We start from the raw sequence: 55,817 nt of genomic DNA, 5'->3' as shown, positions 1-55,817 counted from the left end.
ACGGCGGCGGGCCGTCATCAGTCCTCGTGGCCGGGTGGGACCCGGACAGCGGCAGAGGGGTACACCATGCGTCAGAAGGTGCTCGGACAGTTTCCCGCAGGCGGGCCGCGTGGCAGTTGGCCGGCGGAGGAGTTCGCGGCCGCGCGCCGCGGCGAGGGGATCGCGGTGGAAGTCGTGATGGACCTGGACCGCGACGCCTTCCTCGTCGTGGTCGCCCCGGCCTCGGCCGACCGCGCCCGCTGAGCTTCCGGCCGCCCCGACGCCGGCCGTGACGTGCCGGCCGGTTTCCGGGGCCGCCGATCGTCCCCGACCCGGTGAAACCCGGTTCCGCGGCGGGACCGTGACGAGTCGTCAGCGCACGGTGGCCGCTGCGGCCGCTCCCACGAGCCCCGCGTCATTGCCCATCACCGCGGCCGTCACCGTGAGGTCGCGTACGAAGGAGAGCGTCGCGTAGTCGGCCAAGGCCCGCCTCAGCGGGGCGAAGAGCACATCTCCGGCGCCGGCCACTCCCCCGCCGATCACCGCGATGTCGATCTCGACCAGGGTCGCCGTGGCGGCGATACCGGCAGCCAGCGCTTGGGCCGCACGGTCGAAGGACGCCTGCGCCACGGGGTCTCCCGCCCGCGCGGCGGCGGCCACGGCGCGTGCCGTGACGTCCCCGTCCGCTCCGGGCAGCCATCCGTTGTCCAGGGCCCTGCGTGCGATGTTGGGGCCGCTGGCGATCCGCTCGACGCAGCCGCGCGCGCCGCAGGGGCAGGCGTCGCCGTCCAGGTCCACGCTGATGTGGCCGATGTGGCCCGAGTTGCCGGTGGGCCCGGCGTGGAGCCTGCCGCCGAGGACGAGTCCGCCGCCGACACCGGTCGACACGACCATGCAGAGCGCGTTGTCGTGCCCGCGGGCGGCTCCCTGCCAGTGCTCGGCCGCCGTCATCGCCACGCCGTCGCCGACGAGGGTCACCGGAAGTCCGCCGATCGTCTCGCCGACCCGGGCGACCAACGGGAAGTCGCGCCAGCCGGGAACGTTGACCGGGCTGACGGTGCCCGCCGAGGCGTCCACCGGACCGGCGCTGCCGATGCCCAGGGCGCAAGCACGCTCCCACAGCGGGGAGGCCATCAGCTCGGACAGGACACCGTCCACCGCCCCCATCACCGACTCGCCGGACTCCTTGGCCGGCGTCGGCCGCTGCGCCCTGACGAGCAGCGTGCCGTCGTCGCCCACCAGCGCGCCGGCGATCTTGGTGCCGCCGATATCGAGGGCGGCGACGAGGTCGGTATGCATGGGCCTGGGCTCTCCGGATGAGTAGAAGGGCGGACCTGCTGGTTCCGTCCCTGCGGTCTGCTTAGTCTGTATTGCCATGACAACGTTGTCCAGGGCCTATGCTCGACGCCACAGCCCCGAAACCCCGCGGCGTTGACACCGGTGTCGACGCACCCTACGACAGGACAGCGCACTGTGGCCGAGACCGCCCGTCATTCCGAGCCCCGCTACGGCAACCGGCCCACCATGAAAGACGTGGCCGCGCGGGCCGGAGTAGGGCTCAAGACGGTCTCGCGGGTGGTGAACGGCGAGGCCGGGGTCACGCCCGACACCGAACGCCGGGTGCAGGAGGCGATCGACGCCCTCGGATTCCGCCGCAACGACAGCGCCCGCGTTCTGCGTAAGGGCCGTACGGCATCCATCGGTCTGGTCCTGGAGGATCTGGCGGACCCGTTCTACGGTCCGCTGAGCCGCGCCGTGGAAGAGGTCGCCCGCTCCCACGGGGCACTGCTCATCAACGGCTCCAGTGCCGAGGACCCGGTACGTGAGCAGGAGCTGGTGCTCGCGCTGTGCGCGCGCCGGGTGGACGGACTGATCGTGATCCCGGCGGGCGACGACCACCGTTACCTGGAGCCGGAGATCAGAGCCGGTGTGGCCACCGTCTTCGTGGACCGGCCTGCCGGGCTGGTGGACGCCGACACGATCCTCTCCGACAGCTTCGGCGGCGCCCGGCAGGGCGTGGCCCACCTGGTCGCCCACGGCCACCGCAGGATCGGCTTCATCGGGGACCAGCCGCGCATCCACACGGCGACGGAGCGACTGCGCGGCTACCACGCGGCGATGGCGGACGCGGGCATCACCGTCGACGACCGGTGGGTCTCGCTCGGGACCACCGCCCCGGAGCGGGTGCACGCCGCCGCGGAGGAGATGCTGTCGGGGCCCGAGCCGGTGACCGCGATCTTCGCGGGCAACAACCGTGTGACCGTGACGGCGGTGCGGGTGCTCGCCGACCGCGAACGGCCGGTCGCGCTGGTCGGGTTCGACGACATCGAGCTGGGCGACCTGCTCGGTATCACGGTGATCGCGCAGGACGCGGCGGCCGTGGGGCGCACCGCGGCCGAGCACCTCTTCCGCCGCCTGGAGGGCGCGGGCCACGCCACGGCGCGGGTGGAGCTGCCGACGACCCTGGTGGCCCGCGGCTCCGGCGAACTGCCCCCGGCCTGAACCGGGGCGGCGCACGGCGCCGGGGCGAGCGCGCCGGGCCGACGCGCGCCGTCCCCGCTCAGCCGGCCGCCGCTCCGTGGCCGGTTCGGGCGTACGCGTCCAGTTCGTGGCGAGCGAGGCCGGTCAGCCGGGTGACTTCGGCGACGTCCAGCGCCCCGCAGTCGATCCCGCGCAGCAGGTGGCCGCTGAGCGCCTTGGCGGTGGCGGGCTCGTCCATGACGTCCCCGGCGGACTTGGCGACGTACCCGGCGAGGCGGGCCGCCGCCTGGTCCAGGCCCTCCCGGTAGAAGGCGTACACGGCCGCGTAGCGGGTCGGCAGATGCCCCGGGTGCATGTCCCACCCCTGGTAGTAGGCGCGGGCCAGGGCGCGGCGGGTGAGGCCGTAGTGGAGGCGCCACGCCCGGTGGACCCGGTCGGCCGGGCCGACCGGCAGCACGTTGGTGGAGCCGTCCGAGACCCGTACGCCGGTGCCCGCGGCGGCGACCTGCATGACCGCCTTGGCGTGGTCCGCGGCGGGATGGTCGCTCGCCTGGTGGGCGGGGCTGACGCCCACGCTCGCGCTGTAGTCGAAGGTGCCGTAGTGCAGTCCGGTGGCCCGGCCCCGCGCGGCGTCGACCATCCGCGCGACGGCCGCCGTCCCGTCCGCCGCGAGGATCGACTGACTGGTCTCGATCTGGATCTCGAAGCGCAGCCGCCCCTCGTCCAGCCCGTGCGTCCGCTCGAACGCGTCGAGCAGCCGGACGAAGGCGGTGACCTGTTGCGGATAGGTGACTTTCGGCAGGGTGAGTACCAGCCCGTCGGGCAGCCCGCCGGAGCGTACGAGCCCGGTGAGGAACACGTCGGTGGTGCGGATGGACCGGGCGCGTACGGACGCCTCCATGCACTTCGTCCGGATGCCCGTGTACGGGGACGCGGAGCCCTGCGCGTACGCCCGCTGGACCAGCAGCGCCGCGCGGGCGGCGTCCTGGTCCTCCTCGGCGTCGGGGCGCCTGCCGTAGCCGTCCTCGAAGTCCACCCGCAGGTCCTCCACGGGCTCGCGCTCCAGTTTGGCGCGTACGCGGTCGTGGACGGGTACGGCGAGCTCCTCGGGCAGGCCGAGCACGGCGGCGAAGGACTCCGCGTCCGGGGCGTGTTCGTCGAGCGCGGCCAGGGCCCGGTCGCCCCAGGAGCGTACGGTCGTGGCGTCGAAGGCGTCGGCCGGTACGTACACCGTGTGCACGGGCTGGCGGGTGCCGGGGTCGCCCGGATAACGGCGTGCGAGTTCCGCGTCCACCGCGGCGAGGGACGCGCCGATCTCCTCGCCCACCGCGTCGTCGAGGCTCGTCACCGCTTCAACCCGTCGGCCCATGACCGCACCCCCACGCTCTCGACACTTCCGCTCACCGGAATCGATGATCCGCATGGCGAAGCTATAAGGCGGTCGCAGGTGCGTCAACGGTGAACGGCCGTGGGCCGGGTCCTCGCGGGGGCTGGGTAGCCGTCCGCGTGGTCCCGGCCCACGGCCGTCCGCCCGTCCGCGAACCCGTCGCGGGCGGAGGGGTGTTCAGCCCTTACGGGCGTTGATCTCCTCGGTGAGCTGGGGCACCACGTCGAAGAGGTCACCCACGACGCCGTAGTCCACGAGCTCGAAGATCGGGGCCTCGGCGTCCTTGTTCACCGCGACGATCGTCTTCGAGGTCTGCATACCGGCCCGGTGCTGGATCGCACCCGAGATACCCGAGGCGACGTACAGCTGCGGGGACACCGACTTGCCCGTCTGGCCGACCTGGTTGGTGTGCGGGTACCAGCCCGCGTCCACCGCCGCCCGCGACGCACCGACCGCCGCGCCCAGCGAGTCAGCGAGCGCCTCGATCACCGCGAAGTTCTCCGCACCGTTGACACCCCGCCCGCCCGACACCACGATCGCGGCCTCCGTCAGCTCCGGACGCCCCGTCGACGCACGCGGCGTCCGCGACAGCACCTTCGTCCCCGACGCACCCGCCGAGAACTCCACCGCCAGCTCCTCCACCACACCCGCGCCGGCGACCGGCTCCACCGGCGCCGAGTTCGGCTTCACCGTGATCACCGGCACACCACGCGAGACCCGCGACTTCACCGAGAACGACGCCGCGAACGCCGACTGCGTCGCCACCGGACCCGACTCACCCGCCTCCAGATCCACCGCGTCCGTGATGATCCCCGAACCGATCCGCACCGCCAGACGCGCCGCGACCTCCTTGCCCTCCGCCGACGACGGCACCAACACCGCCACCGGCGACACCGCAGCGACCGCCGCCTGCAACGCGTCGACCTTCGGCACCACCAGATACTCCGCGAACTCCGACGCCTGCGACGTCAGCACCCGCACCGCACCGTGCTCACCCAGCACACCCGCCGTGTCCGCCGCACCCGCACCCAACGCCACCGCCACCGGCTCACCCAGACGCCGCGCCAACGTCAGCAGCTCCAGCGTGGGCTTGCGCACCGCACCGTCCACGTGATCGACAAAAACCAGAACCTCAGCCATGGAACATCCACTTCCTGCGAAATCAGAAACGAGAAGAGAGAGGGAGACCGGCGACCGGACAACACCGCCCGAACGCCTTGAGCGCGGCAGAGTCAGATGAACTTCTGGCCCACGAGGAACTCGGCGAGCTTCTTCCCGCCCTCACCCTCGTCCTTCACGATCGTGCCCGCCGTACGCGCCGGACGCTCCACCACCGCGTCCACGACCGTCCACGCACCCGCCAGACCGACCTCGTCCGCCCCGATCCCCAGATCGTCCAGATCCAGGCCCTCGACCGGCTTCTTCTTCGCCGCCATGATCCCCTTGAACGACGGGTAACGCGCCTCGCCCGACTGGTCCGTCACCGACACCACCGCCGGCAACGACGCCTCCAGCTCCTCCGACGCCGTGTCACCGTCCCGACGCCCGGTCACCGTGCCACCCGACACCGAAACCTCCGACAGCAACGTCACCTGCGGCACACCCAGACGCTCCGCCAGCACCGCCGGCAGCACACCCATCGTCCCGTCCGTCGACGCCATCCCGCAGACCACCAGGTCGTAACCCGTCTTCTCGATCGCCTTCGCCAGCACCAACGACGTACCCATCACGTCACTGCCGTGCAGAGAATCGTCCTCGACGTGCACCGCCTTGTCCGCACCCATCGACAACGCCTTGCGCAACGCGTCCTTCGCGTCCTCCGGACCCACCGTCACCACGGTGACCTCCGCGTCGTCCGCCGCGTCCGCGATCTGCAACGCCTGCTCGACCGCGTACTCGTCCAGCTCCGACAACAGACCGTCCACATCCTCACGGTCCACCGTCAGATCATCGGCGAACCCCCGGTCACCGGTCGCGTCGGGCACGTACTTCACACAGACAACGATCCTCAAGCTCACGCCGGCTCTCCTACTGCATCGTGGATTCTGGGCTGCCTCGGTTGCTCGCAGCATAGGCGCCCCGGGAGGCGGTTTCCCGGTCAGGGCGACCGGCACACCGAGCGAAATATTACTCGCCAGTAGACCCCTCACCTGCCCAGTGAGCAAGCGCTTGGAACTGTGATGTGACCAACGCGACGGCCCGGAGAACGGGCCCCCGCGGACGAGGCCGCTCCCGATGCCGGATCAAAGGACACGGCATCGGGAGCGGCCCCTCGGCAGCTTCCTGGTCAGTCCCGCAGGGAGGTGAAGCGGCCCTCGTGGTAGACGAGCGGACGGCCGCCGCCCTCGGGGTCGCCGACCTCGACCTGTGCGATGACGATGCAGTGGTCGCCCGCGGGAACCCGGGCCACCACCCGGCAGACCAGCCAGGCCAGCACCCCGTCGAGCACCGGCACACCCTCGGGGCCGTGGCGCCAGTCGGTGCCCGGGCCGAAACGGTCGGCCCCGGAGCGGGCGAAGGTGGCGGCCAGTTCGGCCTGGTCCTCGGCGAGTATGTGCACGCCTATGTGCGCGGCCTCGGCGACCACCGGCCAGCTGGAGGACGAGGTGGCCACGCCGAAGGAGATCAGCGGAGGCTCGGCCGCGACGGAGTTGAGCGAGGTGGCGGTGAATCCGACGGGCTGCCCACCCGTCGCGGTGATCACCGCGACCCCCGCGGCGTGCTGCCGGAAGACCGAGCGGAGCAACTGGGGAGAGGCGGGAACGGCGGTGCGGAGCTCGGGCGAAGCCGTCATGGAATTGTCCTTCTGCGAGTCGGGCATACGGGTCCGTAGGTGCTCAGGCACCCGGACAGCGCGCGCTCGCGTTGCGTGCCAGGTCGACGTGGACCCGGCCGTAGAGAAGGATTTCCGGTGGCATAACGTCAGACTGACGATGCTCGCCCGTCACCGTCAAGTGCGTATCGCCATGTGGGAGAAGTGTCACGGCCCGTCATATCGCCCGGCCGAGGGCGGCCACGACGTCGACCGTGCGTGGCTGCCCCGTCGCACGGCGGACGACCGTGCCCCGGGCGTCGAGGACGAGGACGGTGGGGGTGGCGCGGATGTCGAGTGTGCGGACGAGAGCGAGACGGGCCTCGGCGTCGATCTCGACGTGGGCGACCCCCTCGACCATGCCCGCGACCTCGGCGAGCGTGCGGCGCGTGGCGCGGCAGGGCTGGCAGAACGCGGTGGAGAACTGCACCAGCGTCGCCCGTGTGCCGAGTTCCGCGCCGAGTTGGGAGGCGTCCAGCCTCTGCGCATCCGTCGTCCTGTCCACCGTCGTCCTTCCGTCGGAGTTCCCCGCAGGACGTCAGCACCGGGGGACGGCGGCGCATTCCCGGCAGGGGCACGTGATGAGAATCTCGCCGCCCGGGTCCATCGGGACTGGCCACCGCGTCGCACATGGGGCACCATCGCCACAATGCCGAAAACCTACGGCCGCGTAACTTCCGCCGGGAGAACCCTCCCCAGGCGCAGAAGAAGGAGTCTTCTCCAGATGGCAGAACTCGTCTATCGACCGGTCATCGGCGCCGCTCGCACCATGTTCAAGGCGCTCGACCTGAAGATCGACACTCAGGGTTCGGAGAACATCCCGAGAACCGGTGGCGCGGTGCTGGTCAGCAACCACATCAGTTATCTCGACTTCATCTTCTCCGGCCTCGCCGCCCTTCCGCAGAAGCGGCTCGTCCGGTTCATGGCCAAGGAGTCGGTGTTCCGGCACAAGGTCTCCGGCCCGCTGATGCGCGGGATGAAGCACATCCCCGTCGACCGGAAGCAGGGCGAGGACGCCTACGCGCACGCACTGGCCTCGTTGCGGTCCGGCGAGATCATCGGAGTGTTCCCCGAGGCGACCATCTCGTCGTCCTTCACGCTGAAGAGCTTCAAGTCGGGTGCCGCCCGACTGGCCCAGGAGGCGGGCGTACCGCTGATCCCGATGGCCCTGTGGGGCACCCAGCGGATCTGGACCAAGGGCCACCCGCGCAACTTCCGGCGGAACCACATCCCGGTGACCATAAGGGTCGGCGCTCCGGTCGAGGCCCCGGCGGACCAGTACGCGGGGGCCATCACCCGTCGGCTGCGCGAGGGGGTCCAGGAGCTCCTGGAGGCCGCGCAGCGCGCCTATCCGGTACGGCCGAAGGACGCGGGCGACACCTGGTGGGTGCCCGCGCACCTCGGCGGTACGGCTCCGACCGCGGCGGAGGTCCGCGAGCGCGGCTGATCCGCGGACAGGACCGGTCCGCCGGGCCGGCGCACGGACCGCGCCGGCCGAGGACGTGCACCGGTCAGAGCGCGCCGGGCAGCGTCTCCCCGAGGTGGTGGCGGTCGCGGGCCTGTCTCAGTACCGACAGCACCTCGGGGTGCGGGGCCGCGTACAGGACGGGGTAGTCCACTCCCCCGAGTGCGGGGTGCACCGGCCACGCCAGCCGCTCGTGGTCGAGGGAGAACCGCGCGTCGACACCGGGCCTGTTCCCGCGTGCGTCGACCCGGGCCCAGCGGTCCCGCCCCGGGAGTCGCAGGGCGACGAGCCCGTGCACCACGGGGACGTCTCCCTCCTCGTCCACGAGCCGCTGGTAGCAGAGCGCGGCGGGGATGCCCGCGACGCGCAGCAGGGCGGCCAGGGCGTGCGATTTGGCGTAGCAGATGCCGTTACGGGTCGCGAGGACGTCGGAGGCGCGCCAGGGCACCCGGAGGTCCCCCGAGTCCGCGGAGTGCGGGACGGTGTCGCGGACGAAGGTGAAAGCGGCCTCGGCGTACGTGTACGCGTCACTGGTGTCGGCGCCGAGGCGTCGCGCGGTCTCACGTACGTACGGATGCCGGTGGTCGATCGCCTCGTCCGACGCGAGATAGGCGTCGAGGTCCGGGCTCTCCTGGATCAGTTCCATACGCGCAGAGCATAGGAGTGCGGCCGACCGGAGACAAATACTTTTCCGGTCGACCGCATATCCATGCACGCGCTACGGCTGCGCCACGCCTTTCAGCCCTTCAGCTCCTCGGCGAGCGCCTCGACGAAGGCGTCCACGTCGCTCTCGCGCGTGTCGAAGGCGCACATCCAGCGGACGTCACCCGCGGCCTCGTCCCAGAAGTAGAAGCGGAAGCGCTTCTGGAGCCGCTCGGCGACGTCGTGCGGCAGCCGGGCGAAGACACCGTTGGACTGCACGGGGTAGAGGATCTCCACCCCGTCCAGGGCACGGACGCCTTCGGCGAGGCGCTGGGCCATCGCGTTGGCGTGCCGGGCGTTGCGCAGCCAGAGGTCACCCGCGAACAGGGCTTCCAGCTGCACGGAGACGAAGCGCATCTTGGAGGCCAGCTGCATCGACGTCTTGCGCAGGTGCTTCATCGCGCGGACCGCGTCGGGGTTGAGCACGACGACGGCCTCGCCGAAGACCGCGCCGTTCTTGGTGCCGCCGAGGGAGACCACGTCGACACACGCGTCGGTGGTGAACGCGCGCATCGGCAGGTCCAGGGAGGCCGCCGCGTTGGCGATCCTGGAGCCGTCGAGGTGGACCTTCATCCCGAGTCCGTGAGCGTGGTCGCAGATCTCGCGGATCTCCTGAGGGGTGTACAGCGTGCCCAGCTCGGTGCTCTGGGTGATCGAGACCACCTGAGGCATCGCGCGGTGCTCGTCGTCGAAGCCGTACGCCTGGCGGTCGATGAGCGCGGGCGTCAGCTTGCCGTCCGGGGACGGGACGGTGAGGAGCTTCAGTCCGCCGACGCGCTCCGGAGCACCCCCCTCGTCCATGTTGATGTGCGCGGACTCCGCGCAGATCACCGCGCCCCAGCGGTCCGCCAGGGCCTGGAGGGCCAGCACGTTGGCCCCGGTTCCGTTGAAGACCGGGTAGGCCTCGGCAGCCTCGCCGAAGTGGCCTCGTACGACGTCCTGGAGGTGGTCCGTGTACACGTCCCCGCCGTAGGCGACCTGGTGGCCGTCGTTGGCGAGGGCGAGGGCGGCCAGGATCTCCGGGTGGGTACCGGCGTAGTTGTCACTGGCGAAGCCGCGTATCTCCGGGTCGTGATGACGACGCGCGTCGGTCGTTACGGTTGCGGAGTCAGCCACAGGCGCTTTCCGTTCACATCGGGTGCGGGTCGGTCCCAGACGCCGGCGATGGCCTCGGCCAGTTCGCTCACGTCGGTGAATCCCGCGAATTTCGCAGTCGGGCGCTCGGCGCGCATCGCGTCGTGCACCAGTGCCTTCACGACCAGGATCGCAGCAGCCGTCCTGGGCCCTTCCTCGCCCCCCGCCTTGCGGAAGGCGTCGGCGAGGGCGAGCGTCCACGCCTCGGCAGCGGCCTTCGCCGCCGCGTACGCCGCGTTTCCCGCGGTGGGCCGGGTCGCACCCAAGGCGCTGATCAGGACGTAACGGCCCCGGTCGCTGCGCTCCAGGCCCGCTTGGAAGGCGAGCGAGGTGGACTGCACGGTGCGGATGAGCAGCTTCTCCAGCGCGTCCCAGTCGGAGAGATTGGTCTCGGCGAAGTTCGCGCTGCCACGCCAGCCGCCGACGAGGTGGACCAGGCCGTCGATCCGGCCGAACTCCGTCTCCGTCTTGTCGGCCCACTCGCGGGCGGCGGCCGGGTCCAGCAGGTCCACGGTCTCCCCGGTGACGCTGGCCCCGCCGTGCGCGTACCGCGCCGCGTCCACCGCTTCCGCCAGCCGTTCCGGGTGCGCGTCAGCCCCGACGACGGTCGCTCCGGCCTCGGCGAGGCGGAGCAGGGTGGCACGGCCCGCCGGACCGGCCGCACCGGCCACCGCGATCACCGCGCCTTCGAGTGGGCCGGTTTCGCTACGGACACCGTTCATGGCCACCGCCTCCTTGGGACCCTCGCTCACGCGGCCACCTGCTCGGCGCTCGCCGCGGTGATCCCCACCGTGGACGCGATCACGTGCTTCATTTTCTTGGAGAGCGCCTCATAGAACATGCTCAGGGGAAACTCGTCCGGAAGCACGTCGTCCACGAGTTTCCGCGGCGGTTGTGTCAGGTCCAGCGCGTCGGGGCCCTTGGCCCAGCGCGAGCCCGGGTGCGGGGAGAGGTACTCGGCGACCAGGTCGTACGCGGCGAACCAGTGGACCAGCTTGGGACGGTCGATGCCGTCGCGGTAGAGCTTCTCGATCTCGCCGCAGAGCTGGTTGGTGACCTGCGGGGCGCGGTCCCAGTCGATCTTCAGGGTGTTGTCGGTCCAGCGGACGACGTCGTGCTTGTGGAGGTAGGCGAAGAGCAGCTGGCCGCCGAGGCCGTCGTAGTTGCGCACCCGCTCACCGGTGACGGGGAAGCGGAACATGCGGTCGAAGAGGACGGCGTACTGGACGTCGCGACCTTGCGGGAAGCCGTCGGCCTCCAGCTTCACGGCCTCCTTGAAGGCGGTGAGGTCGCACCGCAGCTCCTCCAGTCCGTACATCCAGAACGGCTGGCGCTGCTTGATCATGAAGGGGTCGAACGGCAGGTCGCCGTGGCTGTGGGTGCGGTCGTGGACCATGTCCCAGAGCACGAATGCCTGCTCACAGCGCTGCTGGTCACCGACCATCTCCCGGATGTCCGCCGGCAGCTCCAGGCCGAGCAGGCCGACGGCGGCCTCGGTGACCCGGCGGAAGCGGGCGGCCTCGCGGTCACAGAAGATGCCGCCCCAGCTGAAACGCTCGGGGGCCTCGCGCACGGCGATGGTCTCCGGGAAGAGCACCGCGGAGTTCGTGTCGTACCCGGAGGTGAAGCCCTCGAAGGTGATGCCGCAGAACATCGGGTTGTCGTACCGGGTCGCCTCCAGCTCGGCGAGCCACTCGGGCCAGACCATGCGGAGCACCACCGCTTCGAGGTTGCGGTCGGGGTTGCCGTTCTGGGTGTACATGGCGAAGACGACGAGATGCTGGAGCCCGTCCGCCCGGTTCTTGGCCGGCTGGAAGGCGAGCAGGGAGTCCAGGAAGTCCGGTACCCCGAAACCGCCCTCGGCCCAGCGGCGCAGATCGCCGACGAGGGCACGGTGGTAGGCGGCGTCGTGCGGCAGCAGGGGGGAGAGCTCCTCGACCGCACCGATGATCCGGCCGAGAGCGGCATCCACGACGGCCGCGTCGGGGGCGCCCTCCGCCTCGAAGTCGATCGAGCCGTCCTTGGACTGCCAGGGCCTGATCTTCTCCACGGCGTTCCTGAGCACGGGCCACGCAGGGTGGTCGACCACCCGCCCGGCCGCGACCGCGCCGCCTCCGGGGACGTCGTGTACCAGAATTTCCGTCATAGCCGTTTCCTCCACAGAACCTCGCGTTCGGCGAGCGTATCCGGGCACGGTTCCCCAGGACAAGTAAGATCCAATAAATTATCCTGTCCGACTCCATGGTCACCGCGGAATTTCCTGCGACTTCTCAGAACCACGTTACTTCCGTCACTCGCGTCGTGCCGTCCCGACGGCTGGGTAGGTTCGCTCCGGCGGCCGGGGCGGTGCGAGGAACGCGACCGGGCCACGCGAGAAATCAGGAGAGTGCCTTGCCCTTCGTCACCATCGGTCATCGCGGGCTCATGGGCGTCGAGCCGGAGAACACGCTGCGGTCCTTCGTCCGGGCGCAGCGGGAGGGGATGGACGCCATCGAACTGGATCTGCACCTGAGCAAGGACGGCGCGCTCGTCGTGATGCACGACGCGGAAGTGGACCGTACGACCGACGGAACGGGCCGGATCGCGGACAAGACGCTGGCGGAACTGCGCGAGCTGGACGCCGGGCAGGGCGAGCGGGTACCCCTCTTCGAGGAGGTGCTCGACACGGTGGACTCGCCGGTCCAGGCGGAGATCAAGGACGCCGCGGCGGCCCGGGCGCTGGCCGAGGTGATCACCCGGCGGGGTCTGACGGGACGGGTGGAGGTGTCGTCCTTCCACGACGAGGCGGTCGCGGAGACCGGCCGGCTGCTGCCGGGCCTGCCGACCGTGCTGATCGCGAGCCGCTGGGGACCGGACGTGGTGGAGCGGGCCCGGGCGGCGGGCGCGGCCACGCTCGCGCTCAACATCCGGCGGCTGACGCTGGAGACCGTGGAGCAGGCACGCGAGGCCGGGCTGCGGGTCATCGCCTGGGTGGTGAACACTCCCGAACAGCTGGCGCTGGCAAGGGCGTTCGGGCTCGACGGGGCGACGACCGACCGTCCGGAGATCCGCCGGGCCTGAGCGTCGCGGAGCGGTGAACGGCCGGAGGCCCTGCCGTGTCCGGCAGGGCCTGCGGGGAAGCAAGGGGAGCGAGAAGGGCGGTAACTACCGCTCGTCTTTCCCGGACTCCTCGGTCCCGAACTCCTTGACCAGCAGTTCGAACTCCAGGTCGTCGCGGAGGGGAGTCCCGAAGCGTTCGTCGCCGTACGGGAAGGGGCTCATGCGGCCCGTACGGGCATACCCGCGGCGCTCGTAGAAGGCGATCAGCTCGGCGCGCAGGGAGATCACCGTCATCTGCATCCCGGTGACGCCCCACTCCTCGCGGGCCACCCGCTCCGCCTCGGCGATGACCGTCTTGCCGAGCCCGACGCCCTGCTGGCCCGGGCGGACCGAGAACATTCCGAAGTAGGCCGCGTCACCGCGGTGTTCGAGCTGGCAGCAGGCGACGATGGTGCCGTCGCGTTCGGCCACGAGCAGTCGCCCGCCGGGGGTGGCGATGATCTCGCGCACCTCCGCGTCGTCGGTCCGCCGCCCTTCGAGCATGTGCGCCTCGCTGGTCCAGCCGGTGCGGCTGGACTCACCCCGGTAGGCGGACTCGACCAGTTCGACGAGCGCCGGCACGTCGTCCTCGGCCGCGTCGCGGAAGGTGAGCCGGTGCGTGACGCGCGGCGGGGCGATCTCCATGGGACGGTCTCCGTTTCTCCGCCTGCGGCAGGTGCCTTCGGGCTCGCCCGCCGGGCGGTGCTCTGCTACGACGCCGGACCTCTGCTCCGGCGTCGCGCACGAGGGTAACCCGATCACCTGAGCCCACCACGAACACGGTCACTCCCCTTTATGCACCCGTGCGCCGCCGTGCGCCGGGTTGTCCCGGTGACACGCCGGGAATCGAGTACGGGACAACTTCGGCGGAGGGGAGGTGTGCCGTGCACGGACCGGCGCTGTCCGGCTGGCTGCTCATGGTGCTGTGCACGGCGACGGGCGCCTACTGCCTGCTGCAGGCGTGCGCCGGGACCGGGGAGGCGCGGCGAGTCGCTCACGCCGAGGCGCTCATGGGGTTCGGCATGGCCGCGATGGCCGTTCCGGCCGTCCTGTTCACGCCCCCCGGGTGGGCCTGGGCGGCGTACACGGTGCTCTTCGGCGGAGCCGCCCTGCGGTCCGTCTGGGCGGCGCGCAGGGGCGGCCACCATCTCCACCATCTGATCGGCTCGCTGGCCATGGTCTACATGGCCCTCGCCATGGCGCCCGGCGCCGGCGCCGAGGGCAGCCCGCACGCCGGGCACGGCACAGGCACTCCGGGGACGGGCTTGCCCCTGCTCACCGGGGCGCTCCTCCTCTACTACGCGCTCTACGTCCTGGGCGCCGCCGGACGCCTGATACCCGTCGCCGCAGGCGCAGGGGCAGGCCTGGTGGCCGGGGGCGGGCACACCCGGCCCGAACGGCCCGAACTGGCACTCGCCTGCCGGGTGACGATGGGCCTGGCCATGCTCGCGATGCTGGCGGGCCTCTGACGCCCGCGTGCCCGGCGGGTCTCTCCGGCGCCGCGCTCTCCGCGCACGCCGTGCGCTTCCATGCGTCCGCGCGCCGTGGCGTACGTCACTTGACGGCCGGAGCCATATCGGCGCGTTCCGCGCGCTCATAGGCTGGCCGCATGTTGGTCTCCCTCGCCCTGCTGATGCTCGGCGCACTGACCGCCGTGGTGGCTCCCCGCCTGATGGCGCGGGCCCATTGGCCGGAGCGCGAGCCCGTGGTGGCCCTGTGGGTCTGGCAGTGCGTGGTGGCGGGGGTGCTGGTCTCCTTCGCCCTGTCGATGACATTCAGCGCGGCGGCGGCCTGGCAGGCGGTCCGGGGCCATGTCTTCGCGCCGGCCCCGCACGCGGTGGTCGAGGCCTACGCCCTGGCCGGCTACGGCCCTTGGTCGGCGGTGGTGGCCGTGGTGCTGGCCTTCGGGGGCGTGTGGAGCGGGGCGATGCTGCTGCGCGAGGTAGGCCGTGCACGCAGGCGAAGGAGTCTGAGCCGGGCCGAACTGCTGGTACGTTCACCGCACTTGGACGGCGAGGAGCCCGGCGACTCGCGGCTGGTGATCCTGGAAGGACCCCGCCCCGACGCCTGGTGGCTGCCCGGCTCGACCCCACGCCTGGTCATCACCACCGCCGCGCTGGTCCGCCTGAAGGGCCGTCAGCTGGACGCGGTCCTCGCCCACGAACAGGGCCACGCCAGGGCCCGGCACGACTGGCTGCTGCACTGCTCGGCCGCCCTGGCCAACGGTTTCCCGCAGGTACCGGTCTTCGCCGCGTTCCGTGACGAGATGCACCGGCTGATCGAACTGGCCGCCGACGACGTGGCGTCACGGCGCTTCGGACGGCTGACGACCGCCCTCGCCCTGGTCGGACTGAACGAGGACCGGGGCGTCTTCGACCCGTGCCACGCCCAGGCCGGACAGGTGCCGCGCCGCGTGAACAGGCTGCTCGAACCGGTGGAACGGCTGACCGCCGGGCACCGGCTCCGGCTCACTGCCGCCGCTTCACTCGTCCCGCTCGTCCCGCTTCTGGTGGCGCTCGTGCCGGCGATCGGCACCCTTCGGCCGTAGGGGCGCGGGGGCACTGCCACCCCGACCCCGGCGTTCCGCACGGGGCGGCGTCCACCCGGAAGCGGGTGCCTTCGGCGAAAATCGCCGCATGTCCACTCCCGACCGCGTCCCCGTGCGGCCTTCCGGGTCTGCGACGGTCACGCGTGCGGTGGGGACCGGGGCGGTCTGCGGCGCGCTCGCCCTCGCTCTGCTGGTGATGGTGGCCACGGCCTGGGCGCCCCTGATGACCGTGGACCACGCCGTCGCCGAGGGGCTGCACCGCCGTGCCGTCACCCGGCCCGGAGAGGTCCGGGTCGCCCGGGTGCTGACGGACTGGGTGTGGGACCCCTGGACCGCGCGTGCCCTGATCACGGTCGCCGTCGTGGCCCTGTGGTGGCGCGGGGCCCGGCTGCTCGCCTGCTGGATCGCGGGGACCATGGTCTTCTCCACCCTCCTCCAGCAGGGGATCAAGGCGGCCGTGGGCCGGGAGCGCCCGCAGTGGCAGGACCCGGTGGATTCCGCGCAGTACGCCGCGTTCCCCTCGGGCCACGCGATGTCGGCGACGGTGGGGTGCGGCCTGCTGCTGTGGCTGCTGTGGCGGGCGGGACCGGCGGTCAGGGGCACAGCCGTGTCGGTGGCCTGCCTCTCGGTGGCGGGCGTCTCCTTCACCCGGGTCTACCTGGGTGTGCACTGGCTCTCGGACGTGGTGGCCGGGGTGCTGCTCGGGGTGGGCGTGGTGGCGCTCTCCATCGCTGGTCACACGGCGTTCCTCGCGCGGTCCGGCCGGGGCTGGAGCCGGACGGGGAATTTGTCGCACCGATCCTGACCACGGCAAGATCGCCACCATGACGATCAAGGGCGTTCTCTTCGACTTCTCCGGGACCCTTTTCCGCATCGAGTCGGTCGGTTCCTGGCTCCGCGCGGTATTCGACGAGCAGGGCACGGTGACCGACGAGGAGAGCTTCGACCGGTACGTACGCGAGCTGACGGACGCCGGAGCGCTGCCGGGCGGGCCGGCCCCGGCGCGCGTACCGGCCGCTCTGGCCGAGGTGTACGCGGCACGCGACGAGAGCGCGGAGCTGCACCGTGCCGCGTACACGGGGCTGGCGCGCGAGGTCCGACTGCCCGGCGAGGGAACGCACGACGCGCTCTACGCACGCCACATGTCTCCCGACGCCTGGCTCCCCTACCCGGACGCGGCCCAGGTGCTGGGCGGGCTGCGGGCCAACGGCACGGCGGTCGGGGTGGTCAGCAACATCGGCTGGGACCTGCGCCCCGTTTTCCGGGCCCACGGGCTGGACGAGTTCGTGGACGCGTACGTCCTCTCCTTCGAGCACGGTGTGCAGAAGCCGGACGCGCGGCTCTTCCGTACCGCATGCGAGCGGCTCTCCTTGCGTCCCGAGGACGTGGTGATGGTCGGTGACGACCGTCACGCGGACGGCGGCGCTGCCGCACTGGGGTGCGGGGTGCGCTTCGTGGACCACCTGCCGGTGACCGAGCGGCCGGACGGATTGCGGCGCCTGGGACTGGTGACGGACCCGGCCTGAAAAGGTTGCTCCGTACGAGGGACGGCAGGTGTGAGATGTCCCGCCCGCCAGGCGGCCCGACAGCCTGATTCGGCCCCGTAGCCTGGTGGGCATGTCCTGTCTTCCCACCTCGTCACGTTCCGTCCGTCCCGCAGCGGTGATCAACCAGGAGATCCGCGAGCTGCTGCAGCGCTCGGACGGCCTCGTGCTGTGCGCCGCGGACGAGGCGACGTACCAGCGGCTGCTGGTCGAATGGGCCGCCGCGACGGGGACGAGCACCCGGCGACCGGCGGCCTGAGCCTGGGGGCCCGGCGCGCGCCGGAGTCCGTGCGACCATTCCGGGATGAACGACCGCCCCGCTTTTCGCACCCTGCGCCTTCCCGGCGCCGAGGTTTCCCCCGCGCACGGCCTCACGGGCCTCCTCACCGCCTACCACCTGCGCACGGAGGAGGAGAAGGGCCTGGGCGTCGTGGGTACGGAGGACCTCCCCGAGCGGTATCTGTCCGAGATCCGCTCCCCGGGCACCGCGTTCGCCGGCGACCTCGTGCTGCTGGCCCTCCACGACGACACCGCCGCAGGGTGCGCGATCCTGACCGCCGCCGACGGCGATGGGCGCTCGGAGATCAAGCGGCTGTGGGTCGGCCCCGCCTTCCGCGGCGGCGGCGTGGCGTCCGGTCTGATCAGGGAGGCGCTCGCGGCGGCCGGGGAAACCGGCGTCCGTGCGGTGCGCCTCTCCGTCTGGAGCTGGCGGACCGGCGCGATCGCGCTGTACGTCCGTCACGGCTTCACCGCGGTCGAGTCCTGGGAGGACCGGCGGGAGCTCGTCTGCATGGAGCACCGCCCGGCCACCGGAAGGTGATCTGATTCCGGCGATCCCCTGCGCCGCCGGAATCAGCGGGCTCCAGCTTCTCCCCACATCCTGCGGCGGTCAACGGATTACTCGCCGACTGGAGTGACCGCTCGGCGCGCTGCGGTCCGCCGGGCCGGAGCCCGGCGGACCGCGTGGCGGACGCCGCCGTTCTTCCGCCGCGGGTCAGCGGTCGAAGTAGTCGGGCTGCGTCTGGACGTTCAGCTCGTCGAGCCGGACCCGCTTCGCCGGGTCGGTCCGCCGGTCGTGCAGGGCGAGGACGTCCAGGCCCTTGGCGATGTCGTTGGAGTAGATGTAACCGTTGTAGTAGTACGCCGACCAGGGTCCTGCCGTGGTGACGGCGTCGAGGCTGACGGGTCCGCGCTCGAAGTAGGCGATCTCCTCGGGCTTGCTGGAGTCGGTGAAGTCCCAGACGGAGATGCCGCCCTGGTACCACGCCTGGACCATCAGGTCCCGGCCCTTGACGGGGATGATCGAGCCGTTGTGGGCGACGCAGACCTCGACGTCGGCCTGGTAGCGGTCGATCTTGTAGTAGCTGCGGAAGACCAGCTTGCGGTGGTCGCCCCTGCCGACGATGTCGTAGATGCCGTCGGCGCCGCGGTTCGGTCCGATCTTCTCGTTGCAGGTGGCGGCGCCACCGCCGCCGAGCTCGTCCGTGAAGACGACCTTGTCGGCGTCCTGGTTGAAGGTGGCCGAGTGCCAGAACGCGAAGTTCACGTTGTCCTGCACCCGGTCGATGATCTTCGGATTGGCCGGGTCCTTGATGGAGAACAGCAGGCCGTCCCCCATGCAGGCGCCCGCCGCGAGGTCCTCGGAGGGCAGCACGGTGATGTCGTGGCAGCCGGTGGTCTTGGAGACACCGGGGTTGTCCGGGGCTCCCGGGTTGCCGCCGTCCGGGAAGAGCACCGGGAAGTTCACGATCCTGGCCTGCTCGGGCGCCTTGCGGGGCACCTTGATGACGGAGATCCCGTCGTGCGGCGGCTGGCAGTCCGGGAACGCCGCGTTGGGCGAGTACGAGGACACGTACACGTAGACGTCGTTGCGCTTCGGGACGATGGTGTGGGTGTGCGAACCGCAGGCGGTCTCGACGGAGGCGACGTACTCGGGGTGGCGCTTGTCGCTGATGTCGAAGACCTTGATGCCCTCCCAGGAGGACTTCTCGGTGGCGGGCTGGGTGGTGCTGGCACAGGAGTTGTCGCTGCGCGAGGAGTCGGTGGAGAGGAAGAGCAGGTTCCCCGAGACCGAGATGTCGTTCTGCGAACCGGGGCAGAGCACCTGGGCGACCGTCTTCGGCTTCTTCGGGTTGCCGATGTCGAAGATGCGGAAGCCGTCGTAGTTGCCGGCGAAGGCGTACTTCCCCTGGAAGGCCAGGTCCGTGTTGAGGCCCAGCAGTGCGTCCTTCGGCACGTTGGCGAGGTGCTCGATGTTGCCGCTGTGGACGATCTCGTCGACTCCGGGTATGCCGCCGTTCGCGAGGGCCGCCTCCGCCTCGGCGCGGGTGTCCGCCGACACGGCGGCAGTGGCGGCGGTCGTGTCGCCGGGGTCGGGTGACGCGACGGCGTTGGTGGCTGTCAGCAGCGTCGCGATGAGTCCGGCCGCGGCGGCTGCCGCGCCCAGTCGTCTCCGTCGCACGCGGGTGGTGTGCAACAAGGTCACTTCGTCCTCCCTTGATTCCGTTCGGGGTCGAACGGTTCTCGGTCGGTGGAAGTATGGCTTCTTCCATGTACACATCAACAGGCGGCAACAGAGACGTAATGAAAGTGTTTGATCAACATGGCGTGGAAGCATGCTAGTTGTTGGTCACCAACCCCCCACTTGGCAACCGGAGGCCGCCGTGCTGTTCGACCGACAGACGATCCGCCCGGGCGCGACAGCCCTGGCCGTGGCCGTCCTCACATCCGTGCTGGCCCTGTCCTCGTGCGACGGGGACGAGGACGAGTCGTCCCGGAAGAGCACCGGCCAGAGTGTCGTCGCCCCCGGGAAACCGGGCGAGGAGGCCAGAACCCTCACGGCGGAGGAGGCACGGAAGGAGACGGTCGCCGACACCCCGAACTCCGCCGACTACCAGTACGTGCAGCGCATGATCCACCACCACGAACAAGCCCTCGTCATGACGGAACTCGCCCAGCAGCATGCCGCTTCAGCCTCGGTCCAGCGGCTCGCGGAGCGCATTGCGGCGGGGCAGAGGCCGGAGATCGAGGCCATGCGAGGTTGGCTGAAAGACAACGACGGCGAACAGCGCGCGGCACACGATCACGCCGCGATGCCCGGCATGGCGACCGAGGCACAACTGGCGCGCCTGAAGGCGGCGCGGGGCAGAGCGTTCGACCAGCTCTTCCTCCGCCTGATGATCACCCACCACCAGGGGGCCATCACCATGGCCACGGAGGCGCTCACCGACGGCAACAACGTCCGGGTGGAGGAGATGGCCACCGATGTCGCCGCGCAGCAGGCCGCCGAGGTCGACCGGATGCGGGCGCTGCAGACCTGACCCGCTGCCGGGAGCACCGGGCACAGCGGTGCTCACGCCCCCCGGCCGGTCCGGGAGTTTGTCGACCGGTCCCGCCGGGCGCCCTCGGGTGCTCCGCCGACCGGCCCAAGGGCCCGCCGGTCAGGCTCCCGGCAGTCGTACCGCTTCCCGGTCGGCCGCGCGCAGGACGCTGTCGATCAGGCCCGGGTAGAGCTTCTCCAGGTCGTCCCCGCGCAGTTCGTTCAACTTCGCGGTGCCCCGGTAGATCTGGTGGATGACCCCGCTCTCCCTCAGCACGCGGAAGTGGTGCGTCAGGGTCGACTTGGCGACCGGGAGTTCGAAGTACGAGCAGGCCAGCCCGGCCCGGGCGACGGCCATCTGCCGGACGATGCACAGTCGTATCGGATCGGCCAGCGCGTGCAGCACGTGTTCGAGCCGGATCTCCTCCAGGGACGGATGGGCGAGCACACGGGTACCGCCGGGCGCCGCGGTGCGCCCCCGGGTGAGGGACGCCGCGGAAAGCACGGTGTGGGTGGCGGGGGTCACTGTGGGCTCCACTTCGTCCGAAGGTCTCCATGGTACGGAAGCCACCGGGACGGGTACGCGGTGCGGGTCATCGGACGGTGGCCACCACGAGCCGGGCCCGCGGGGTGCCGTCCGGGCGCGCCCCCAGGCCCGCGAGGGGGCTCAGGCGCACCGAGAAACCGGCGGCCGCGAGGTCGGTGAGGACGTCGGGCAGCCGGAACGTGCGGTAGTACATGACGAAGCGCGGGCGCCACAGGGCGTTGCGCACGCGCATCGCCGCGTCGAACCCGAGGAGCGTCCAGTACGCGCGCGAGCCGACGGCGGGCGGGGCGCCCACCGGAAAGACGAACCGTCCACCGGGCCGGAGCGAGGCGCGCACCTGGGCGAAGAGCGCGGGGCGTTCGGACGGCAGGAAGTGTCCGAACGCGCCGAAGCTCAGCGCCAGGTCGAAGGCGGCCTCGAAGGGCAGGGCCCGGGCGTCGGCCCGCACCCAGTCGACCGGGGATCCGGGCACCGGGACCGCGGAGTTCGCGGATCGGGGCGGTCCGGCGGGTGCGTCCGGAACCGAGGACCGGCCGACGGCGAGCATGCCCGCACTGAAGTCGACGCCGGTGACCCGTTCGTGGCACACCTGGCGCAGCACGCCGATACCCGCACCGGTGCCGCAGCAGACGTCCAGCCCGCGGGCGAACGGCCCGAGCGGCCGGAGCGCCTCCGTCACGGCGTCGAGGACGCGGTCCGGGGTGCGGTAGGGCGAGTGGTCGAACTTCGGGGCGAGCAGGTCGTACCCGCGCTCGGTCGAGGAGAGCGCCTGGACGGCGAGTTCGCGGAAGGTGGGGCCCTGGGTGGTAGGCATCACGGCCAGCCTACCGAGGAGCCCGCACTCCCCGGGCCTTCCCGGCCGCTCGGGAGCTACGGAAGCACTCCCCGGCCCGGCGGCGCGGGCCGGGGAGTGTCCGTGTACGGGTCAGACCGAGCGGCCGTACTGAGGCGGTACACGCACGTCGCCGCCCAGTTCCCGCGCGGCGTCGCGTGCGAAGTAGGGGTCGCGCAGCAGTTCCCGGCCGATGAGGACGGCGTCCGCCTGCCCGTCGACGAGGATCTTCTCCGCCTGCACGGGCTCGGTGATGAGGCCGACCGCGGCGACCGGCAGACCGGCCTCGGTCCGGACGCGCTCGGCGAAGGGGACCTGGTAGTTCGGGCCCACGGGGATCTGCGCCCGGGGCGCGTTGCCGCCGGTGGAGACGTCGAGGAGGTCGACGCCGTGCGCCTTGAGGTCCGTCGCGAAGCGGACCGTGTCGTCGCCGGTCCAGCCCTCGCGCGGGTCGTCGGCGTTCTCGGTGAGCCAGTCCGTCGCGGAGATGCGGAAGAAGAGCGGAAGCTCCTCGGGCCACACCTCCCGTACGGCGTCGACGACTTCGAGCGCGAAGCGGGTGCGGTTCTCGAAGGAGCCGCCGTAGGCGTCGGTGCGGTGGTTGCTGTCCGGGGAGAGGAACTCGCCGATCAGGTAGCCGTGGGCGCCGTGGATCTCGACGACCTGGAAGCCGGCGGCGAGGGCACGCCGGGCGGCTTCGGCGAACTGCCGCACCACGTCCTTGATCTGATCAACAGTCAGCTCGGTGGGGACGGGGCTGCCTTCGTCGAAGGCCAGTGGGCTGGGTCCGAGCGGCTGCCAGCCGCCGTCCGCCTCGGAGAGCGCGCCGCCGCCGCGCCAGGGGGCGTCGGTCGATGCCTTGCGTCCGGCGTGTCCCAGCTGGATTCCCGAAACCGTCCCCTGGTCGGCCAGGAAGGAGGTGATCCTCCGGAAGGCCTCCACCTGGCGGTCGTTCCAGATGCCGAGGTCGGCGGGGCTGATGCGGCCCTCGGGGCTGACCCCGGTGGCCTCCACCAGGACGAGCCCGGCACCCCCGACCGCCCGGGACGCGTAGTGGGCGAAGTGCCAGTCGGTGGGGGCCCCGGCGTCCGGACCGGTCGGCGCCGCGCTGTACTGGCACATCGGCGGCATCCAGACACGGTTGGGCACGGTCACCGACCGCAGGACGTAGGGCTCGAAAAGGGCGCTCACGCCGGACTCCGTTTCGCAGGAACGACCGCGCCGCCGGGCGGGAGCCGCCGACGACGTTAGTACGAGACATACCGTACTACGACGATCGACGAACTAAGGAAGGGCTCTTACGACGTCCCTACAGGCGCCCGCGCAGCCACTCACGCGAGCACCCGAACCCTCCTCCACCCTCAGCCCTCCTCCCCCCTCAGTCGCCGCCGCAGGGCGATCGGCGTTTCGGCGTCGTAGACCTGCGTCCAGCTCCGGCCGACGCCGGACGTCCAGACGACATGGACGCTCACCCCCTCCACCCTGACGCTCCCGACGGTCATCATCCGCGGGCCGTCCCGCACGTCACCCCGCAGCAACTCGTCCGCCCGCACGGTGACGGGTCCGGCCGGACTGGCCCGCTCCGCCAGCTCGGCCGCGGCGAGGAGGGCCGCCGCCAGTTCCCGGGCCGCGGCCGGGGTGCAGCCGAGGTCCAGGCGCCGGCCCTGGACCACGATCCTCAGCCCGACCCGGAGCGGGTCCCCCGGGGTGCCGGGCTCCACCTCCCAGGCCGCCGTACGCCCCTCGGCATCCTCGAACCCGCTGCTCATCCTGGCGCTCCGCTCCCGCTCCGGGGCCGCGCGATCTGCGTACCGGCCCGCCCCGGCATTCCAGCACATCCCCGCCCCCCGCCGGCGCGGTGGCGCCCCACCGGCTCCGCGTTCCACCGGCCCCGGTCACCCGCCCGCCCGCCGGGACACGCTCCGACCCGCACACCCCCGCGCTGCGGGACGGTTCCCGCACATAGGTGCAAAATGACGCACATCCGGCAACTAAGGCATTTCGGGAGGCTCGGCCATGACCGATGTTCTGCTCACGGTGGGCACGCGCAAGGGGCTCTTCATCGGGCGCAGGCTCGGTGGGACCTGGGAGTTCGGTGCCCCCCACTTCAACGCGCAGGCCGTCTACTCGATCGCCATCGACACCCGGGGCCCCGCGCCGAGGCTGCTGGTGGGCGGTGACAGCTCGCACTGGGGGCCGTCCGTCTTCCACTCGGACGACCTCGGCGCGACCTGGGTGGAGCCCACCCGGCCCGCGGTGAAGTTCCCGGAGTTCACCGGGGCGTCCCTGGAGCGCGTCTGGCAGTTGCAGCCGGCCGGCCCCGAGGCGCCGGACGTGGTCTACGCGGGCACCGAACCGGCCGCCCTGTTCCGCTCCGAGGACCGGGGCGAGTCCTTCGAACTGGTACGGGCGCTCTGGGAGCATCCGACGCGTTCGCGCTGGGTGCCCGGCGGTGGGGGCGAGGGGCTGCACACCATCCTCACCGACCAGCGGGACCCCCGGGCCGTCACCGTCGCCGTCTCGACGGCGGGCGTCTTCCGGACCAGCGACGGCGGCGAGAGCTGGGAGCCCGCGAACAAGGGGGTGTCGGCGGTCTATCTGCCCGACCCGGAACCGGAGTTCGGCCAGTGCGTGCACAAGGTCACCCGCGATGCCGCCGATCCCGACCGCCTCTATCTGCAGAACCACTGGGGCGTGTTCCGCAGCGACGACGGAGGCGACCGGTGGACGGACATCGGGGCGGATCTGCCCTCCGACTTCGGGTTCGCCGCGGTGGCCCATCCCCGCCGGGGCGGGACCGCCTACATCTTCCCGATCAACGCCGACATCGACCGGGTGCCCGCACAGCACCGCTGCCGCGTGTTCCGCACCACCGACGCCGGTTCGAGCTGGGAGCCGCTGTCCCGGGGACTGCCGGAGGGCGACCACTACGGCACGGTGCTGCGCGACGCGCTCTGCACGGACGGCGCCGATCCGGCGGGGATCTACTTCGGCAACCGCAACGGCGAGGTGTTCGCCAGTGCCGACGACGGCGACAGCTGGACGCAACTCGCCGCGCACCTGCCGGACGTGCTCTGCGTCCGGGCCACGACACTGGCTTCGTGACCGCCCGGCGGGCGCTGGGCGCGAGGTCCCGGTTCACCGCCGGGAGAGAACGCGGCGACCAGGCAGTTGATCGTTTCGGCGGTACGCCCAGTAGAGTGCGCCCGTGGCAGCACGACCGTTGAAAGAAATCATCGAACCCGGCTGGGCCGAGGCCCTCGAACCGGTGGCCGGACGCATCGCGGCCATGGGCGACTTCCTCCGTGCGGAGATGGCCGCGGGGCGCACCTACCTCCCGTCCGGCGCGAACGTCCTGCGGGCGTTCCAGCAACCCTTCGCCGACGTAAGGGTCCTGATCGTCGGTCAGGACCCGTATCCGACGCCGGGTCACGCGATCGGGTTGAGTTTCGCGGTGGCGCCGGACGTGCGGCCGGTACCGGGAAGCCTCGACAACATCTTCCGCGAGATGCACAGCGACCTCGGAACACCCCGGCCGTCCAACGGCGACCTGACGCCTTGGACGCGCCAGGGGGTACTGCTGCTCAACAGGGCCCTGACCACGGCCCCGCGCCGTCCGGCCGCCCACCGCGGCAAGGGCTGGGAAGAGGTCACCGAGCAGGCGATCCGGGCGCTCGTCGCGCGCGGCACCCCGCTGGTCTCGGTGCTCTGGGGCGCCGATGCCCGCAGACTGCGCCCGCAGCTGGGCGACTACCCCGCCATCGAGTCGGCGCACCCCTCCCCCATGTCGGCGGACCGCGGCTTCTTCGGCTCGCGCCCGTTCAGCAGGGTCAACGAGTTCCTGGAGCGCCAGGGGGCGCAGCCGGTGGACTGGCAGCTGCCGTGACACCGGGCGCCGGCGCGTACGTGATCGGGGTGGACTCCGGCGGGTCCGGGCTCCGCGTCGCACTCGGCACCGCCGGCACCTCGGCGCCCGTCGCGACGACCGTGTGCGCGGAGCCGGTGCGTACCGGCCCCGACGGCATCGACGCCGACCACTTCCTGGCCCAACTCCTGCCGGCGGTGAAGCGGTTGACGCGTGATGCCCTCGGGGCGCGGGCGCCCGCCCGCATCGCGGCGGTCGCGGTGGGCGCCGCGGGCATGGCGACCCTGGGCGACCATCTGCGCGCTCGGCTGCCGAAGGCACTGGCCACCTCGCTCGGCGTCCGCGCACTGGTCCTCGCGGCGGACGGGGTGACCGCGTACGCGGGCGCGCTCGGGCAGCGTCCGGGCGCCGTCGTCGCGGGCGGCACCGGGATGATCGCGCTCGGCACCGATCTCGGCGAGTGGCGCCGCGCGGACGGCTGGGGTCATCTCCTGGGGGACAGCGGGGGCGGTGCGTGGATCGGCCGGGAGGGCCTGGACGCCGCTCTGCGCGCGCACGACGGCCGGCGCGGTGGCTCTCCCGCGCTGCTGGAGCGGCTGCGGGCCGTGTTCGGTCCGGCGACCGGACTCCCGGGTCTGCTCTATCCCCGCGCCGACCGCCCCGCGCTGCTCGCGTCGTTCGCGCCCGAGGTCGCCGCGTGCGCGCAGGAGGACCCCGTCGCCAGGTCGGTCCTGCGCCGGGCCGCCGCGCACATCGCCGAGGCGGCCGCGGCCGTGTGCCCGGGGACCGGGTTTCCCGGAACGGGGGAACGCGCCACGGGCCCCGGCGGGGAGCCCGTCGAAGTAGCTCTTACGGGTGGCCTGTTCCGTATGGGTGAGCCGCTCCTCGCGCCCCTGCGCGAGGAGTTGGGACGGCAGTTGACGCACGCGGCCCTGGTTCCGGCCGCGGGGGACCCGCTCGCGGGTTCACTCCTGCTCGCACGGGCGCTGGCCAGGTCGGACCTTCGGCTGCCCCGCCATCCGACCCTGCTGCACGTCGTCGGCGGCGGCTCCGACGGCGGCTGAGGGACACACCCGGAGGCCAGACAGAGCGGGGCAGTTGACCGGTACGTCACTGATCGGACATAAACGGACAGATAACGCCCAGCTGTACCCTCCCTGAACGAGGGGGCAACCAAAACCAGTAGCATGCGGCGCCATGAGCACCCCCACTGGGCCCGCTTCCGGCCTGCCTGTACGAATGCCGCGACCTCGCCAGTCCGGACGGCACCGCCGCCCGGAGCCCGTGGTCGCGCCCGAGGGCGCTGCCGTGCTCGTCCTCGCCGTTCCCGGTACCCCTTCCCCGGCCGCCCGCAGCGTGGCCGAGGAAGTCATCAGCATCGCCCGTTCCGAGCTGCCCGGCCTCAACGCGGTCATCGGTTACCTCGAAGGCGACGACGCCGAATTCCCGGCGCTCGCCTCCGTCCTCACGCAGTGCGCCGCCGAGCGCGTCGCGGCGTACGAGCAGGCCACGGCCGCGGGACGTGAGGTTCCGGTGCCCGAGGGCCCGTCCTCCGTGGTGGTCCCTCTGCTGGCGGGACCCGACAGCGCCCTGATCCGCCGGATACGGCAGGCGGTCATGGAGAGCGGCACGCAGGTCGAGCTGACCGAGGTGCTGGGCCCGCACCCGCTGCTGGCCGAGGCGCTGCACGTGCGCCTCTCGGAGGCCGGTCTGGCGCGTGCCGACCGGGCCAGGCTGTTCACCGTCGCCACCGCCGCCGACGGCATCGTGCTGGCCACGGTGGGCGGCGACGAGGCCGTCAAGGCCGCCGGCATCACCGGCATGCTGCTGGCCGCCCGGCTGGCCGTGCCCGTGATGGCGGCCGCGCTGGACGTGGAAGGCTCGGTGTCCTCGATCGCGGACCAGCTGAAGAACGCGGGCTCCCTCCAGCTCGCGCTGGCGCCCTACCTGGTGGGTCCCGAGGTCGACACGGGCCTGCTGGACGCGGCGGCGAAGGAGGCGGGCTGCGCGACGGCGGAGCCGCTCGGCGCCTACCCGGCGATCGGCAAGCTCGTGCTGTCCCTGTACGCCTCGGCGCTGGGCATCTCGCCCGCGACGCCCCAGGGCGTCCCGGCGCACTGATCACGCGCCCCCGGCAGCACCGTGCGGTGTGTCCCCGCTCCCGGGCGGGGACACACCGCACGGGCGTCCCCCGTCAGACCAGGAGGACGCAGGAGGCGGCCGGTGCGTCGATCGAGCCCGCGTGGCGCGGTACACCCGTCTCCTGGTCGACGGCGAACCAGCTGACGTCTCCGGAGCGCTCATTGGCCGCGTACAGCCACTGACCGGTGGGATCGAGCGTCAGATCGCGCGGCCAGTTGCCGCCGCAGGGGACGGACGCGACCAGCTGCGCCTTCTCACCCGTCTCGTCCAGGGTGAGTACGGAGATGCTGTCGTGCCCCCGGTTGGCGGTCCAGACGAACCTGCCGTCGAGGGAGACGACGACCTCGGACGGGTACGTGCGGTCCGGGGCACCGGCCGCCTCCTCGGGCAGTACCGGCACCTCGTGGAGCGGCTCCAGCACGCCCGTGGCCGCGTCCCAGCGGCAGAGGGTGAGGGTCGGCTCCAGCTCGTTCAGTACGTACGCGTGGCGTCCCGCCGGGTGGAAGGCCAGGTGGCGGGGGCCGGTGCCGGGGCGCAGCGCGGTCTCCCCGTGCGGACGCAGCTCGCCGGTGACCCGGTCGACGGCGCCGACGTACACCGAGTCGGTGCCGAGGTCCACGCTCAGCAGCCAGTCGCCCGACGGGTCGGGCAGCACCTGGTGGGCGTGCGGCTCGGTCTGCCGTTCGGCGTCGGGGCCGCTGCCCTCGTGCTGTTCGACGAAGACGGCGGCGCGCGGTGACCCGTCTTCCCGCAGCGGCAGCACGGTGACGCTGCCGGAGCCGTAGTTCGCGGTGACCAGGTGGTTCGCCGCGAGGGTGAGGTGGGTCGGTCCGTCGCCGTTCACCGAGCGCAGGCAGCCACCGACGAGCCGGGGTACCTCGCCTGCGATGTCGAGTGCGGCGGCCGCGCCTTCGGACGCCTCGCTGACGGCGTAGAGGATCGTGCCGTCGGCCGACGCCACGAGGAACGACGGATCGGGGACGGTGTCGGTCGAGCCGACCACCGTGAGCGCGCCGGTCTCCCGGTCCACCTCCGCGACGGTGATGCCCTTCCCGCCATTGGTGGTGAAAGACCCTATGAACGCCCGCCCGGCGCTGTTGCCGCTCATCGCGCTACCCCTTTGTGCCCGTACCTGGTGTGGGTGCGGGCCGTGCGGTCCGCCCGGCCGACGGTAGCAGGCGCCGATCGCCCGGCAGGGCCGGGCACGGGCCGGCGGACCGCCGGCACGGGAGGGCCGCCGGGGCTCGCCGGCACACCGCTGACCGAGGTCGCCGCTCGGCCCGTACGCGTGCCGCTCAGGCGCTCGCCGGCACCGGGTCGGCCCGCCGCAGCGGCTCGGCCAGATCGAGAAGGGCCTGCTCCAGCGCGTGGAGGTGGGCGAACGCCGGTTCGGCGTGTGCCGCCGCCGGTGCCACGGGGGCGTGCTCGCGGCGGCGGTCCGGCACCGGCGGATCGGTGAGCGCCTCGACGGCGGTCTCCACACGCCAGCAGGCGGCGGCGAGCCGTGCGTCGTGGGAGGCCTCGGGGTCGGCGGCGACGGAGGCGAGTCCGCGGACCTCGCGGGCACAGCCGTCGAGCAGGGCGAGGACCTGGCGCGCCCGCCTCTTGCGTGCCCTCATCGGGCTCAGCGGATGGACGAGTGGTGCCAGCGAGAGCCGTACCCGGCCGAGGATGGCTTCCAGTTCGGCCACCAGGGGTGCCGGGTCGGCGTCCGCGCCGCCTGCGAGCCGGGCCGCGGCCTCGGCGGTACAGGCGTGCACGCAGCGCAGCGCGCGGGCCACCCAGGCGTCGGTCACGGAGTGCGTGGTCACCGGCAGGACGAGCAGGACCGCGAGGACGGCGCCCAGTGCGCCGACCGCCGTCTCGCCCACCCGCAGGACGAGGAGCGCAGGGTCGAGCACGCCGAGCAATCCGTACAGCATGCTCGCCATGACGGTCACCGCGAGCATCATCCACGTGTAGGAGACGGCCGCGGTGTAGAAGACGCCGAAGACGCTCAGCGCGACGACCACCGCTGCCGGGACGGGGCTGTCGTGCAGCGGTACGGCCACGGCGAAGCCGATCCCGATGCCGAGCACCGTCCCCAGGACCCTCCTGAAGCTCCGCACCACCGTCTCCCCGCGCGAGGTGGTGGCGACGAACACCCACCAGGTGGCGCCCACCGCCCAGTACCATCGCTGGTCCGACAGCACCTGTCCGGCCGCGAGCGCGAACGCGGCGCCGGCGGCGGCCTGCACGGCCTGTCGTGTGGTGATCCGCGCGAGCCCGCTCCCGCCGGCCGGCGCGGGCACCGGTGGGGGAACCGGCAGCCGCCGCTCGTAGCACCAGACCCCGAACCGGACGGCCGCCGCGGTGGCCACCGAGAGCAGTACGGCTCCGTACAGTTCCGGGATCCGGCTCGGCACGGCCTGCAGGAACTGCGCCATGAAGCAGGTCATGAAGGCGAACACGCCGAGCGAGTGACCGCGCGGCCCCCACCGTCGCGCGTACACCCCGCCGCCCACGGCGGCGAGGAACACCAGGTCCCGGGCGACCGGCACGTCGTGCAGGACGGCGGCGAGCACCAGCACCGGCAGCCCGACGACGGGCAGCAGCGCGGTCGTCACGGCCTGTCCGCGCACGGTCGGATCTCCGACCGTGAACAGGGCGAGCAACGCGGACAGCCCGCCCGCGACGGTGGCGACCAGTGAATGTCCGGTGACCCCGCACAACGCGACGGCCGACCCGATGCCGAGCACGGCCCGGGCCGCGAACCGCAGCCTGATCCGCCCGGGATCCGGCGCCACGAACGCCCTCCTCAGCACGTCGCCCCACCCTTCCTTCTGTCCGTCCGCCCGGGCGCGCTTGAACATGTCCGGGCGCATGAGAAAGGCGCTGCGGACCCCCCGTTCCGGGGCTCCGCAGCGCCATCGCTGCACACATCTCACCATTCACCCGGCCGACGGTTCAATCGACAGAGAAATCAGTGGGCCAATGGTTCAGATTCTCTCCGTACCGCTGAGCCGCGACAGAGCCAACGGTTCACCGTCGGGTCCATCCCGTCGGCCCGGGGCGTCCGTCCGGAGCGGACGACCCGCCCGTCTCCGGCCGATGCCGTCAGAGCTGATTGATCGCGCGCATCGCCAGGCCTTCGGTGCCGGCCCAGCCGTTCACCCGGGCCGCTTCGTCGTAGGAGACGGAACGCAGGCCGTCGGGCAGGTCGAAGAGGAGAACGCCGTTGAGTTCGGTGCCCTCGCCGGCGACCAGCGTGGCGGTGAACCGCTGGGACTGTTCGTACTCCGCTTCGCCGCCCTCGTCGTTGCCGAAGACGTACAGGCCGGCGTACGCCTTACCGCCCCCCTCGACGATGAGCGGCTGGCTGTCCGGTCCCACGAGCGGCTCGACGCCCGGAGCGTCGCTGCCGGAACCGAGCCGTAGCAGCGGTCCCTCGTTGAGGACGCACGGCGCCTCGGCGCCGTTGGTGACGGTCAGCAGGAAGTGACGGGGGGTCTCCCCGGGCGAGTCCTGGAGCTCGACCGCGGTGGTGAGGCCGTCGGCCTCGCAGTCCTGGTAGTCGGTGCCGTTGCCGCCACCGGTCTCGCCGCTGTCCCCGGCGGGTTCGGCGGTCGGGGCCGCACTCGTACCCGTGCCGGAGTCGCCCGAGGGCTCGCCGCTCTTCGACGCGCTCGCCCCCGCCGACCGCCCGGCCGACCCGGAGCCCGGTGCCGCCCCGCCGTCACCGTCGGAGGACTGGCAGCCGGTGACCGTCAGCAGGGCCACGACGACGGCAGCCCCCGCGAGGGCACCGCCCCGACCCCGACGTGGCGAACCGGCTCCGACCGTATTCGAGTCCATGCTGCCCCACTCCCCCCGTGACCAGCCCCAGGGCCGGCCGCCCGCAAGCTGCCCGCCCATTGTGGAGGCGGCCGATCCGGCCGGCACAGCCCGGATCCGAGTCTGTTACAGCCCTCGCACGAACCGAGCACCTTGGCGTGACCATGCCCGCGGCGGCCATGCCGACGACCTTCTCGCGCACACGCGTCGAGGCGGCAGCCGGGCAGGGTGGAGGCGACCGCGCACCCGGGCCCGTGGCGGCCGGACCGCGCTCTCCACAAGGGACCTGTCGCGGGCCCAGAGGTGTACTGGCGGTACACCTCCCACTGGTGACTCGCTCGCCGCGCGGGATGCGGGTTACCTGGAAGACGTGGCACCTCCCGCCGCCCGCGCGTCGGCGCGGCACGGCTCGGGGGGTGCGACGACGGGCGCGCCGCCGAGAGCGCGCCCCGGCAATTCGGTACGGGCACCACATGCCCGTCCCCGGCACGTAAGGAACCCCATGCGCGGCGCAGTGATTCACGCTCCCGGTGACGTCCGTTTCGAGACCTTGGCCGACCCGAAGATCCTCCACCCCACCGACGCGATCATCCGCACGGCGGCCACCTGCGTGTGCGGTTCCGATCTGTGGGCGTGGCGAGGGCTGGAGCCGGTCGAAGACCCGCACCCGATGGGGCACGAGTACATCGGGTTCGTGGAGGAGGTCGGCAACCGGGTCACCTCGGTGAAGCCGGGGCAGTTCGTGGTGGGGTCCTTCGCGACCTCGGACAACACCTGTGCCCACTGCCGCAACGGGTTCCAGTCGAATTGCCTGCACCGCGAGTTCATGAGCACCTGCCAGGCCGACTACGTCCGCATCCCCAACGCCCAGGGGACCCTGGTGGCCACCGAGGAGGTCCCGGACGAGAAGTACTGGCCCGGTCTGCTGGCCGTGTCCGACGTCATGGGCACCGGCTGGTGGGCCGCGGAGGCTGCCGCGGTCGCCCCCGGCTCGACCGCCGTCGTCGTCGGCGACGGCGCTGTCGGCCTCTCCGCGGTGATCGCGGCCAAGGAGATGGGCGCCGGGCGCATCATCGCCATGAGCCGCCACGAGAGCCGGCAGAAGCTCGCCCTGGAGTTCGGCGCCACCGACCTCGTCACCGAGCGCGGCGCCGAGGGCGTCGCGCGGATCAAGGATCTCACCGGCGGCATCGGCGCCGACAGCGTCCTCGAGTGCGTCGGCACCTCCCAGGCCATGCGCCAGGCCCTGCACTCGGCCCGCCCCGGCGGCAACGTCGGCTTCGTCGGTGTCCCCCACGACGTCGCCGTCGACGGGCAGGAACTCTTCTTCTCGCACGTCGGACTGCGCGGCGGCCCCGCCCCCGTACGCCGCTACCTCCCCGACCTCATCGACCGGGTCCTCACCGGCCGTATCGACCCCGGGAAGGTCTTCGACCTCACCCTCCCCCTCGACCAGGTCGCCGAGGGCTACCGGGCGATGGACGAACGCCGCGCGATCAAGGCACTCCTCAAGCCCTGACGGCCCCCGCCCCGACAGAACCCGCTCGCACGAGCAGCCACGGAAGGAACGACCATGCAGATCACCCGGAGTTCGATCACCACCGCCAAGGGTCCCGCCGAGTGGTTCACCGGCGACGTCTGGATCGACGCCGTCGCGGCGGCGCCCGCGCCGTCCCGGGTCACCGCGAACCTGGTGCACTTCATGCCCGGCGCCCGCACCCACTGGCACAGCCACCCGCTGGGCCAGACCGTCTTCGTCACCGAGGGCGTCGGCCTGTGCCAGCGCCGCGGCGGACCCGTCGAGATCATCCGTCCGGGCGACCGCGTACTGTTCGAGGCGGGCGAGGAGCACTGGCACGGCGCCGCCCCCAACCGCCTGATGGTCCATGTCGCCATCAACGAGGGCGACGCCGAGCACGCCGTCGTGCACTGGCTGACTCCCGTCACCGACGAGGAGTACACCGCGACTCCGGCGGCCGGCTGACGCCCGCCCCGAGCCGGCCCGGCCGCGGGGCGGTCTCCGGCGTCCGCCACCGCTCTGTCGTCGACGCCGCCGCCCTCGTCCGGTCCATGGGTACGTCCACCGCTGAGCGGCTTTTCCGGGTCGTCGGGCCCCCGGGGAGCCGGGATAGGCTCGGACCGCCCCACGTACCCCCAGAAGAGGCAGGCGCACCATGGCGGTGGACGCTCTCGACACCCGTATCCTGCGGCTCCTCATCGAGCAGCCTCGTACCAGCGCCCGGGAGCACGCCCGCATCCTGGGGGTGGCCCGGGGGACGCTCCAGGCCCGGATGGACCGGCTGGAGCGGGACGGCGTGATCACGGGCACCGGCCCGGTCCTCTCCCCCGCCGCCCTGGGGCATCCGGTGCTCGCCTTCGTCCACCTGGAGGTCACGCAGGGGCGTCTGGACGAGGTCGGGGACGCGCTTGCGGAGGTTCCGGAGATCATCGAGGCGTTCTCGACCACCGGCGGCGGGGATCTGCTGACCCGGGTCGTGGCGCGGGACAACGGTCATCTGGAGGACGTGATCCAGCGGCTCATCCAGCTGCCCGGCGTGGTGCGGACCCGCACCGAGGTGGCACTGCGCGAGCGGGTGCCGCACCGGGTCCTGCCGCTGGTGGAGGCGCTGGGGCGGACGGCCCCCGTACGGGGCTGAGCGCCGGACCGCCGGGTCTCCGGAAGATCCCTGCCGCCGAACCGCGCCGCGCGCCGGGCACTTGCCCCTGAACGCGCCGTCAGGGGTCGCTCTCCCCGGTTCCGGTCGAGGCCGGGAAGAGCGGAGGAGGAACGGAACTGACCGGCCGTAACATCGGGTCCACCGGACAGATATCCTGATCATCGCCGCGAGCCCCGCCCCGTCCCGCTCCTCGTGAGCACGACCCGTGCGTCGCCCCGGCTGACGCAACGGGCCACAATTCGAGATAGGTGTACAGGTGCTGGTAGCTGATCGGTACCGGTTGGTGTCCCCCATCGGGCGTGGTGGCATGGGCGAGGTGTGGCGGGCGACGGACGAGGTCCTCGGCCGTGCCGTCGCCGTCAAGCTGCTGCTGGGGGACCGGGCCGACTCCTCTTCCACCGCACGGTTCCGGCTGGAGGCGCAGACGGCCGCCCGGCTGAGCCACCCGCACCTGGTCGCGGTCTTCGACTTCGGCACGTGGGAGGACCGCCTCTATCTCGTCATGGAGCTGGTCGAGGGGCGCAGCCTCGGCGATCTGCTGACCGCGCAGGAGAGTGTCCACCCCGAGCAGGTGGCGCGGATCGCGGGCGACGCCGCGGCCGGGCTCGCCGCCGCGCACCGCCAGGGTGTGGTGCACCGGGACATCAAGCCGGGCAACCTCATGCTGGACGCCGAAGGCTCCGTGAAGATCGGCGACTTCGGGATAGCCCAGTTCGTCGACGATCCCTCGACGGCGCTGACGACGGCCGGCCAGATCGTGGGGACGAGCCTGTATCTGGCACCGGAGCGCGCGCTCGGCCGGACGGCGGGCGCGGACTCCGACATGTACTCGCTGGGCTGCGTCATCTACCACCTGCTGCTGGGCCGCCCGCCGTTCCGCTCGGACACCGCCGCCGCCACGCTTTATCAGCATGTCGACACGCCTCCGGTGCCCCTGCGGGACCAGGGGGTCGACATCTCGCCGGCCTTCGACACGTATCTGCTGGGGCTGCTCGCCAAGAAGCCCGAGGAGCGCCCGACCGCGCAGGAAGCGGCCGACTGGTTCCGTACCGCGGCCTGGCGCGGGAACGGCGGTCCGGCGGCAGCGGCCGGGTCCGGCTCGCGCTCCACCGCGCCCACGGCGGTCTCTGGGGACGCGCCCGGCCCGGGGCACCGGACCGGGCAGTCCGGGGGGCGGCGCCGGGCCGCGCCGCCGGTGAACCGCGCGGCGCCGCGGGCGGGCAGCCGCTCCGGCAGCCGCGCGGCGGGCCGGGGTGCCGCGAGATCCGGCGGTCGCCGGCTCGCCGCGAGCGAGGCCATCCGGCGGCGCCCACGGGTGGCGAGCGCGGTGGCGGGCTCCATCGCGTTCGTGGTGGCCGTCTACCTGGGGACGGTGATCTTCGCCCCCGACTCCGGTTCGGCGGTGACCCCGGGCACCGGTGCGTCGCAGGGTGTCGTCACGCCGCAGGGGGAGGGCTCCCCCGCCCCCGCCACGTCCGACGCCCAGGGCACCGGGCAGCAGGACTCGGGCGGCGAGGACGGGGACGACGGCGGGGACGACGACTGAGTGGTCGTCCCGGCCCCGTCGCCGGAGCGCGTGGTTACCAGCGGCCGTGCACACCCGCACGGATGCGGCGGTCGTACAGGTCGCGCACCGCGTCCAGGGTCGGCTGCGGCAGCGGGGAGAGCGCGGCCGCGTCGGCGTTGGCACGGGCCTGGTCCACGGACCGCGCTCCGGGGATGACGCTGGTGACGCCGGGCTGCTGGATGATCCAGCGCAGCGCGGTCTGGGCGGGCGTGGCCCCCTCGGGTGCGAATCCGGAGAACTCGGCGGCGGCCTCGATGCCGGTCGCGTAGTCGATTCCGGAGAAGGTCTCGCCCTGGTCGAACGCCTCGCCGTGGCGGTTGTAGGTCCGGTGGTCCTCCGGGGCGAAGACGGTCTCGGCCGTGTAGCGGCCGGAGAGCAGGCCGGATGCGAGCGGGACCCGGGCGATGATGCCCACTCCGGCGGCGAGGGCGGCCGGGAGGACCTTCTCCAGCGGCTTCAGCCGGAACGGGTTGAGGATGATCTGGACGCTCGCGACGCCGGGGCGGGCGATCGCGGTGAGCGCCTCCTCGCAGGTCTCGACGCTGACCCCGTAGGCGGCGACGCGCTGCTCGGCGACGAGGGTGTCGAGCGCGTCGAAGACGGCGTCGGTCGAGTAGACGCTGGTGGGCGGGCAGTGGAGCTGGACCAGGTCCAGCGTGTCGACGCCGAGGTTCGCCCGCGAGCGGTCGTTCCACGCACGGAAGTGGTCCAGGACGTAGTTCTCCGGGACCTGGGCCTCGCGGCGGCCCATCTTGGTGGCGACGAGGACACCGGCGTCCGGCCGGTCCTTCAGGTAGCGGCCGATGAGCTGTTCGCTGCGGCCGTCGCCGTAGACGTCGGCGGTGTCGAAGAAGGTGACACCCGATCCGACCGCCGCGTCGAGTACCTCGAACGCGTCCTGCTCGCGTACCTCGCCCCAGTCCCCTCCGAGCTGCCATGTTCCCTGTCCGACGACCGATACGTCACGGCCGGTCCTGCCGAGAGTGCGCTGTTCCATGGAGATCATGTTATTGCGCCGCCCGCAGGCCCGTTCCGGGGCGGGGGGCGTGCCCGCCATGCGGCCGTCCGGGCGGGGCGGCACAGTGGAAGGTGAAGCGGAACGGACCGCCCGGCTCGATCTTCAGGACGGGGCGACGACGGAGGGAGCCCGCCATGCAGGACGAATCCGCGACCCCACTGCCGCGCTTCGTCGTGCAGATACACGCGGCACGGCGCATGCACTTCGACTTCCGGCTGGAGGTCGACGGCGTTCTGCGGTCCTGGGCGGTGCCGCAGGGCCCCTCGGACAACCCCAGCGACCGGCGGCTGGCGGTCCCCACGGAGGACCACGCACTGGAGTACCGCGAGTTCGAAGGGGTGATTCCGCCGGGTGAGTACGGCAGCGGCACCGTCATCGTCTGGGACCAGGGCACCTACGTACCGCTCGGCCACGACGAGCACGGGGTCCGGGTGCCCTTCGCGGAGTCCCTGGAGCGCGGCCACGCCACCTTCCGGCTCGTCGGCGAGAAGCTCCGGGGCGAGTTCGCGCTGATCAGGTTCCGGACGGGCCAGGAGGACGCGCGCGGCCAGGAGGCGTGGCTGCTGATCAAGGCCAAGGACGAGCAGGCGGTACGGGACCGGCCGGGCACCCCCGACCCGTACCACGCGCGTTCCGCCCGGACCGGGCGCACCCTGCGTCAGGTGTCGGCCGCGGAAGCCGGGCAGGACTCCGCCCGAGGGTGACGGGAGCGGGCGGGCACCCGTTTCCCGGGGCCGGCCTCACAGCGGCCAGACCCGGGGTACGACCGTCAGCGCCACCACCAGGAACCAGAGGACGATCGGCAGGCCGAAGCGCCAGTAGTCGCCGAACCGGTAACCCCCGGGCTCGTACACCATGAGGTTGGCGGCCGTGGCCACCGGAGTGAGCATCGCGGCGGCGGCGGCCACCGCGACCACCATGAGGACGGGGAGCACGGAAACCCCGACCTCCTGGGCGGCGACGGTCGCGATGGGGATGACGATCAGTGCGGTGGCGGTGTTGCTGACGAACTGCCCGAGCACGACCGTGACGAGGAAGAGGCCGGCCAGCAAGGCGTACCGGCTGCTGCCGGCGGTGTCCACGATGAGACGGGCGACGGAGTCCGCGGCGCCCGACTTCATGATCGCGGTGGAGAGCGGGAACATCGCTCCGACCATCACCACGGTGGGCCAGGACACTCCCCCGTACGCCTCGTGCACCGAGACGACCCTGAGGAGGATCATCGCCACGGCCGCGATCAGGGCGGCGACGGCCGGGGAGACCAGCCCGGAGGCGAGCAGGATCACCATCGCGGTCATCACGGCGAGAGCGCGCCGTCCGGCGGGTCCCACGGGGGTGTTCTGGCGCCGGACCGCCGCCGGGGAGTCGACCAGCAGCAGATCGTCGGAGTAGACCGCCGCGGTACCGCTGAGCGCGGGCCAGGACCCGTGCAGCAGAAGGGTGTCGCCTGCACGCAGCGTGACGGTGCCGGGGTCGGCGTTCTGTCCGTCCCGGTGCACGGCGAGTACCACGATGTCCCGGGCCTCCGTCAGCAGGCCGGGGAAGACCCGGGCGCCGACCAGCGCCGAGCGCGGCGAGATCAGCACCTCCGCGAGCCCGACCTCCCGGTTGACGAGCGCACCGGCCCGCTGCTCGCCCAGCCGGGCCCGCTGCGGGATCAGACCGTGGGTCTCCCCGAAGGCGTTCAGTTCGTCGGGCGTGCCGCGCACCACGACCTGGTCCCCGACGGCGAGGGCGTCGGTGCGGCGCAGTTCGTGGTCGTCCGAGTCCGCGCGCAGGGCGCCGAGCACGACGAGGTCGCCCTCCCCGGTATCGAGGGAGGGAAAGGTCGCCCCCACGCACGACGACCGCGGGGACACCACCAGTCCGCCGAGGTCGTCGGCGAGTCCGTAGTGCGCGACCAGGGTGAGGGTGTGATTGCTCAGATCCGGCGGGAGCGCCGCGGGACTGCGGGAGGGCAGCAGCCGGTCACCCAGGAAGACGGCTGCCGCGACCGTACCGGCGACCAGCGGGACGCCCACCCAGAGGAAGGAGAAGAAGCCGAAGCCCCTGCCGGTCACCTCCTTCGCGGCGTCGGAGACCAGCACGTTGATCGGGGTCCCGGTCAGCACCAGCATCGACCCGGCGTGCGCGGCGAACGCCAGCGGCATCACGAGTTTGGACGGCGGCATGCCGACACGGACCGCCAGCATGACCACGACCGGGAGCAGCGCGGCGACCGCCCCGTTCATGGTGATCAGCGCCGACAGGGCGGCGACGGAGACCAGGGTCAGCGCGACCAGCCGCCAACGGCTCCTCCCGGTGCGGGCCGCGAGCAGTTGTCCCGCCCTGGCCGTCACCCCGGTCACTTCGAGACCCGCGCTCACCACGAACAGGGCCGCCACGAAACCCACCACCGGGTCGCCGAAGCCACTGAAGATCTGGGCGGGCGTCAGCACTCCGATGCCCACGAGCGCCAGCGCGGAGCCGAGGGCGACCGCTTCGACGGGCAGGCGGTTCAGCGAGAACAGCACGATCACGGCCGCCAGCACCAGCAGCACCAGGGAGGAATCACTCATGGCTACCGAACCAGTAGAAATCGGTCACCAGGCGAACGTACTGCACAAGGTTCCCCCCTCGCACCGACCGGCGGTACGCGGCCGGCCGGGGCGGGGTCCGGGTGCGGGACGCGGGCGCCGGGTCCTCGCCCTCCGCCGTCCCGCCGGAAGCGGCCCGGTCGTCCCCTCGCGACCCGGGAGGTGAAGTGGCCGGTCTGAGGGCGGTGTTCGGGGGCACTAGACGTCGTGTCCCGTACGGCTACGGCGGGATTTCGCGGACCCGCCCCCGGAACAGCCTCCGGGGCGGCCCCCACCCGAGAGGAACCCTTCCATGCTCGCCATCGTCGCAGCGGTCCTGTTCTTCATCTCCTTCCTGATCAACGCCGCGGACATCACCACGAACGACGTCTTCTCGTCCGGCAACGTCATGCTGCTCGGGCTGCTCGCTCTCGCCCTGCACGTCGCGGGGATCGGCTCTGGCTGGTCCGCCCGCCGTCGTTGAGGGAGCGCGCCGGCCGGCCCGGCGGCTCCGACATGTTCGTCCCGCCCCCGCCACCGCCCCCACCGCCGGTCGGCGCGGGGGCGGTGGGCCGACCGGTACCTCCTTCGGGACCCAGTCCAGTGGCAACACGGCGTCACGCGCGTGAGAAGCGGGCGGAAGGGGGCAGGCGTGAGGACGTAGACCGTCCCACGATCCAGGAGTGACATTGCCCCCCAAGACCCGGTCCCCCCAGTACACCGTCCCCGGCCTCTCCACCAAGGAGGGGGCCGAGGTGATCAACGCACTCACACTGCGTCTGCACGCGCTCAACGACCTGGCCCTCACCCTCAAGCACATCCACTGGAACGTGGTGGGCCCGCACTTCATCGCCGTCCACGAGATGCTCGACCCGCAGACCGTCGCCGTACGGGAGATGGCCGACTCGGCGGCCGAGCGCATCTCCGCCCTCGGCGGCGAGCCGCAGGGGACGCCGGGCGCCATCGTGGCCGAGCGCACCTGGGACGACTACAGCATCGGCAGGGCCGACGCGATCGCCCACCTCGGTGCCCTGGACCTCGTGTACACCGGCATCATCGAGAGCCACCGCGAGGCGGTGGAACGGGTGGGTGCCATCGACCCGGTGACCGAGGACCTTCTCATCGAGCATCTGCGCGGGCTGGAGCAGTTCCAGTGGTTCGTCCGCGCCCATCTGGAGACCGGCTCCGGCGCTCTGCGCACCGGCGGCACGGCCACCGAGAAGCAGGCCGCGCGCAGCACCGGTGCGACGAAGCGCGCCCCGGCGCGCAAGACGGCGAACACCAAGCGCACCACGAAGTAGAACGGCCCCTTTCCCGCGCCCACCGGCCAGGCGTGCTCACCGGCGGGGCGTGGGCCGGGGGGCGTGGGCGGCAGAGGCCGACCGCGCTCGCCCGGAGGTCAGTCGGCGGGGCGGTTCCGGTGCTCCCCGCGCAGGACCCTGCCGGACGCCTCGGGGTCGTACGAACCGCAGGCCGTTCCCGCCCAGATGGACGCCTGCCGGGGCAGCGCGTAGTAGGGCACCAGCATGGTCACGGGCCGGCCGCGCTCGTCCCGGGCAGTCCACAGGGCGGGCAGTACGTCGGGGGCTCCCCCGCCAGCAGGGCGCGTCGGCAGGGCTCGCAGGCGGGGCGGCGGGACGCGGCGGCCTCCCGCGCGACGACCCGCCGCCCCTTGCGTACCCGTGGTTCCCGGGGTGGTTCCACGGACGGTCCGTGCAGCGGGTTGTAGTAGCAGCGCGGCCGTTGCGCGTGAGGGCGCTGCCCCAGGTGCCGGGCCCGCGCGGCGGCGAACAGCTCCACCGCACGGTCGGCGAGGACCACCGCGGCAGCGAGGTCGGGCAGGTCCGTCGCCTCGTCCAGGAGTTTGCCCGCCGCCTGGTAGGCGTCGGCGGCGGACAGGTAGTCCCGCCGCACCGCGTTCCGTCCGGGGTCGGGCGTGAACTCCAGGCGCGGGTCCGCGAGCAGTTCCCCCACCCGCGCCACGTGTTCCGCCACATCGGGAGCCAGCCGGGCCCGCAGGGCCTCCCACTCCGCCCGGACCAGACGCTCCCGTTCCCGGTCCTGGGAACGGGAACGGGAGCGGTTCCGGGCTCCGCCGTCCGCCGTTCCGTGTTCCGCAGGGGGGTTAAACCGGGGCGGACGGCCGGGACTCAGGGTCAGGCCGATACGGCGCAGCGGACCCAGGAAACGGTCTCTCTCCACGGTTTCCCCCTCCGCCGCCAGACCCCTTTCCGGCCGGCGTCCAGCTTAGAGGCCGTCCGCGATTCCTGGCGGGACGGCCTTGATCCAGTGGCCTCGGCGGAGCTCCCGCCCCCTCCCGTCAACGCGGACGGGGCCCGCCCCCGTAAGGGAGCGGGCCCCGCACCGGGCCGAACGGGTCAGTTGTTGTTCAGGTACTGAGCCCAGAAGAAGCCGGCCTCGAACGCGGCGGCGTCGCGCTCCTCCGAGGCGTACGTGATTCCGTACGGGCCACCGAGGTTGAGGTAGTCGGCCTTCTCGTGAGAAGCCTCGGCCTGCAGGTAGCCCGCGGCGACCTCGACGGACTCGCCGCCATTGTCGTTGCCGTGGGCGGCGGCAGGACCTGCGGCCATCAGCCCGGCAGCGGCGACGGTGGCCACTGTGATCGCGATACGGCGAAGCATGTGTACTCCCTTTGCGGGTCGTAACGAGTGGTGCTTTCACCGCATAATCACCCTTTTCGAACATCACCGAAAGCCGTCGGGAAGGGTATGCACCTGAACGGATGGCGGACTTGATCCACATGCGCGCACCCTGACCCTGATCGGCCCAATCCGTACCGGCCCCCCCCTTCCCGGCACGGAGGTTGGGGCGTCGTCCCGGCATCGGACACATGGCGGCCGCGACGCCCGGAGCACGCCTCCGCGGCACCTCGCGGGCAGGCTCTCCGCACGGTGCGCCACCCGATCACGGCGGCCCCCGGCGTCCCGTTCCGGGCGGCTTCCCTCCGCCCCTGCGGGAACCGCTCCGCCGCGATCCCGGAGTCGCGCGGCCGGACCCGGGACGCAGCCGCCGACCCGAATACGGTCGCCGCCCCCGGGCGGCGCGGAGGTCGGCCCGGGACTCGGGGAGGATCTACCCCGATCGGCGGCCGTGCCGTACCGTTCGCGCACGCCCGGCACCCCGGAGCCGGCCGGAACGGCCGCCCGTACGAGCGGGAAAACCCGGGCCCACGCGCGGCCCGCACGAGCCGAAGGCGATCGATGACGGAACGCGATCGATCCCGATCAGTATTCGGCATTGGACGCAGAGTGCACTGTTCCTGCATGCTCAGTGCCATGTTCAGGCCTGAGATGGTGAGGGAGTCCAGCCGGTACCCGGCCGGCGCTGCCGCATGCCACCGCGGACTCGGCGAACACCTGACGTCCCGTCTGACGCAGTGCCGAGTCGTGGACTTCGGGAAGGTCTGGTCGACCAGCTGTCGCTGAGACGACGCGTAGGTCCCGCCGGACTCCGGTGAACACCACTCCCTCCGCACGGCCGCGCACCGTAGCGCACCTTTTCCGAATCGCGTTCTCAGCCCCCCCACTGCCGCCGTACGCCCGGGTCCCTCGCGGCCCGGTAGTGACGCGCGGCCCGGAGCACCGTCACACCCTTTGCCCGCCGCGCCGCCCCACGTGGCCGGACAACTGCCCCGACCCAAGACCAAGGACACACCCATGGCCCGTGAACTCTCCCTCCCCGCCGCACTGGAGGGCCGATGAGCCAGACCACCGAAAGCCGGCCGCCGGCCGCCGATCTCGGCCGACTGGACGAGGTGACCACCTCGCTCGCGGCCAACGCCGCCGAGTACGACCGCACCGGGGCCTTTCCTCACAAGTCGATTCAACTGCTGCACGAGACGGGGCTGTTGACCGCCGGAGTGGATGCCCGCCACGGCGGGTCCGGGGCGACCTTCACCGAGGTCGCGAAGATCCTCCTGGCGGCGGGCCGCGGCGATCCGTCGACGGCGCTCATCGCGGGCATGACCATCGTCCCCCACCTGCTCCAGACGCGGAGCCCGTGGCCCGAGGAGCTCTACGCCCGGGTGCTCGCGGAGTCCGCCGAGCGTCCGACGCTGCTCAACCACGCGCGTGCGGAACCCGACTTGGGATCGTCCACCCACGGCCTGCCGACGACCGTCGCACGGCGGACGGCGAACGGCTGGTCGATCAGCGGACGCAAGCGGTTCGTCACCGGCGCGGAGGGCCTCAGCTATTTCCTGGTCTGGGCGGTGACCGACGAACCCTCCCCCCGGGTGGGCAACTTCATCGTCCCCGGCGGTACGCCCGGCATCGACATCGTGCCCACCTGGTTCCAGTTGGGGATGCGCGCCACGGGAAGCCACGAGGTGGAGTTCAGGGACGTCGAGATCCCCGCGGAGTACGTGCACGAGCTGGAACACCCCGGTACGCCGCCGGCCCCCGGCACTCTGCCGGGCAGCATCACCATGCTGCTCTCGTCCTCCCTCTACCTGGGGGTGGCGCGGGCCGCGCAGAGTTTCACGACCACGTGGGGTCACGAGCGGGTGCCTGCCGCGCTCGGCCGTCCGCTGGCCACCACGGACCGGTTCCGTCAGGCCGCCGGCGAGATCGAGACGCTGCTCTCCACCGCCGAGCAGCTGATCTTCGCGACGACGGACCGGGTCGACCGGGGCCTGCACGTACCGGGCGCCGACGCCCTGGCGTCGAAGGTTTTGGTCGTACGCCATGTCACCACCGCGGTCCAGACCGCGGTGCGCCTGCTCGGAAACCCGGGGCTGGCCCAGGGAAATCCGCTGGAGCGGCACTTCCGCGACATCCAGTCCGTCGGGGTGCACGCGCCCGGCGAGGACGCCTCCCTGCAGATCGTGGGCGCCGCCGCTCTCGCCGCGGGAGCCCCGCGTGACTGAGCCGACGCCACCCTTCTCCGCCGCCTCCCCTCTCCCCTCCCGCCCCCACGGGGGCGTCCACTCCTGGAGTTCCGCCATGCGTCCCACCCTGTCCAGACTCGGCCGCACCCTCGCGGTGGGGGTGAGCGGTCTCCTTCTCCTCTCCGCCTGCTCGTCCGGTGGTGACACCACCGCCGAGGCGGCGGGTTCGGGCAAGCCGGTGGCGGGCGGGACGCTCACCACCGCCGTCGACACCGAGCCCGTCTCCTGGGACATCCACGCAAGCACCCAGGACGTCACCGCGGAGATCGCGCGCGGGGTGTTCGACTCGCTGGTCTCGCAGGACTCCGAGGGGAAGTTCCACCCGTGGCTGGCCACCAAGTGGGAGGTGGCGGACGACTTCAAGAGCTACACCTTCCACCTGCGCGACGGCGTCACCTTCACCGACGGCTCGAAGTTCGACGCGTCGGTCGTGAAGGCCAACTTCGACCACATCGTGGCCAAGGAGACCAAGTCGCTGTACGCGGCGAACCTGCTCGGCCCCTACACGGGCACCGACGTCATCGATCCGCGGACGGTGAAGGTCAACTTCTCCAAGGCGTTCGCCCCCTTCCTCCAGGCGGCCAGCACCACGTATCTGGGCTTCTACTCCCCCGAGGCGCTCAAGGCGGGTGCGGGCAAGCTCGCCGCCGGCGGTCCCGCCGACGTGGGCAGCGGGCCGTTCGTCTTCAGCGCCTACACCAAGGGCCAGTCGGCGACGCTCACCCGCAACCCGGACTACGCCTGGGCCCCGGAGACGGCGACCCACACCGGCGCCGCCTACCTCGACAAGGTGGTCGTGCGCTTCCTGCCCACCGCCTCCGTGCGCGCGGGTGCCCTGACGAGTGGTCAGGTGCAGGTGGCCAAGGCGATTCCGCCGCAGAACGTCACCGCGCTCAAGGCCACCCCCGGCCTTCGGCTCATCTCCCGCGCCAACCCGGGCGGCAACTACAACCTCTGGCTCAACGGTTCGCTCGCGCCGCTGGACGACGTCCGCGTACGCAAGGCGATCCAGCGCGGCATCGACGTCGAGCAGGACGTGAAGACCGTCACCTTCGGCCAGTACCCCCGCGCCTGGAGCCCGATCAGCCCGACCACGCCGAACTACGACAAGTCCCTCGTGGGTAGTTGGCCCTACGACCCGAAGCTGTCGGCCCAGCTTCTGGACGAGGCCGGCTGGACCGGCAAGGACGCGCAGGGGTACCGCACCAAGGCGGGCAAGCGGCTGACCGTGGAGTGGCCGCAGCTGTCCATCCAGGCGACCCGCGAGGGGCGCGACGTACTCGGGCAGGCCGTGCAGGCGGACCTGAAGAAGATCGGCGTCGAGGTCAAGCGGCCGAACCTGGACATCGGTACGTACAACACCAAGGTCTACGGCGGCAAGGCGAACATCATCGACCTCAGCTGGCCCCGGTTCGACCCGGACGTGCTGTGGCTCTTCTTCAACTCCGGCAGCGCGCCCGCCAAGGGCGGCATCAACGCCACCTTCCTCACCGACTCGTCCTTCGACACGTGGACGGACCAGGGTCGCTCCACGCTGGACGAGAAGACCCGCGCCGACGTCTACCCGAAGGTGCAGCAGCGGGGCATCGATCTCGCGGTCGTCGTTCCCCTCTACACGCAGGTGTCCCTCGTCGGGCAGTCCGACAAGGTCAAGGGGCTCACCTTCAACGCGAGCAACTGGCTGACGTACTACGACGCCTGGCTGGCGGAGAAGTGACGGCGTCGGCGACGGTCCTGGCCGCCCGGGTCGCCCGGCGGCTGGGCTCGGCGGTGGCCGTACTGCTGGGGGCGGCGACCCTGGCCTTCCTCACCCTCCAGCTCATCCCCGGCGACCCCGTCTCCGTCCTGCTCGGTCCCTCCAACGCCGGCTCCCCCGAGGTGCGGGCGGAGATCGCCCGGGAGTACGGATTCGACCGGCCCGTCGCCGACCAGTACCTGCACTACCTGGGACGGCTCCTCCAGGGCGACCTGGGGCAGTCGTACCAACTCCAGCGCCCGGTCTGGTCACTGATGGCTGATCAGCTCTGGCCGACCGTGCAGCTGGCGCTCGCGGCCCTGCTCCTGGCCGTCGTCCTCGCGGTGGTCTCCGCGGTGGCGACGGCCGGGCGCCGGCCCGCCTTCCGGGCGGTCGCCTCGGTCTGGGAGCTGATCTCGGCGTCGACCCCGTCCTACTGGGTCGGAATCGTGCTGCTGACGGTGTTCTCCTTCCGGTTCCACGTCTTCCCGGTGGCCGGGGCGGAGGGCTTCGCCTCGCTGGTACTGCCCGCCGTCACCCTGGCGCTCCCGCTCACGGGGGTGCTGGCGCAGGTGCTGCGCGAGGGCCTCGAAGCCGCCCTGGAGCAGCCGTTCGTGGTCACCGCCCGCTCACGCGGGGTGGGGAGGACGGCGGTACGGCTCCGGCACGCGCTGCGTCACTGCGCGGTGCCGCTGCTCACCCTGACGGGGTGGCTCACCGGGTCCCTGATCGGGGGCGCGGTGCTGGTGGAGACGGTGTTCGGCCGGCCCGGAATCGGCTCGCTCGTCCTGCAGGCGGTGAGCGCCAAGGACATGCCGGTGGTGATCGGCGTGGTACTGCTCTCGGCCTTCGTCTTCGTCGTGATCTCCACCGTGGTGGAGCTGCTCTACCCCGTCATCGACCCGCGGCTCAGGAGCGCCTGACCCATGGCACGTACCCTCGTCCCCGAACCCGCCACCGGCGGTCCCGTCGCCGTCGTGTCCGCGCCCGCGCGGACCCGGCGGCGAGGCGCCGGAGCGTTCGCTTCCGTTCCGCCGACCGTGGTGGCGGCGGGCGCCCTGCTGGTGCTCATCGTGCTGGTGGCGGTGGCACCCGGGCTGTTCACCGACGTCCCGCCCTCCGCGATCGATCCGCTCGACGCCCTGAAGGCCCCGAGTTCCGCGCACTGGCTGGGAACCGACCAGCTGGGCCGGGACCTGTTCTCGCGCATCCTGCACGGCGCCCGGCCGTCCCTGCTGCTGGGCTTCGGCTCGACGCTCATCGCGGTGGCCGGAGGTGCCGTGCTCGGTCTCGCGGCGGCGCTGGGCGGCCGGGCGGCCGACGGAATCCTGATGCGGCTGGCGGACATCCTGCTGGCTCTGCCCGGACTCCTGCTCGCGCTGCTGGTGGTGACCGTGCTGGGCACCGGCACGGTCAACGTCATGCTGGCCATCGGCATCGCCTTCGTCCCCGGCTACGCCCGGCTCGTCCGCGCGGAGGCGCTGGTGGTCCGCGGCTCCGGTTACGTCGAGTCTGCCGTCGCGCTCGGTCTGCCGCGCCGGCAGATCGTGCTGCGGCACATCCTGCCGAACGCCCTGGCACCCCTGCTGACCCTGGCGACGGTGGGGTTCGGCACCGCGCTGATCTCCGCCTCCGGGCTCAGTTTCCTCGGCCTCGGTCCCGCCGCCCCCTCGCCCGAATGGGGGGCGTTGCTCTCCGCCGGGCGCGACTTCCTCCAGACGGCCTGGTGGATCGGCGTGTTCCCCGGCGCGGCCGTCACGACGACGGTGATCGCCGTCAACGTGGTCGGCCGTTACGCCCAGCAGCGCTTCACCCGGAGGTCCGCCCGATGAACGCCCCCGTGTCGCCCCTGCTGACCGTAGAAGGGCTGGACGTCACCTTCCGCCGGGACGGGGAGGTACGCGCCGTCCGTGACGTGTCCCTCACCCTGGACCGGGGCGAATGCCTCGCCGTTGTCGGGGAGTCGGGCTCCGGCAAGAGCGTGACCGCCCGTACCCTGCTCGGGCTGACGGGGAACCACGCCTCGGTATCCGCCCGGCGGCTCGAATTCGACGGCACCGACCTCACCGCCCTCTCCGAACGCCAGTGGCGTGCCGTGCGGGGGCGCCGCATCGGGCTGGTGCTCCAGGACGCGCTGGTCTCGCTCGACCCGCTGCGCACGGTGGGTGCGGAGGTGGGCGAGACGCTGCGCGAGCACTCCCTCGCCACGGGGCCCGGGGTGCGGGAGCGGACGCTCGCGCTGCTGTCCGAGGCGGGCATCCCCGACCCGGAGCGGCGGGCGGCGGAGTATCCCCACCAGTTGTCCGGGGGACTGCGCCAGCGCGCCCTGATCGCCTCCGCTCTGTCCGGCGCCCCGGAGCTGCTGGTGGCGGACGAGCCGACGACGGCGCTGGACGTGACGGTGCAGGCCCAGGTGCTGGATCTGCTGGGGCGACTGGTCGGGGAGGGGACCGCGCTCCTGCTGATCAGCCACGACCTGTCGGTGGTGGCCAGGCTCGCGGACCGGGTCGCCGTGATGTACGGCGGCCTGGTGGTCGAGCAGGGGCGGGCCGCCGACGTACTGCGGAACCCCCGGCACCCCTACACCCGGGCCCTGCTGGCGGCGGTGCCGACGATCGGCTCCAAAGGGCGCGCGCTCTCCGTGGCCCCCGCCGGGCGGCCCGCCGCCGGTCCGGGCGGCTGCCCGTACGCGGCACGCTGCCTCTCGGCGGACGACCTGTGCCGTACGGAACTCCCGGCGCCGGAGACGGACGGGGACGGGCACCTGACGCTCTGCCGCTACCCCGGCGGGGCGGTCCCCCTCGCGGCACCGAACGCCTCGCGGCCCCGGACGCGGGTGACGGCGGTCGCGGAGCCCCGGGACGAGCCGGCCGGGGCCACGGGTCCGGCGCTGCTGGAGGTGGCGGGTGTCTCCAAGAGTTTCCGGGCGCCCGGCGGTGGCTCCTGGACCGCGGTACGCGACGTCTCCTTCCGCATCGGCGCCGGTGAGACCCTGGGGCTGGTCGGCGAGTCGGGCTCCGGCAAGACGACGACGGCTCGCATCGTGCTGGGTCTGGTGGAGCCGGACGAGGGTTCCGTACGGTTCGAGGGTCAGGCCTGGAGCGGCCTGCCCGAGCGGGCCCGGCGCGAGCGGCGGCGCCACCTCCAGGTGGTCCACCAGGACCCGCTCGGCTCCTTCGACCCCCGGCACACGGTACGGCGCGTCGTCGCCGAGGCCGCTGCCCGGGCAGGGATACCGCGGGGCCGGGCCCGGACCGCGCGAGTCCTCGAACTCCTCGGCCAGGTCGGCCTGTCGGCGGCGGTCGCGGACAGGCGACCGCTGCAACTCTCCGGCGGACAGCGTCAACGCGTCGCCATCGCGCGGGCGTTGGCCACCGAGCCCCGGCTGATCGTCTGCGACGAGCCGGTCTCCGCGCTGGACGTGTCGATCCAGGCACAGGTGCTCGATCTGCTGGCGGAACTCCAGCGGGAGCTGGGCCTCGCCCTGCTGTTCATCTCGCACGATCTCGGTGTCGTCCACCACGTGAGCGACCGGGTGATCGTGATGAAGGACGGAGAGCTGGTCGAGTCGGGACACGTGGAACAGATCTTCGACCATCCCGCCCACCCGTACACCCGCGAACTGCTCGCCGCGCTGCCCCGGCCCGACCGGGACCGGGAATCCGAGCGCGACCAGGAAGAGGTACGGGCATGACGACCGGGCTCGACACGGAACTCTGGATCCGGCGTTTCCACCCCTGCCCCGAGGCCACCGCCAGGCTGGTGTGCTTCCCGCACGCCGGGGGTTCCGCGGGCTTCTGGTTCGCGCTCTCCGCGCGGCTCCACCCGAAGGTGGAGGTGCTGGCCGTGCAGTACCCCGGGCGCCAGGAGCGCCGGGCGGAACCGCCGGCCGAGGACATCGGCGGCCTGGCCGACGCGCTCGCCGGGGTCCTGAAGCCCTTGTGGGACGCGCCGCCCGCGTTCCTCGGCCACAGCATGGGCGCGGTGGTGGCGTACGAGACGGCCCGCCGGCTGTCGGCCGCCACCGGCGCGGGGCCCGCCGCGCTCTTCGCCTCCGGACGCCGCGCCCCTTCCGCCCACCGCGAGGAGACACTCCATCTCGCGGACGACGGTGCCCTGCTGGCGGAGATCGTCCGCCAAGGCGGCACACCGGCAGCCCTGTTGGATGAGCCGGAGCTGGTGGAGATGATCCTGCCCGCACTGCGCGGCGACTACCGGGCGATCGAACGCTACCGGTACCGCCCCGGCCCCCTCCTCGACACCCCGGTCACCGTGCTGACCGGCAGCGAAGACCCCAAGGTGACACCCGAGGAGGCGCGGGCCTGGCAGGACCACACCACCGGCGCCACGGAGGTGCTGACCTTCACCGGCGGCCACTTCTTCCCCCTCCGGCACCAGGACCGGATCGGGGCGTTGATCGAGGGACGGCTGCTGCCGGGGTCCGCGCCGCCGCAGCCCCGGCCCTGACGTCCTCGCCGGCCCCCACCCGAGAGCAGATGTCCGAAATTCGCGCGACGCGCCGCGTCGCAGAGATGTGGAGCTTGTTGTGGTCTTTGTCGAGCGTGAGAACCAGTTGACGCGACTTCGAGAGCTGCTGGCCGACTGTCTCGGCGGACGCGGGAGCGTCGTCGCCGTCAGCGGTCCGGTGGCGGCCGGAAAGACCGAACTGCTCCACGTCTTCGGCGAGATCGCGGCCGGCGAAGGCGCGGTGGTCCTGCACGCGGTGGCCAGGTGCTCCGAACAGGACGTACCGCTGGGCGTCGTCGGCCAGCTCTTCGGACGCGAGCACTTCGCGCCCGAAGAGCGCGCCCGGGTGCTGCGGCTGCCCCGAAACGGCGGATCGGCTACCTGCGACGCGGACCTGTTGTCCGCCGGCGCGACGCCGACGCACGCCGGGCAGGTCCACTGGGAGTCGATCCGCGCGCTGTCGGAGCGCAAGCCGGTGGTGGTGGCGGTCGACGATCTGCACTTCGCCGACCCCGCGTCGCTGAACTCCCTGATCCACATGGGCGGTCTGCTCCGCGCCTCCCGGGTGCTGATCGTGGTGACCGAATCCGACCCTTCGACCGACGGAGACGCGACCGAGCGCGCCTGGCGCACGCCGCTGCTCCGGCAGCGCCATTTCACCCGCGTACGGGTCCGCCCGCTCACCCTCGCGGCCACCGGGCGGATGCTCGCCGGGCTGCTGCCGGGGGGTGTCCTCGCACCGGATGCCGCCGCCTCCTGGCACCGGCTCAGTGGTGGCAACCCGCTGCTGCTGCGCGCGCTCGCGGAGGACTGGTACGAGCGTCCCGGCGGCCCGGTCGCCGGACGGGAGCCCCGTGCGGGGGCGGAGTTCGGCCGAGCGGTGGACACCTGCGTGCGCAGGGCCGGGCGCCGGTTCCGTGACGCGGCCCGCGCGCTCGCGGTGCTGGACGCCTCCGGCTCGCACCACCGGCTGGCGCGGCTGCTCGGACTGCCGCAGTCCGAGGTGGACCAGACGCTGGCGGCGATGGACGCCGTCGGCGTCCTGGACGAGGGCCGCTACCGCCACCCCGCCGCGGGCGTCGCCGTCCTGGCGGGCATGCCGGCCGTCGACCGCTCGGCGCTGCACCGGGACGCTGCCCGGCTGCTCCACGGGGCGGGGGACCTCGCGTCCGCCGTCGCCGTCCATCTGCTGGCGGCCGGGCACGGCGACGAGCCGTTCGCCTTCCCGGTGCTGCTGGACGCGGCCCGCGAAGCCCTGCGGCGGGACGACACGGGGTTCGCGGAGGCGTGCCTCGACCTCGCGGCGCAGGCGTGCGCGGACGAGGAGCAGCGGGTGACGGTCACCCTGCTGCGGAGCCTCGTCGATTCCCGCAGCGACCCGGACACGGCTTGCCGGAGGCTGCGACCGCTGGTGGAGGCGCTGCGGGAGGGCCGTCTGACCGGCTGCCAGAGCGTGTCCCTCCTGGGACGGCTGCTCCGCAACGGCAGCGGGGAGGAGATCACTCTCGCCCTCAGCCGGCTCGAACGGTTCTCGGACACGCTGGACGCGAGCTCCGCGGTCGAGTACCTCGCCGCCCGGGAGTGGGTGCGCGCGTCGCATCCCGCGCTGTTGCGGGAAACAGGACCCCGGCTCCGTTCCGCCCCGCCGGCCGCGCGGAACGCCCGGGGCGCGCGCGGCGGGAGGCCCGAGGGGGTCCGGGCGACGGACGGGGCACCGAAGCCGATGGCCGCCGTGCTGAACGGGCTGCTGCGTTCGGGACCCGACCGGGAGAGCGTACGGAGCGCCGAACTGGCCCTCCAGTCCACCCCGTTGGACGACGAGGGCTTCGACACGCTCCACCTCGCCCTGTCCGTTCTGGTGTACGCGGACCGCTCGGACCTGGCGGTGGGCTGGTGCGACGCGCTGTTGCGGGAGGCGACCGAGCGGGACGCCCCGGCGTGGCAGGCGCTGTTCGCGGCGGTCCGTGCGGAGATAGCCCTACGGCAGGGCGACGCACGGCTCACGGAGCATGCCGCGCGAAGGGCCATGTCGCTCATTTCGACCGGGAGTTGGGGCGTGCTGATCGGATCCCCGCTCTCCAGTCTGCTGCTCGCCGCCACCGCGACGGGCACGGTACCGGACGCCGGAGTCCCGCGTACGTGGACCCTGCCCGAGCAGTTGTTCCAGACGAGGTTCGGTGCCCAGTACCTCCACGCGCGCGGCCGGCAGCGGCTCTCGCTCGATCTGCTGCACGCGGCGCTGGACGATCTGACGCGGTGCGGTCGGCTGTTGCGGGAGTGGGACATCGACCAGCCGGCGTTCGTGCCGTGGCGGAGCGACGCGGTGACGGCGCTGCTGCGGCTCGGCAGGACCGACGAGGCCCGCCGTCTCGCGTCCGAGCAGCTCGACCTGGTCTCGCCCGAGCAGACCCGGGCCCGGGGGATGGCGTTGCGGACGGCCGCCTCCGTGTCGGACCCGAGACGGCGCGCGGCGCTGCTGCGGGAGTCGGCGGACCTGCTGGGCGCGGCCGGTGACCGACTCGAACTGGCGCGTGCCCTCGCCGATCTGAGCGCGGTCCACACCCGGGCGGGCCAGACCGGCAGGGCGCGGATGGTCGCCCGGCAGGCCCAGGAGATCGCCGAGGACCGGGGGTTCGCCCCGCTGTCCCGGCGGCTCGCCGCGCAGGAGTCCCGCGCGGCGAGGGACGACCGGGACACCGGTGTCGCCCTGCTCAGTGGCTCGGAGTCGCAGGTGGCGGCGCTCGCGGTGGCGGGCCATTCGAACCGGGAGATCGCCGAGAAGCTGTTCATCACCGTCAGCACGGTGGAGCAGCATCTGACGCACGCCTACCGCAAGCTCCGGGTGAAGGGCCGGGCCGATCTTCCGAGTTCCCTGCGGGAGCACGGCCGGGCGCAGCAGCCCGCCGGTGGCCGGGCACGCGAGCACACGCGCCCGGCCGGGGGTCAGAGCGCCGGGGCGGGGGGTACCGGCAGTCCGAGCAGTCCACGCAGCGTGTCCGCCTCGTAGGCGGTCCGGAAAGCGCCCCGGGCCTGGAGTTCGGGCACCAGTTCCCGGGTGATGGCGTGGAGGTCGTGGGGCAGGGCGCCGGGGCGCAGGCGGTACCCGGACAGCCCTGCCTCTTGCCATTCCAGGAGCAGGTCGGCGATCTCCGCGGGGGTCCCCGCGACGATCTCGGCGTCGGAGGCGTAGGTGCTGCCGTGCGCCTCGTTCAGACGTGCCAGGCGCTCGGCCGCACGGCCGGGGGTGCTGTCGAGGAAGACCACGAGGTCGCCGAAGACGTGCACCTTCTGGTTCGCGCGCCCGGCCGCCTCCTGCTCGGCCCTGACCTCCTCCACGGTGGCCCGGGCCTCCTCGGCGCTGTGCGGGGTCACCGAGACGACGTCGGCCGAGCGGGCCCCGTACCGGTACGGCAGGGTGATGTGGGCGACGGTGAAGACGACCGGGTGGCCCTGGGGCGCGCGGGGGGCGAGGGACGGCGAGTCGATGGTGATCCAGTCGCCCGCGGCTCCGCCGAGGGGCTCGATCTCGGTGAAGCTGCCGTGCGGGTCCGGGTCGGCGGGGGCGAACCTGCCGGGCGCGGCGATGTCCCGCAACGCCTTCTCGTCGTCGACGCCGTCCCAGAGGGCACGCACGACGCGCACCAGGTCGGCGGCGCGTTCGAAGAGTTCGGCCATCGGCGTCTGCACCTCGGGGGTGAAGATGTCGGCTATCACGATCGGCCGTGCGGGGGTGACCGGTGTGCGCCAGCCGGCCCGGCCTTCGCTGAGGTGGTCGAGGGTGGCGATCGCCTTCGCGACGTTCGTCGGCTGGGCGTGGTCGGTCACGATGCTCGGGATCAGGCCGATGCGCTCGGTGCGGGCGGCCAGCGCCGAGGCGACGAGGACGGCGTCCAGGCGGTGGTTCACGTGCCCGGCGGGGCGCTTCGGCGGGTCCTCGACCGTGACGAAGTCCAGCAGCCCGCGTTCGGCCTCCTGGGCGAGGGCGGTCCAGTGCGCCAGGCCGAAGAGGTTCCCTGCCGGGGCGTCCGGCCCCGCGCCGGCCGCCGGGTGCCAGCCGACGTTGTCCAGTGCTACGGCGAGGTGCAGCGGCTGTGGTGCGGTCATCGTGTTCTTCTCTCTCGTGTTCTTTCGGTGCGGGATGCGGTGGTTCGGCGCGGTGGTGCCGCCGGGCCGCCGTGCGGGTTCAGTCCCGGGGGCTCAGCCACGTCTCGACGGCGGCCGCGGTGGTCGCCGAGTGCTCCTCCAGTACGGAGAAGTGGTCGCCCGGGACGTCGGCGGTCTCGTGCGGCAGCCGCCAGAAGGCTCGGGTGCCGCCCGCGGGGTCGTCCGGAGTCCCGGGGAGCGGCGCTTCGGCGCGGAGCAGCAGGGTGGGGGTGGTGACCGGCCTCGGCTGCCAGGTGCCGAAGGTGCGGAGGTAACGTCCCATCGTGGTGATGCCGTTGTCGGTGAGCCCGAGGTCGAAGGCGTCGAACCGGTCGACCATTGCGTTGATCATGGCGGGCATCCACCACTCCATTCCCGGCAGGGACGCGGTGTCCATCGGGTAGGTGTCCACCATCGCCAGGCCCGTCGGCGGGGTGCCGCGCCGTTCGAGTTCCTCGGTCACCGCGTGGGCGACACAGCCGCCCAGGGACCGCCCCAGCATGGCGAACGGCCTTTCTCCCACTAGGCGTTGTACCGCGTCGGCCTGCATGGCCACGAACGTCTTTGCCGAGTCGGGCAGTGCGCCGTCTTCCCGGTAGCCGGGCGCGGGGACGGCGAAGACGTCGCGTACGCCGTGCAGCGACTGGCCGAAGCGGGCGTACTCGTGCGGCCCGGACAGGGCGGTGAGGGCGGGGAAGCAGACCAGTGCGGTGCGTGCGTCGCCCTCGGCCAGTACCACGGGTTCGACGGCGTGGCGGGCACGGTCCGCCGGGCCGAAGGTGGACCTCAACCGCGAGGCGGCCACTGCCACTTCGGTGGCCGCGGCGATCTCCTGCGCGGCGCACAGCCGCAGGTAGAGCGCGGTGAGGGGCCCCTCGGCGGAAGCGTTCGGCCGGTGCCGCGCCCGCATGAGCTCGCCCAAGTGCTGGGCAAGAGAAGTGGGTTCGGGGTAACGGATGGTGAGCGCCCCTGCGAGGGTCAGGCCCGTGCGGGCGGCGAGCCTGGTACGCAGTTCGACGGCGGAGAGCGAGTCCAGGCCCACTTCGACGAAGGCCCGGTCGGGCGCCACCGCGTCGGGTGCCGCGTGCCCGAGGACG

General features: G+C 72.4%; 55 protein-coding genes (1 of these 55 only partly in view). 29 read left to right on the top strand and 26 right to left on the bottom strand.

Annotated features, from left to right (window positions below):
• Nucleotides 1-66: 66 nt before the first annotated feature.
• Entirely contained in the window at nt 67-243 is a 177-nt protein-coding gene (locus OHT52_RS29620; RefSeq protein WP_328723245.1) for a hypothetical protein, read from the top strand.
• A gap of 108 nt (nt 244-351) precedes the next feature.
• Here the strand turns inward: OHT52_RS29620 and OHT52_RS29615 are convergent, their stop codons facing one another.
• A complete protein-coding gene (locus OHT52_RS29615; RefSeq protein ID WP_328723244.1) occupies nt 352-1,278 on the bottom strand; it encodes an ROK family protein in 927 nt (308 codons plus the stop codon).
• 174 nt (nt 1,279-1,452) lie between these two features.
• Between OHT52_RS29615 and OHT52_RS29610 the strand changes: the two genes are divergently transcribed.
• On the top strand, nt 1,453-2,481 hold the full coding sequence (locus OHT52_RS29610; RefSeq protein ID WP_328723243.1) for a LacI family DNA-binding transcriptional regulator: 1,029 nt from the start codon (nt 1,453-1,455) through the stop codon (nt 2,479-2,481).
• A gap of 58 nt (nt 2,482-2,539) precedes the next feature.
• Here OHT52_RS29610 and OHT52_RS29605 read toward each other — a convergent pair whose 3' ends face one another.
• From OHT52_RS29605 to OHT52_RS29585, 5 genes are all read right to left on the bottom strand, one after another.
• A complete protein-coding gene (locus OHT52_RS29605; RefSeq protein WP_328723242.1) occupies nt 2,540-3,829 on the bottom strand; it encodes a DUF6986 family protein in 1,290 nt (429 codons plus the stop codon).
• Nucleotides 3,830-4,024: 195 nt separating this feature from the next.
• Nucleotides 4,025-4,987, bottom strand: coding sequence for an electron transfer flavoprotein subunit alpha/FixB family protein (locus OHT52_RS29600; RefSeq protein ID WP_328718410.1), 963 nt, complete (start codon nt 4,985-4,987; stop codon nt 4,025-4,027).
• Nucleotides 4,988-5,079: 92 nt separating this feature from the next.
• A complete protein-coding gene (locus OHT52_RS29595; protein ID WP_328718409.1) occupies nt 5,080-5,865 on the bottom strand; it encodes an electron transfer flavoprotein subunit beta/FixA family protein in 786 nt (261 codons plus the stop codon).
• 269 nt (nt 5,866-6,134) lie between these two features.
• On the bottom strand, nt 6,135-6,641 hold the full coding sequence (locus OHT52_RS29590) for a flavin reductase family protein (RefSeq protein ID WP_328723241.1): 507 nt from the start codon (nt 6,639-6,641) through the stop codon (nt 6,135-6,137).
• A gap of 196 nt (nt 6,642-6,837) precedes the next feature.
• On the bottom strand, nt 6,838-7,164 hold the full coding sequence (locus OHT52_RS29585; RefSeq protein WP_328723240.1) for a TlpA family protein disulfide reductase: 327 nt from the start codon (nt 7,162-7,164) through the stop codon (nt 6,838-6,840).
• 219 nt (nt 7,165-7,383) lie between these two features.
• Between OHT52_RS29585 and OHT52_RS29580 the strand changes: the two genes are divergently transcribed.
• The gene (locus OHT52_RS29580; RefSeq protein ID WP_328723239.1) at nt 7,384-8,106 is read left to right on the top strand and encodes a lysophospholipid acyltransferase family protein; all 723 of its coding nucleotides are present in this window, start codon (nt 7,384-7,386) and stop codon (nt 8,104-8,106) included.
• Between the two features lie 64 nt (nt 8,107-8,170).
• On the opposite strand, the gene OHT52_RS29575 is transcribed toward OHT52_RS29580, so the two are convergent.
• The 4 genes from OHT52_RS29575 to OHT52_RS29560 all read right to left on the bottom strand — a co-directional run bounded on the left by OHT52_RS29575 (nt 8,171) and on the right by OHT52_RS29560 (nt 12,106).
• Entirely contained in the window at nt 8,171-8,770 is a 600-nt protein-coding gene (locus tag OHT52_RS29575) for a transglutaminase-like domain-containing protein (RefSeq protein WP_328723238.1), read from the bottom strand.
• 92 nt (nt 8,771-8,862) lie between these two features.
• Nucleotides 8,863-9,942 (bottom strand): threonine aldolase family protein, encoded by a 1,080-nt coding sequence (locus tag OHT52_RS29570; RefSeq protein WP_328723237.1) that lies wholly within the window; start codon nt 9,940-9,942, stop codon nt 8,863-8,865.
• Nucleotides 9,921-10,682, bottom strand: coding sequence for an SDR family NAD(P)-dependent oxidoreductase (locus tag OHT52_RS29565; RefSeq protein WP_328723967.1), 762 nt, complete (start codon nt 10,680-10,682; stop codon nt 9,921-9,923). Before OHT52_RS29565 ends, OHT52_RS29570 begins: the two co-directional genes overlap by 22 nt.
• Nucleotides 10,683-10,708: 26 nt before the next feature.
• On the bottom strand, nt 10,709-12,106 hold the full coding sequence (locus OHT52_RS29560) for a DUF6421 family protein (protein ID WP_328723236.1): 1,398 nt from the start codon (nt 12,104-12,106) through the stop codon (nt 10,709-10,711).
• A 245-nt stretch (nt 12,107-12,351) separates the two neighbouring features.
• Here OHT52_RS29560 and OHT52_RS29555 point away from each other — a divergent pair, with 245 nt between their 5' ends.
• The gene (locus OHT52_RS29555; RefSeq protein WP_328723235.1) at nt 12,352-13,020 is read left to right on the top strand and encodes a glycerophosphodiester phosphodiesterase; all 669 of its coding nucleotides are present in this window, start codon (nt 12,352-12,354) and stop codon (nt 13,018-13,020) included.
• 84 nt (nt 13,021-13,104) lie between these two features.
• Here OHT52_RS29555 and OHT52_RS29550 read toward each other — a convergent pair whose 3' ends face one another.
• Entirely contained in the window at nt 13,105-13,683 is a 579-nt protein-coding gene (locus OHT52_RS29550; protein WP_328723234.1) for a GNAT family N-acetyltransferase, read from the bottom strand.
• 239 nt (nt 13,684-13,922) lie between these two features.
• Here OHT52_RS29550 and OHT52_RS29545 point away from each other — a divergent pair, with 239 nt between their 5' ends.
• The 6 genes from OHT52_RS29545 (at nt 13,923) to OHT52_RS29520 (ending at nt 17,950) form a co-directional block, all read left to right on the top strand.
• Entirely contained in the window at nt 13,923-14,507 is a 585-nt protein-coding gene (locus tag OHT52_RS29545) for a DUF5134 domain-containing protein (protein ID WP_328723233.1), read from the top strand.
• 140 nt (nt 14,508-14,647) lie between these two features.
• The gene (locus OHT52_RS29540; RefSeq protein ID WP_328723232.1) at nt 14,648-15,586 is read left to right on the top strand and encodes a M56 family metallopeptidase; all 939 of its coding nucleotides are present in this window, start codon (nt 14,648-14,650) and stop codon (nt 15,584-15,586) included.
• Between the two features lie 88 nt (nt 15,587-15,674).
• Nucleotides 15,675-16,391 carry a phosphatase PAP2 family protein gene (locus OHT52_RS29535; RefSeq protein ID WP_328723231.1) on the top strand — a complete coding sequence of 239 codons (717 nt, stop codon included), beginning with the start codon at nt 15,675-15,677 and terminating at the stop codon, nt 16,389-16,391.
• Between the two features lie 19 nt (nt 16,392-16,410).
• On the top strand, nt 16,411-17,112 hold the full coding sequence (locus tag OHT52_RS29530; RefSeq protein WP_328723230.1) for an HAD family hydrolase: 702 nt from the start codon (nt 16,411-16,413) through the stop codon (nt 17,110-17,112).
• Nucleotides 17,113-17,203: 91 nt separating this feature from the next.
• Nucleotides 17,204-17,389, top strand: a complete 186-nt coding sequence (locus OHT52_RS29525; RefSeq protein ID WP_328723229.1) for a hypothetical protein — start codon at nt 17,204-17,206, stop codon at nt 17,387-17,389.
• 45 nt (nt 17,390-17,434) lie between these two features.
• A complete protein-coding gene (locus tag OHT52_RS29520; protein ID WP_328723228.1) occupies nt 17,435-17,950 on the top strand; it encodes a GNAT family N-acetyltransferase in 516 nt (171 codons plus the stop codon).
• A 174-nt stretch (nt 17,951-18,124) separates the two neighbouring features.
• Here OHT52_RS29520 and OHT52_RS29515 read toward each other — a convergent pair whose 3' ends face one another.
• On the bottom strand, nt 18,125-19,615 hold the full coding sequence (locus tag OHT52_RS29515) for an LVIVD repeat-containing protein (protein ID WP_328723227.1): 1,491 nt from the start codon (nt 19,613-19,615) through the stop codon (nt 18,125-18,127).
• 178 nt (nt 19,616-19,793) lie between these two features.
• Here OHT52_RS29515 and OHT52_RS29510 point away from each other — a divergent pair, with 178 nt between their 5' ends.
• Nucleotides 19,794-20,450, top strand: coding sequence for a DUF305 domain-containing protein (locus tag OHT52_RS29510; RefSeq protein WP_328723226.1), 657 nt, complete (start codon nt 19,794-19,796; stop codon nt 20,448-20,450).
• A gap of 120 nt (nt 20,451-20,570) precedes the next feature.
• Here OHT52_RS29510 and OHT52_RS29505 read toward each other — a convergent pair whose 3' ends face one another.
• From OHT52_RS29505 to OHT52_RS29490, 4 genes are all read right to left on the bottom strand, one after another.
• A complete protein-coding gene (locus tag OHT52_RS29505) occupies nt 20,571-20,954 on the bottom strand; it encodes an ArsR/SmtB family transcription factor (RefSeq protein WP_328723965.1) in 384 nt (127 codons plus the stop codon).
• Nucleotides 20,955-21,042: 88 nt separating this feature from the next.
• Nucleotides 21,043-21,810 carry a class I SAM-dependent methyltransferase gene (locus OHT52_RS29500; protein WP_328723225.1) on the bottom strand — a complete coding sequence of 256 codons (768 nt, stop codon included), beginning with the start codon at nt 21,808-21,810 and terminating at the stop codon, nt 21,043-21,045.
• 111 nt (nt 21,811-21,921) lie between these two features.
• Entirely contained in the window at nt 21,922-23,019 is a 1,098-nt protein-coding gene (locus OHT52_RS29495; protein WP_328723224.1) for an NADH:flavin oxidoreductase/NADH oxidase, read from the bottom strand.
• A gap of 170 nt (nt 23,020-23,189) precedes the next feature.
• Entirely contained in the window at nt 23,190-23,597 is a 408-nt protein-coding gene (locus tag OHT52_RS29490; protein WP_328723223.1) for a hypothetical protein, read from the bottom strand.
• Between the two features lie 247 nt (nt 23,598-23,844).
• Between OHT52_RS29490 and OHT52_RS29485 the strand changes: the two genes are divergently transcribed.
• The 4 genes from OHT52_RS29485 (at nt 23,845) to OHT52_RS29470 (ending at nt 27,814) form a co-directional block, all read left to right on the top strand.
• On the top strand, nt 23,845-24,933 hold the full coding sequence (locus OHT52_RS29485; RefSeq protein WP_328723222.1) for a WD40/YVTN/BNR-like repeat-containing protein: 1,089 nt from the start codon (nt 23,845-23,847) through the stop codon (nt 24,931-24,933).
• Between the two features lie 103 nt (nt 24,934-25,036).
• Nucleotides 25,037-25,714, top strand: a complete 678-nt coding sequence (locus OHT52_RS29480) for a uracil-DNA glycosylase (RefSeq protein WP_328723221.1) — start codon at nt 25,037-25,039, stop codon at nt 25,712-25,714.
• The gene (locus tag OHT52_RS29475) at nt 25,699-26,757 is read left to right on the top strand and encodes an N-acetylglucosamine kinase (protein WP_443046821.1); all 1,059 of its coding nucleotides are present in this window, start codon (nt 25,699-25,701) and stop codon (nt 26,755-26,757) included. Before OHT52_RS29480 ends, OHT52_RS29475 begins: the two co-directional genes overlap by 16 nt.
• Before the next feature lie 133 nt (nt 26,758-26,890).
• Complete coding sequence (locus OHT52_RS29470) at nt 26,891-27,814, top strand: sirohydrochlorin chelatase (protein ID WP_328723219.1); 924 nt, start codon at nt 26,891-26,893, stop codon at nt 27,812-27,814.
• 73 nt (nt 27,815-27,887) lie between these two features.
• Here OHT52_RS29470 and OHT52_RS29465 read toward each other — a convergent pair whose 3' ends face one another.
• The 3 genes from OHT52_RS29465 to OHT52_RS29455 all read right to left on the bottom strand — a co-directional run bounded on the left by OHT52_RS29465 (nt 27,888) and on the right by OHT52_RS29455 (nt 31,669).
• Nucleotides 27,888-28,943 (bottom strand): lactonase family protein, encoded by a 1,056-nt coding sequence (locus tag OHT52_RS29465; protein ID WP_328723218.1) that lies wholly within the window; start codon nt 28,941-28,943, stop codon nt 27,888-27,890.
• A 187-nt stretch (nt 28,944-29,130) separates the two neighbouring features.
• The gene (locus tag OHT52_RS29460) at nt 29,131-30,639 is read right to left on the bottom strand and encodes an FUSC family protein (protein WP_328723963.1); all 1,509 of its coding nucleotides are present in this window, start codon (nt 30,637-30,639) and stop codon (nt 29,131-29,133) included.
• Between the two features lie 292 nt (nt 30,640-30,931).
• Nucleotides 30,932-31,669 (bottom strand): DUF4232 domain-containing protein, encoded by a 738-nt coding sequence (locus tag OHT52_RS29455; protein WP_328723217.1) that lies wholly within the window; start codon nt 31,667-31,669, stop codon nt 30,932-30,934.
• Between the two features lie 481 nt (nt 31,670-32,150).
• Here OHT52_RS29455 and OHT52_RS29450 point away from each other — a divergent pair, with 481 nt between their 5' ends.
• The 4 genes from OHT52_RS29450 (at nt 32,151) to OHT52_RS29435 (ending at nt 35,872) form a co-directional block, all read left to right on the top strand.
• Complete coding sequence (locus OHT52_RS29450; RefSeq protein WP_328723216.1) at nt 32,151-33,167, top strand: zinc-dependent alcohol dehydrogenase family protein; 1,017 nt, start codon at nt 32,151-32,153, stop codon at nt 33,165-33,167.
• A gap of 54 nt (nt 33,168-33,221) precedes the next feature.
• Nucleotides 33,222-33,632, top strand: a complete 411-nt coding sequence (locus OHT52_RS29445; RefSeq protein WP_328723215.1) for a (R)-mandelonitrile lyase — start codon at nt 33,222-33,224, stop codon at nt 33,630-33,632.
• 190 nt (nt 33,633-33,822) lie between these two features.
• The gene (locus tag OHT52_RS29440) at nt 33,823-34,305 is read left to right on the top strand and encodes an Lrp/AsnC family transcriptional regulator (protein WP_328723214.1); all 483 of its coding nucleotides are present in this window, start codon (nt 33,823-33,825) and stop codon (nt 34,303-34,305) included.
• A gap of 328 nt (nt 34,306-34,633) precedes the next feature.
• Nucleotides 34,634-35,872, top strand: a complete 1,239-nt coding sequence (locus OHT52_RS29435) for a serine/threonine-protein kinase (protein ID WP_328723961.1) — start codon at nt 34,634-34,636, stop codon at nt 35,870-35,872.
• Between the two features lie 34 nt (nt 35,873-35,906).
• On the opposite strand, the gene OHT52_RS29430 is transcribed toward OHT52_RS29435, so the two are convergent.
• Nucleotides 35,907-36,899, bottom strand: a complete 993-nt coding sequence (locus tag OHT52_RS29430) for an aldo/keto reductase (RefSeq protein ID WP_328723213.1) — start codon at nt 36,897-36,899, stop codon at nt 35,907-35,909.
• Between the two features lie 110 nt (nt 36,900-37,009).
• On the opposite strand from OHT52_RS29430, the gene OHT52_RS29425 reads away from it, so the two are divergent.
• Entirely contained in the window at nt 37,010-37,615 is a 606-nt protein-coding gene (locus tag OHT52_RS29425; RefSeq protein WP_443046820.1) for a DNA polymerase ligase N-terminal domain-containing protein, read from the top strand.
• A gap of 36 nt (nt 37,616-37,651) precedes the next feature.
• Here the strand turns inward: OHT52_RS29425 and OHT52_RS29420 are convergent, their stop codons facing one another.
• A complete protein-coding gene (locus OHT52_RS29420; RefSeq protein WP_328723211.1) occupies nt 37,652-39,469 on the bottom strand; it encodes an SLC13 family permease in 1,818 nt (605 codons plus the stop codon).
• A gap of 310 nt (nt 39,470-39,779) precedes the next feature.
• Between OHT52_RS29420 and OHT52_RS29415 the strand changes: the two genes are divergently transcribed.
• Entirely contained in the window at nt 39,780-39,950 is a 171-nt protein-coding gene (locus tag OHT52_RS29415) for a hypothetical protein (RefSeq protein WP_328723210.1), read from the top strand.
• A 205-nt stretch (nt 39,951-40,155) separates the two neighbouring features.
• On the top strand, nt 40,156-40,767 hold the full coding sequence (locus tag OHT52_RS29410) for a Dps family protein (protein WP_328723959.1): 612 nt from the start codon (nt 40,156-40,158) through the stop codon (nt 40,765-40,767).
• Nucleotides 40,768-40,865: 98 nt separating this feature from the next.
• Here the strand turns inward: OHT52_RS29410 and OHT52_RS29405 are convergent, their stop codons facing one another.
• The 3 genes from OHT52_RS29405 to OHT52_RS29395 form a co-directional block, all read right to left on the bottom strand.
• A complete protein-coding gene (locus tag OHT52_RS29405; protein WP_328723209.1) occupies nt 40,866-41,000 on the bottom strand; it encodes a hypothetical protein in 135 nt (44 codons plus the stop codon).
• Complete coding sequence (locus OHT52_RS29400; RefSeq protein WP_328723208.1) at nt 40,997-41,668, bottom strand: hypothetical protein; 672 nt, start codon at nt 41,666-41,668, stop codon at nt 40,997-40,999. Before OHT52_RS29400 ends, OHT52_RS29405 begins: the two co-directional genes overlap by 4 nt.
• 176 nt (nt 41,669-41,844) lie before the next feature.
• On the bottom strand, nt 41,845-42,108 hold the full coding sequence (locus OHT52_RS29395) for a hypothetical protein (protein WP_328723207.1): 264 nt from the start codon (nt 42,106-42,108) through the stop codon (nt 41,845-41,847).
• 1,076 nt (nt 42,109-43,184) lie between these two features.
• Between OHT52_RS29395 and OHT52_RS29390 the strand changes: the two genes are divergently transcribed.
• From OHT52_RS29390 to OHT52_RS29360, 7 genes are all read left to right on the top strand, one after another.
• Nucleotides 43,185-44,354 carry an acyl-CoA dehydrogenase family protein gene (locus tag OHT52_RS29390; RefSeq protein ID WP_328723206.1) on the top strand — a complete coding sequence of 390 codons (1,170 nt, stop codon included), beginning with the start codon at nt 43,185-43,187 and terminating at the stop codon, nt 44,352-44,354.
• A 76-nt stretch (nt 44,355-44,430) separates the two neighbouring features.
• Nucleotides 44,431-46,092 carry an ABC transporter substrate-binding protein gene (locus OHT52_RS29385; RefSeq protein WP_328723205.1) on the top strand — a complete coding sequence of 554 codons (1,662 nt, stop codon included), beginning with the start codon at nt 44,431-44,433 and terminating at the stop codon, nt 46,090-46,092.
• The gene (locus OHT52_RS29380) at nt 46,089-47,033 is read left to right on the top strand and encodes an ABC transporter permease (protein ID WP_328723204.1); all 945 of its coding nucleotides are present in this window, start codon (nt 46,089-46,091) and stop codon (nt 47,031-47,033) included. The genes OHT52_RS29385 and OHT52_RS29380 overlap by 4 nt, the downstream gene beginning before the upstream one ends.
• Before the next feature lie 3 nt (nt 47,034-47,036).
• The gene (locus OHT52_RS29375) at nt 47,037-47,942 is read left to right on the top strand and encodes an ABC transporter permease (RefSeq protein WP_328723203.1); all 906 of its coding nucleotides are present in this window, start codon (nt 47,037-47,039) and stop codon (nt 47,940-47,942) included.
• The gene (locus OHT52_RS29370) at nt 47,939-49,804 is read left to right on the top strand and encodes an ABC transporter ATP-binding protein (protein WP_328723202.1); all 1,866 of its coding nucleotides are present in this window, start codon (nt 47,939-47,941) and stop codon (nt 49,802-49,804) included. Before OHT52_RS29375 ends, OHT52_RS29370 begins: the two co-directional genes overlap by 4 nt.
• Nucleotides 49,801-50,577, top strand: coding sequence for a thioesterase II family protein (locus OHT52_RS29365; RefSeq protein WP_328723201.1), 777 nt, complete (start codon nt 49,801-49,803; stop codon nt 50,575-50,577). Before OHT52_RS29370 ends, OHT52_RS29365 begins: the two co-directional genes overlap by 4 nt.
• 79 nt (nt 50,578-50,656) lie before the next feature.
• A complete protein-coding gene (locus tag OHT52_RS29360; protein WP_328723200.1) occupies nt 50,657-53,584 on the top strand; it encodes an ATP-binding protein in 2,928 nt (975 codons plus the stop codon).
• On the opposite strand, the gene OHT52_RS29355 is transcribed toward OHT52_RS29360, so the two are convergent.
• Together OHT52_RS29355 and OHT52_RS29350 are read right to left on the bottom strand one after the other, a co-directional pair.
• A complete protein-coding gene (locus OHT52_RS29355) occupies nt 53,521-54,681 on the bottom strand; it encodes an LLM class flavin-dependent oxidoreductase (RefSeq protein WP_328723199.1) in 1,161 nt (386 codons plus the stop codon). The genes OHT52_RS29360 and OHT52_RS29355 overlap by 64 nt on opposite strands.
• A 79-nt stretch (nt 54,682-54,760) precedes the next feature.
• Nucleotides 54,761-55,817: the 3' portion of a type I polyketide synthase gene (locus OHT52_RS29350; RefSeq protein ID WP_328723198.1), read on the bottom strand. 3,008 nt of this gene lie beyond the right edge of the window; the window shows 1,057 of its 4,065 coding nt (coding positions 3,009-4,065); its start codon lies beyond the right edge, outside the window; the stop codon is at nt 54,761-54,763.

This window comes from Streptomyces sp. NBC_00247, assembly GCF_036188265.1.
Lineage (GTDB): Bacteria > Actinomycetota > Actinomycetes > Streptomycetales > Streptomycetaceae > Streptomyces.
The sequence above is the reverse complement of the archived record's forward strand: the minus strand, read 5'-3'. Positions and strand labels throughout refer to the sequence as shown.

Excerpts from the sequence above, each read along its gene's own strand:
- OHT52_RS29600 (WP_328718410.1), bottom strand. The coding sequence starts at position 4,987 with ATGGCTGAGGTTCTGGTTTTTGTCGATCACGTGGACGGTGCGGTGCGC.
- OHT52_RS29620 (WP_328723245.1), top strand. The coding sequence starts at position 67 with ATGCGTCAGAAGGTGCTCGGACAGTTTCCCGCAGGCGGGCCGCGTGGC.
- OHT52_RS29455 (WP_328723217.1), bottom strand. The coding sequence starts at position 31,669 with ATGGACTCGAATACGGTCGGAGCCGGTTCGCCACGTCGGGGTCGGGGC.
- OHT52_RS29450 (WP_328723216.1), top strand. The coding sequence starts at position 32,151 with ATGCGCGGCGCAGTGATTCACGCTCCCGGTGACGTCCGTTTCGAGACC.
- OHT52_RS29375 (WP_328723203.1), top strand. The coding sequence starts at position 47,037 with ATGGCACGTACCCTCGTCCCCGAACCCGCCACCGGCGGTCCCGTCGCC.
- OHT52_RS29550 (WP_328723234.1), bottom strand. The coding sequence starts at position 13,683 with ATGGAGATCGCCCCGCCGCGCGTCACGCACCGGCTCACCTTCCGCGAC.
- OHT52_RS29385 (WP_328723205.1), top strand. The coding sequence starts at position 44,431 with ATGCGTCCCACCCTGTCCAGACTCGGCCGCACCCTCGCGGTGGGGGTG.
- OHT52_RS29440 (WP_328723214.1), top strand. The coding sequence starts at position 33,823 with ATGGCGGTGGACGCTCTCGACACCCGTATCCTGCGGCTCCTCATCGAG.
- OHT52_RS29540 (WP_328723232.1), top strand. The coding sequence starts at position 14,648 with ATGTTGGTCTCCCTCGCCCTGCTGATGCTCGGCGCACTGACCGCCGTG.
- OHT52_RS29530 (WP_328723230.1), top strand. The coding sequence starts at position 16,411 with ATGACGATCAAGGGCGTTCTCTTCGACTTCTCCGGGACCCTTTTCCGC.
- OHT52_RS29485 (WP_328723222.1), top strand. The coding sequence starts at position 23,845 with ATGACCGATGTTCTGCTCACGGTGGGCACGCGCAAGGGGCTCTTCATC.
- OHT52_RS29580 (WP_328723239.1), top strand. The coding sequence starts at position 7,384 with ATGGCAGAACTCGTCTATCGACCGGTCATCGGCGCCGCTCGCACCATG.
- OHT52_RS29420 (WP_328723211.1), bottom strand. The coding sequence starts at position 39,469 with ATGAGTGATTCCTCCCTGGTGCTGCTGGTGCTGGCGGCCGTGATCGTG.
- OHT52_RS29390 (WP_328723206.1), top strand. The coding sequence starts at position 43,185 with ATGAGCCAGACCACCGAAAGCCGGCCGCCGGCCGCCGATCTCGGCCGA.
- OHT52_RS29395 (WP_328723207.1), bottom strand. The coding sequence starts at position 42,108 with ATGCTTCGCCGTATCGCGATCACAGTGGCCACCGTCGCCGCTGCCGGG.
- OHT52_RS29520 (WP_328723228.1), top strand. The coding sequence starts at position 17,435 with ATGAACGACCGCCCCGCTTTTCGCACCCTGCGCCTTCCCGGCGCCGAG.
- OHT52_RS29445 (WP_328723215.1), top strand. The coding sequence starts at position 33,222 with ATGCAGATCACCCGGAGTTCGATCACCACCGCCAAGGGTCCCGCCGAG.
- OHT52_RS29590 (WP_328723241.1), bottom strand. The coding sequence starts at position 6,641 with ATGACGGCTTCGCCCGAGCTCCGCACCGCCGTTCCCGCCTCTCCCCAG.
- OHT52_RS29490 (WP_328723223.1), bottom strand. The coding sequence starts at position 23,597 with ATGAGCAGCGGGTTCGAGGATGCCGAGGGGCGTACGGCGGCCTGGGAG.
- OHT52_RS29370 (WP_328723202.1), top strand. The coding sequence starts at position 47,939 with ATGAACGCCCCCGTGTCGCCCCTGCTGACCGTAGAAGGGCTGGACGTC.
- OHT52_RS29355 (WP_328723199.1), bottom strand. The coding sequence starts at position 54,681 with ATGACCGCACCACAGCCGCTGCACCTCGCCGTAGCACTGGACAACGTC.
- OHT52_RS29465 (WP_328723218.1), bottom strand. The coding sequence starts at position 28,943 with ATGAGCGGCAACAGCGCCGGGCGGGCGTTCATAGGGTCTTTCACCACC.
- OHT52_RS29500 (WP_328723225.1), bottom strand. The coding sequence starts at position 21,810 with ATGCCTACCACCCAGGGCCCCACCTTCCGCGAACTCGCCGTCCAGGCG.
- OHT52_RS29605 (WP_328723242.1), bottom strand. The coding sequence starts at position 3,829 with ATGGGCCGACGGGTTGAAGCGGTGACGAGCCTCGACGACGCGGTGGGC.
- OHT52_RS29615 (WP_328723244.1), bottom strand. The coding sequence starts at position 1,278 with ATGCATACCGACCTCGTCGCCGCCCTCGATATCGGCGGCACCAAGATC.
- OHT52_RS29575 (WP_328723238.1), bottom strand. The coding sequence starts at position 8,770 with ATGGAACTGATCCAGGAGAGCCCGGACCTCGACGCCTATCTCGCGTCG.
- OHT52_RS29430 (WP_328723213.1), bottom strand. The coding sequence starts at position 36,899 with ATGATCTCCATGGAACAGCGCACTCTCGGCAGGACCGGCCGTGACGTA.
- OHT52_RS29525 (WP_328723229.1), top strand. The coding sequence starts at position 17,204 with ATGTCCTGTCTTCCCACCTCGTCACGTTCCGTCCGTCCCGCAGCGGTG.
- OHT52_RS29435 (WP_328723961.1), top strand. The coding sequence starts at position 34,634 with ATGGGCGAGGTGTGGCGGGCGACGGACGAGGTCCTCGGCCGTGCCGTC.
- OHT52_RS29565 (WP_328723967.1), bottom strand. The coding sequence starts at position 10,682 with ATGAACGGTGTCCGTAGCGAAACCGGCCCACTCGAAGGCGCGGTGATC.
- OHT52_RS29535 (WP_328723231.1), top strand. The coding sequence starts at position 15,675 with ATGTCCACTCCCGACCGCGTCCCCGTGCGGCCTTCCGGGTCTGCGACG.
- OHT52_RS29470 (WP_328723219.1), top strand. The coding sequence starts at position 26,891 with ATGAGCACCCCCACTGGGCCCGCTTCCGGCCTGCCTGTACGAATGCCG.
- OHT52_RS29415 (WP_328723210.1), top strand. The coding sequence starts at position 39,780 with ATGCTCGCCATCGTCGCAGCGGTCCTGTTCTTCATCTCCTTCCTGATC.
- OHT52_RS29365 (WP_328723201.1), top strand. The coding sequence starts at position 49,801 with ATGACGACCGGGCTCGACACGGAACTCTGGATCCGGCGTTTCCACCCC.
- OHT52_RS29560 (WP_328723236.1), bottom strand. The coding sequence starts at position 12,106 with ATGACGGAAATTCTGGTACACGACGTCCCCGGAGGCGGCGCGGTCGCG.